Genomic DNA, 57,671 nt, shown 5'->3' on the forward strand with positions numbered 1-57,671 from the left:
GGCATCCCGTAAAAAATAAGTTCACTGAAGTTTAAAACTAAAGGACACTACGAGAAACCCACTCGTATCAAGCTTTCCCAAACAGGCAATGGTTTCGCTCATTGTTTAAGTTAAAAAACCAGCTTTTGGTGCAGACCGTAGAAACGCCTTTGAGAAATGATTCTCAAAGGCGTTTCTACGTTATTTCGTCTGTTTTTTGTTGGTGACACTGGAGGATGTGTGTTTCTCCAGTTTCAGTTGGCTAATTTTTTTAGTTTGTGACGTAGAACCAGCTTTTGATGATTTTTACTCGTGGTGCATAGGTGTAAGAAAGCGCATGTCTGGCAAATAGATGAATCAGATAGGTACTCTCGATACCCTTCTCGGTGTCCGTCCTTTGTCAGAAGAGTAAAGATCTTTTGCTAAATCGTAGATAAAGTCAACCTTCATCGATTGATTTAACTTACGAACAAGTTGGTCTTCTGGTACTAGCTTTTCAATCCAGACCAACTCCATTTGTATCCGCTTTTTTTCCAACTTTTTTGGTGTCCTTTTATAATATATATTCCTATTTTATGCTCCTGTGAAATAAATAGGATTTATGGAATGACAAAATAAGCATGATTTTCGGGGAATGTCATAAATTGTTCAACGAATCAAAATATTCTAAAAAATATTAATGTTTAAGAAGGAGTTTATTTGGGGTATATAGAATATATAGTTAGAAAAGGAGGAGTTCAAGATGAAATACAATATTCGTGGTGAAAACTTAGAAGTAACTCCAGCTCTTCGCGATTATGTGGAGAAAAAGGTAGGGAAGCTTGAACGTTATTTTGATACGACGCCTGTAGCTGATGTAAATGTGAGAATGCAAGTTCTCAATAATCAACATATGATCGAAATTACAATCCCTATGCCGCAGCTATTATTACGTGGAGAAGAGAAGCATACGGATATGTATGCAGCCATAGATATCGTTGTGGAGAAGCTTGAACGTCAAATCCGCAAGCATAAGACGAAAGTAAATCGTAAGTTTCGTCAAGAGGGTAGTTTGAAATACATGTTTAGAAATGATCTTGAGCCCATTGAAGGTAACGGCGAGGCTCTTGTTGATGATGACGAATTGGAAATCGTCCGTAAGAAACGTTTTAATTTGAAGCCGATGGATGCTGAGGAAGCGATTTTACAAATGGACATGCTAGGACATAATTTCTTTGTCTTCTCAGATGCTGTCAATGGCTCAACGAGCGTTGTATATAAACGTAAAGATGGGAAATATGGTTTAATTGAGCCAGAAGCGTAGAACACATAGATGATCAACCTCCACCGTTCATGGTGGAGGTTTTCTTGTAAAATCAGAACTTATAAATTCATGGAAGGAAGAGTGGGAGTAACCGAGAAGCTAGCGGGATAAGAAAAGCACGCTAACGCGGTTTTTCTTATTAAGTAGTGTGTGTTCGTACGAGTTAAGTCAATGTTTGATAAAGTCGTGATTCCATTAAAACGGTGTCGATTGGACAGGCATCGGCATCACGACCATATTGCCATGCCCACACATTCGCCGAACAGTTTGGACGATTAGGTTGAAAGCGCCTCGGTGCACCGCGCTTGCTTGTCGGCCCTGGCTCTGGTTCAGCGCTCCATATGACCGATTGCTCTAATACAAGTTCGCTTCTTTCCGTTGCTTGACAATAGGCTTCATTAAAAGGACCTTCATCAGGATCAGCATACATACCAGGACGATAAGGGCTCGTATAAAAGGCTTCCACCCAAGAGATAATCCAGTCAGCGTCAACTTGAAAGAAATTTTCAATGTTCGCAAAAATAAATGTGCCGTCTCCTATACCTAATTGTCTAGCTCGAAAAATCGCATTTCGTGCTGCGACGGAACCTGCTCGTGTCCCAATGGCTTCTGAGAATTTGTTATAGATCGGCATGATCTTCATTCCGTTATTTTGAATAAGACGGATTTCCTCCGATGTGAGGCCGTCACTAATATTTTCAATTGTGTGTAAATAGCGACCCCAAAAGTCAGGTTGACCAAATTGTGTACGGACACAATCTAATAGTTCATTTGTTACTGCACTAGCGGAATCCACTCCCCAATTTAACAGCATGTTATCGATTCCTCCTTTTTGTCTATATTTATGCAAGAGTGAGTCGATTTCATACCAATTCAAATATCAACATGGCATTATCTTGTAAGAGAAAACGTTTATTGATAAAATGGTGAATAAGTATAGCTTCAAGTTTACGTAGGAGTAAACTGAAAGAGAGAGGACGAATTCAATGCTAGGACTATTGAAGAAAGTAATTGGTGACCCAAGCCAGCGTCAGCTTAAAAAAAATGAAAAGTTGGTTGAGGAAATAGAAGCTCTCGCATCAGAAATGAAGTTGAAATCTGATCATGAACTCCAGCAAAAAACAGAAGACTTTAAAAGTCGTTATGAGCGTGGTGAAAGCTTAGATAGTATGTTAGTTGAGGCCTACGCGGTGATTCGAGAGGCTTCCACTCGAGTATTGAAAATGACCCCTTACCCTGTTCAGCTATTAGGGGCGATCGCCTTACACCAAGGAAATATAGCTGAAATGAAAACAGGGGAAGGGAAAACACTAGTTGGAACACTGCCAGTTTATTTAAATGCAATTACGGGAAAAGGTGTACACGTTGTAACAGTCAATGAATATTTAGCTCGTCGTGACTGTGAAATGATGGGTGAGTTGTTTCAATTTTTAGGGTTAACAGTCGGTCTAAATCAGTCGGGATTGTCTAAGGAAGAGAAGCATCAGGCATATGCTGCAGATGTTACATATAGTACGAACAATGAGCTTGGCTTTGACTACTTACGTGACAATATGGTGCTTTACAAGGAGCAAATGGTACAGCGCCCGCTTCATTTTGCGTTAGTAGATGAGGTTGATTCGATCTTAGTCGATGAAGCGCGAACGCCACTTATTATTTCGGGATCGGTTGAGCGTTCGACGCAACTGTATCAACAAGCGAATCAATTCATACGTGTCATGAAAAAGGAAGAGGATTTCACGTATGATGAAAAGACAAAAAATGTCCAGCTAACAGAAGAAGGAGTTAATAAAGCGGAGCGTGCATTCGGAATTGAAAATTTATTCGATCAAAAGCATGTGCAGCTGAATCATCACTTGAATCAATCGTTGAAGGCACATGTTGTCATGCTACGTGATACGGATTACGTTGTGGAAGAAGGCGAAGTCGTCATCGTTGACCAATTTACGGGTCGTCTTATGAAGGGACGTCGTTATAGTGATGGGCTACACCAAGCGATTGAGGCGAAGGAAGGCTTGCAAATTCAAAAGGAAAGTATGACATTAGCCTCCATTACATTCCAAAACTATTTCCGTCGCTATCAGAAGCTTGCTGGGATGACAGGTACAGCGAAAACAGAGGAAGAAGAGTTTCGCAACATTTATGGAATGGATGTTATGGCTATTCCGACGAATAGGCCAATTGCACGGGACGATCGAGCAGATTTGATTTATAAGACGATGGAAGCGAAATTTAAAGCAGTTGTGAAAGAAATTGAAGAGCTCCATAAAAAGGGACAACCTGTTCTCGTCGGTACGGTCAGTGTTGATACATCAGAGCTTGTTGCGACAATGCTGAAAAAGCGTAGAATCCCACATCATGTTTTGAACGCGAAAAACCATGAGCATGAAGCAGAAATTATTGAAAGTGCTGGTCAAAAAGGAGCTGTGACGATCGCAACAAATATGGCAGGGCGTGGTACGGACATTAAACTTGGCGAAGGTGTGAAAGAGCTAGGTGGCCTGCACGTATTAGGAACTGAGCGTCATGAAAGTAGACGAATTGATAATCAGCTCCGTGGGCGTTCTGGACGTCAAGGAGATCCAGGTTCAACTCAATTTTACTTATCGATGGAAGATGAATTAATGCGTCGATTCGGTTCAGATAACATGCGTTCCATGATGGAACGACTTGGCATGGAGGAGGATCAACCGATTGAGAGTAAGCTTGTTTCACGTGCGGTCGAGACAGCTCAGAAGCGTGTGGAAGGGAACAACTTTGATGCACGTAAGCAGATTTTACAATACGATGATGTTATGCGTGAACAGCGTGAAATTATTTATAAGCAACGTTTGGAAGTATTGGAGTCGGAGAACTTACGTAACATTGTTGAAAATATGATCAAATCCGTTATTGAACGTACGGTTGGACTTCATACACCAGAGACAGAAGTTCCAGAGGATTGGGATTTAACAGCGATTGTCAATTATATAAAAGGAAACTTGCTCGTTGAAGAGGATCTAAATGAAGCTGAACTAAAAGGAAAAGATCCGGAAGAAATGATTGAATTAATCATCGAAAAGGTAACGTCCGACTATAATAAAAAAGAAGAATCATTTACTCCTGAGCATATGCGGGAATTTGAAAAAGTCATTATGCTTAGAACGGTTGACCGCAAATGGATGAATCATATTGATCAGATGGATCAATTACGTCAAGGTATTCATTTACGTGCATATGGTCAAAATGATCCGTTACGTGAATATCGCTTTGAAGGATATGAAATGTTTGAGGCGATGATTGCATCGATTGAAGAAGAAGTATCCATGTATATTATGAAAGCTCAAGTACAGCAGAACCTTGAACGTCAGAAAGTGGCAGAAGGGAAGGCTGTGCAGCAAAGTGAGAAACAGGAGCCGAAGAAAAAAACGCCAATCCGAAAAGGAACAACAGTCGGACGTAATGACCCTTGTACGTGTGGTAGTGGGAAGAAGTATAAGCATTGTTGTGGTTCATAAGTAGCAACTGATGTTGAAGAGGAAACTTTAATAGCCACTTAATTATTATAGGAAGGGTAGTCCGGTCCTTCATGATGAGGTACTGGACTACAATTGCAGGTGAATGTGTAATGGATTTAGTTGAAGTGAAGCAGGAATTAACGGTAATTGCGAAACGTCTTACTGAGTTTAGGGGGTCTCTTTGACCTCGAACAGAAGCAAGAGCGAATCGCTGAATTAGAGGATAAGATGGCTGATCCGAGCTTTTGGGATGACCAGGATGCGGCTCAAGTTGTTATTACTGAGAGTAATGGCTTAAAAGAACAGGTAGATACCTTTTTAGAGCTTGAAGGGCAGTTTGAGGATTTAGAGGTTTCCTATGAGCTTGTCAAAGAAGAGGCTGATGCTGATTTGCAAAGTGAGCTGGAGCAAGGAGTTGTAGCTTTGCTGCAAGCAGTGAGTGACTTTGAATTACAGCTATTATTAAGTGAACCCTATGATAAGAACAATGCGATCTTAGAGCTTCATCCAGGGGCTGGTGGGACAGAGTCTCAAGACTGGGCATCAATGCTTTTGCGTATGTACACCCGCTGGGCAGAGAAGAAGGGCTTTAAAGTCGAAACGTTAGATTACTTACCTGGTGATGAGGCTGGAGTTAAAAGCGTTACTTTGTTAATTAAAGGTCACAATGCATATGGTTATTTAAAAGCTGAAAAAGGCGTCCATCGCCTCGTACGAATTTCTCCATTTGATTCTTCAGGTCGACGTCATACGTCATTTGCTTCATGTGAGATTATGCCAGAGCTAGATGACAATATTGATATTGATATATCACCGGAAGAGTTGAAAATTGACACGTACCGGGCAAGTGGTGCAGGTGGTCAGCATATTAATACAACGGATTCAGCTGTACGTATTACACATGTGCCGACAAATACTGTTGTGACATGTCAAAGCGAACGTTCACAAATTAAAAACCGTGAGCAAGCAATGAAAATGATGAAGGCGAAGCTTTATCAGTTGAAAATTGAAGAGCAGGAACGGGAATTGGCTGAAATTCGTGGAGAACAGAAGGAAATTGGTTGGGGGAGTCAAATTCGCTCTTATGTGTTCCACCCATATAGTATGGTCAAGGATCACCGCACAAATCATGAAATCGGCAATACTAATGGTGTGATGGACGGAGAGATTGATGGCTTTATTGATGCCTATCTTCGTTTATCATTAGGTCAAAAAACGACATAAATGACAGAAGTCGCGAAAACCCGATGCATTCGGGTTTTTTTCGTTTGATTACGGAGCATAACGTCTTTGCTTTCAAGGGTCAGATCTTCATTTCGTTAATACGATTTAATTAATAGAAAACGAAGCAGAAAAAGACTAGATAGCGGAAAGAAGATCCTGCTTGGAGAGAAGCTGTTCATTCATAAAACGGTGAACCTTGGTTTCCTTTAACGTGGCACCGTACTCGCGTTTACAAAGCAAGGGAGCGGTGCTATACTACGCTAGGATTTTATAGTAAGAAGGAGAGAGTCGAATGAAGAAGGGAAGAAGAAGAGGGCCTCGTAGTAGGTTTCAGCAAGGCTTAATTGATTATTCATATATTTTAATTGGAGCAGCAGTAGTGGCCATTGCGTTTAATCTATTTTTGCTGCCTAATCGGATTGCGTCTGGAGGCGTAAGTGGGTTAAGTACGATTTTTGCTTATGCATTTGGTTTTGAGCCAGCTTTTACACAATGGGCGTTTAATATTCCTTTATTCCTATTAGGGATTTTGTTATTAGGTGGACTGAAATATGGCATTAAAACGTTTGTTGGAACTGCATTCTTACCATTAGTCGTTTTCTTTACGAGAGATTGGTCGGTTGGACTTGAGGATGCTTTGCTCGGTGCTCTATTTGGCGGGATTGGCGTAGGTATTGGATTAGGCTTAGTCTTTCGCGCAAGCGCTAGTACGGGAGGAACCGATTTAGTTGCACAAATTATTCATAAGTTTTCAGGGCTGTCGTTAGGCGTAGCTGTGTTTTTTATGGATGGAATTGTCGTGCTAATGTCAGCAGTTGTGTTTGATATTGAATTAGCTCTATATGCCTTAATTAGCTTATACGTTACAGGGAAAACAATTGATGTTGTGCAAATGGGTGTTGGCTATGCAAAGGTTGCTTACATTATTTCCGATCAACATGAGTTAGTAAGACAAAGCATCTTGTCAGATGTTGATCGCGGTGTTACGAGGCTTAATGGGTACGGCGGATATACTGCACAAGAGCGAGACGTTCTCATGTGTGTTGTTCATCAAAACGAAGTGACGAAATTAAAAAATGTCGTGCAACAGGTTGACCCGAAAGCATTTGTGATCGTTTCAAATGCGACAGAAGTATTAGGTGAAGGATTTAAACAATAAGTAGGAATGCGTGCGATATGAAATTTGACAGAAAATTGAATGAATCTATTCGAAAGATCGTGAAATAAATGTGACGATTAATAAAAAAATAGAAAATTAGGCTATACTACAAAGTGAAGAAAGGAGTGATAACATGAAAAAAATTCTAATGATGATCGGCTTTGTTGCTGTAGCGGCTATGACAGCCTGTGGAGCTGGTGGTGATGATGCGCCTGTAGAAGATGACACTCCTGTGGATGAGGCACCTGCTGATGAGGAAGCGGCAACAGGGGATTTTGATGCAACAGCGGCAGAGGACATTTACAATCGAAGCTGTATCGGCTGCCATGGGCAAAACCTTCAAGGAGGAGGATCGGGACCTGGACTTATTGATTCTGGCCTTTCCGTTGAAGAAATTGTTCATGTTCTAGAGCATGGACAAAAGACAATGCCTCCACAAGATTTAGAGCCGGATGAAGCAGAAAATTTAGCCAAATGGATACTAGCACAATAAAAGATGAAGAAAAAATAAGTGTTTTTGATGCTTTTTGTCAAAAATGCTTATTTTTTTGTCGATAATATAAGTAGTGGCGATTAATAAAAGAATCCTATGACCATAATCATTGGACTATACATCGTATTTCGCCATTGTACATGTAAGTAACTTGAAAATATTAGAAAGAAATCAATCTGAAATGAAAATGTAATATAATTTTAGACACTATTTTGAACGATTGATGGTATAATAATTTCAGCATCCGACATAAAAAGTGTCGGTCTATAATCTTTCAACACCTTTTTAATTGATTGGATAGGTGTTTTTCTATCGGGTTTAGAAGAAATTAGATTTACTAAGGCAAACCAGACTAACAACATGAGCAAGCAATTGGAGATGCAAGGAAGTGATGAAATGATCAAAATGACAGACGTCTGGAAGTCTTATCCAAACAATGTTAGAGCTATTAATGGAATTAACTTACATATTAAAAAGGGTGAGTTTGTATATGTAGTTGGTCCAAGTGGCGCTGGGAAATCAACTTTTATTAAAATGGTGTACCGTGAAGAATCACCGTCTAAAGGAGATATTCTAATAGATGGTGTTAACATAACAAAGCTTAAACATAAGCACATACCATATATAAGACGTAAAATCGGTGTCGTCTTTCAAGATTTTAAACTTCTACCATCATTAACTGTGTATGAAAATGTTGCGTTTGCACTCGAAGTCATCGAAGAAAGTCCATCCGTTATTAAGAGGCGCGTCATGGATGTGCTTGATGTCGTTCTATTAAAAAATAAGGCTAGGTCTCTACCAAGCGAACTCTCTGGTGGGGAACAGCAACGCGTTGCGATTGCGAGAGCGATTGTCAACAATCCAGAAGTATTAATAGCGGACGAGCCTACTGGGAATTTAGACCCTGATACAGCGTGGGGAATTATGGACATCTTAGATGAGATTAATCACCGGGGGACAACGATTATTATGGCGACACACAACAAAGATATTGTCAATACAATTAAGAAGCGAGTGATCGCGATTGAAAGTGGACGAGTTGTTCGTGATGAAGTAAGGGGGAGCTACGGTTATGAAAGCTAGAACCGTCGGACGTCACTTACGAGAAGGCTCGAAAAACCTTATCCGTAATGGTTGGATGACGTTTGCATCTATTAGTGCCGTTGCGATTATGCTCTTTATTGTTGGTGTATTTCTGTTACTCATTATGAATGTGAGCAACATTGTTCAAGGTGTAGAAGATGATGTGGAAATTATGGTGTTTATTGATCTTACTGCATCTGAAGAGCAGCAGGACGAGCTATTATCTGAAATTGAAACAATAGAGAATGTAAATAGTATTACGTATGTGGATCGTGAAGAAGGCTTAGAGCAATTTATTACAAGCCTTGATGAATATGGTGAAATCTTTGAATCAATGCGTGGTGAAGAAAACCCACTGAATGATGTATTCGTCGTTCGGGCTGTTGACCCTCAATTGACGGAACAAGTAGCGAGTCAAATTGAAGATCTTAGGCATGTGGAGCAAGTTGATTTTGGTAGAGAGACAGTTGAACGCTTATTTGCGATCACAAACATGGTTCGCACAGTCGGATTAGTCCTCGTGCTTGGAATGATGTTCACAGCGATGTTTTTAATTGCAAACACGATTAAATTAACGATCGTTGCCCGTAAGCGAGAAATACAAATTATGAAACTAGTAGGAGCAACAAATGGTTTTATTCGTTGGCCGTTTTTCATTGAAGGTGTCCTGCTTGGTGGAATCGGAGCCATTATCCCAATTGCGATTATTGGTGTAGGTTACTACTATTTAACAGAGCTCTTTGATGGACAAGCTGACCTGTTATTTTCATTGTTACCGGTTTTTCCTATTACTTGGCAAATCGGATTGTTACTCCTATTAATAGGAGCGTTTATTGGAATTTGGGGAAGTATGGTGTCCGTACGAAAATTCTTAAAAGTATAACTAGGAGGAGCAATTGGATGAGGAGGAAATTATTATTTATTGCGTTAGCGATCTTGATCGCAGCAAGTTCGCTAAGCATTGATTTCATTTCGGAACAAGCCTTGGCAAATAGTGAATTACGTGAGCAAATTTCAGAAGTAGAAAAAGAACGTCAAGAGACGGCAGAGGAAGCTGAAAAAACAGAAGAAGAATTACAGCAGCTAGAAGAAGAAATGCAAGAGCTAAACAGCGAAATCGAGCGTATTGATCATGAAGCAGCTGAAACAAATCAACAAATTCGTGAAAAACGAGCGGAGATTGAGGATGTTCAAGAGGAAATCGAACGCCTGCAAGAAGAGATTGAAATTCTCGAAGAGCGTATTGCGGAAAGAGACGAATTGCTTCGTGACCGAGCTCGGACGATGTATCAATCAGGTGGATCAGTTAATTATTTGGATGTGGTACTAGGTTCACAATCGTTTAGTGATTTCTTAAGTCGAGTCAATGCATTATCAATGATTGCTCAACAAGATCGCAATATTTTAGATGCGCATATTGCTGATCATGAACAGCTTGAAGAAGCTAAAACGGAAGTAGAAGAACAATTAATGATTTTAGAATCTCATTTAGAAGAATTAGAGAATCTAATGGCTAGATTAGAAGAGCAACGTGAAGAAAAGGATCAAGTGATGACACAGCTCCAACAAAAAGAAGACGAGCTACATACGGATCTTGGTGAGCTGGAAAATGCCGAAGAGATTTTAAAGGCGCAAGAAGCAGCATTGAAGAAAGAGCTTGAGGCTTATGAGGAACGTAAGCGTCAAGAAGAGGAAGAGCGCAAACGTCAGGAAGAAGCAGAAGCAGCAGCGAGCTCGAATACATCATCATCACAGCCATCACGTTCAAATCAAACGCACGCAGCACCAGAAGTTACTGATTCAGGGTTTATGCGTCCAGCAACTGGTCGAATTACATCAAGCTATGGTTATCGTAGCTTCAATGGTGGTAGCTTCCACCACGGTATCGATATTGGGAAAAATGGACGCACAGGCGATGTGCCCATTGTAGCTGTTGCCGATGGAACGGTCGTTGATTCTTACTATTCAAATAGTTATGGGAATGTTATCTTAATTGCCCATGTTGTTAATGGTGACCTTGTGACAACGTTATACGCTCATCTGGAGAATCGTGAAGTATCAAAAGGGCAAAGTGTCAATAAGGGACAGCAATTAGGGCTAATGGGGAATACAGGCCATTCATTTGGTGCTCACTTACACTTTGAGGTACACGAAGGTGGATGGAATGGAGCGAAATCGAACTCTGTTGATCCAATGAGATATATTCCGAACTAAAGGTTACATGGAGGCCACTGGAAGGGTAAGCATACCCTTTTCAGTGGCTTTTGTTTAAAAGGCAAGAAATTTAATAACGTCCTTAGAAGTTTAGTCATGGAGGAAGTAGGTGGCGGATTCGCGGGAGGAATTGGCTTCGCTCGTTACACGTTTATATGAAAGAGCCCTACATTCATATAAACTCAAAACGTTGTAATGGTATCGCGTTTTTTCTTAAATGTATATAAGCTTGTTGGATGGCTTCTCTCCATATGAACCTGCTTCTCATTTGATATGTATCGAGAAACCTTGCTTCTTTTTGACTTTGTTTCTTTGTTTGTCTACAATTAAGTAGAGATCAAAAGACCGTATAACTTGTCTAGTAAGAGCATACGTTACAATAAGATGACGGGCAGTACACAATGGTACCTGTGTAGTGTCTTTTCCTTTCAAAAGTATGAAATTTACATAACGCGAAAAAGTTCGAATACTTATTGAGCATGTAAGAGTTTGGCAACAAGCCTATATAAGAAGGCCCCGTAACCTATTAAGGAGTTGGTCATAAATGAAAAAAGGACAAATCATCATGATTTTGGCAGTGATTGTAGGATTAGGCGCTTATGCCGTTTTCCTTCAACCAGATCCAACGTCCGTAAGTACACCTGATATAGAAGAGCAAGTTGAAGCCATTGCTTCTGGAGATGAAGAGTTCCTGGAAAAATTCGAGGCAGTTCGTCTCATTATTGAAGAACATTATGTTGAAGACGTTGATCATAATGAGTTGTTACAAGGGGCCATTGATGGGATGTTAGAAGCGCTAGGTGACCCATACTCGGTTTATATGGATCAAGAAGAAGCGAGTCAATTTACTGAATCGCTCGGCTCTCATTTTGAAGGTATTGGTGCAGAAGTGATGATGTCTGACGGGAAGGTAACGATTGTGACGCCTATGCGCGAATCTCCAGCAGAGCGTGCGGGCTTACTACCTAATGATCAAATTATTGAAATAGACGGAGAAGCGACAGAAGGGTTATCGTTACAAGAGGCAGTTATGCAAATCCGTGGTGAAAAAGGTACAACCGTTCATTTAACGATTGAACGTGAAACGGCTAGTGAACTCGTCACAATCCCAGTTGTTCGTGATGAAATCCCAATTGAAACCGTTCGTCATGAGCTAATTGAGCGAGATGGACAGGAGATTGGGCTAATAGAAATTATATCGTTCTCTATTGATACGGCAGAACGCTTTGAAGCTGCGTTAGAAGAATTAGAATCAAAAGGAATGGACGGTTTAATCATTGATGTGCGTGGTAATCCAGGAGGTTATTTAGACCAAGTTGAAGAAATAGGAAAGCTAATTATTCCCAATCAGCAGCCAATCGTTCAGACAGAAAGTCGATCAGGAGAAAAGATGCGTTTCTTGTCTCCATTAAATGATCCTAAACCATACCCGATCGTCGGTATAACGGATCGCGCATCCGCATCCGCATCCGAAATCTTATCTGCTGCGTTAATTGAAGCAGGTGAATATGATGTAATCGGGGAAACAACATTTGGGAAAGGCACGGTTCAAAATACGATTCCATTAGGTGATGGTAGTCAATTAAAGCTGTCCGTGTTTAAGTGGTTAACTTCAGCAGGTAATGATATTAATGGCGTAGGTGTAGAGCCGACCATTGAAGTGATGCAGCCGGATTACTTCTATACAGCTCCAGTTTCAGTGGATGTAGACCCTTATGAAGAGGACATGCTAAGTGAGCAAATTAGAAGTGCTCAAATTATGTTAAATGGTTTAGGATATGACCCTGGACGTGAGGATGGATATTTCAGTACGGAGACAACTGAAGCGGTTCGAGCCTTCCAAGAAGAAAATGACCTAGATGTGACAGGTGTCATAGATGAAGATACAGCATCGACGTTGCATGAACGCGTCGTTGAGGAAGTGCGTGAACGAGAAAATGACCGTCAACTCAATCAAGCGATTGAAGTTGTTATTGAGCAAATCAACGAATGAGCGTCTAATTGAAAGAGCTTGAAAAAAAGCACCCAAAAATAGGGGGATCGATCCGTTCGTTACGTGTCTTGTGGTCAGAAAGCCATTCACCACAAGAATTTTAAAACATGTAGCGACTACACTTAGTGCTTTGAGGTAAGTAGCCCTTTTTGATTGAAAGTAAAGTAATTGAAAAAGAAAAAGGAATATGACTCATCGTTGTCGAATGTAGGAGGTAGTGGATGGGGAGTGCCCTGTTTACTACCTCATTCTTCATTGATCAGGATGACGATTCAACGATTCTCATCCTGCGCTGATTGTGACACGTGGTCATGAAGCAAGCCTACTTTCATGATTGGCTAATAAAGCCTGTTCAAAAAGCACGAAAAAGGTCATTCAAGTAGGGAAGACCTTCTTTTTTGAACAACCTCTAATAAGACGCTTATAAGAAATTGAAGGAGCATGTGCAATGGTAGTAGACATCTTACAAGCAATTGGAATCTTCATAGCTTATTTTTTTGCAAATCCTTTATTATATATTGGGATTGGAATGACGTTATTTCTTTCTTATTTACGAATTAAATCGGAAAGAAAGTCGTTTCACACACGAGTGTACGGGAAGAGGGCCGATTTCCTTATTCCGTTTCTGCCTGCTTTCGTCATGGGTGTGTATGTTTCGATTGTAACGATTTTAATAGGGCTGACAGTATCAATTCAATGGCTCTTACTCGTGAGTGCGCTCTACTTAATCTTAGCTTTTTCGTTACGAACTCGTTTTGTTACGCCAACGTACGTGCTTGGCTTATTACTACTAATCTATGTTTTTACTCCTTTTTTCCAGGCCTTTGATTGGTTTCGTCCAATTGCTGATGCGATACAGTCGACTGATATAACGTCTGTCGCTATTTTGTTAGCAGTATCACTTATGGCAGAGGGGATTTTAATTCGGACGAATGGACTTACTCATACATCACCGCGTTTAGAAAAGAGTAAACGAGGAAAGTGGATTGGTTATCATGATGCTAATCGCTTATGGATCTTACCTGTCATCGCATTTGTACCAGAAGGGATGATCCCAACTCTTCCTTTTTGGCCAATTCTCTCAATAGGAGAGCTTTCGTTACAACCGATTGTTTTTCCATTGTTAATTGGTTTTCAGCTCCGAGTTCGAGGCTTTTACCCACCATCGGCGATTCGAAAATATGGTCAGCTGGTGTTGCTACTCGGGTTAGGGGCACTGGTCCTTTCAATAGGTACTTATTTCTTTTCATGGATTGCTCTCATTTTAGCGATTGGCTTGATCATTGCGCGTGAGGTTATTATCTTTTTATTTAAAAAGCGTGATGAGGACCAACCTCCTTACTTTTCTTCCAGGCCAACTGGATGTATCATCGTTGGGATTTTACCGGGAAGTCCAGCTGAAAAGATGAAGCTTCATGTTGGAGAAACGATTCGAAAGGTTAATGGAAAGCTTATCCATAATGAGCATGACTTTTATGAGCGTCTGCAAGTGAACAGTGCTTTTTGTAAGCTTGAAGTCGTTGATTTGAATGGAGAGATACGGTTTGCACAAACAGCTCTTTATGACGGGGAGCATCATCAAATAGGTGTATTATTTGTAAATCAAGATCACCAGTGGCAGGATTCAATATAAAATGAATATTTTTGACGACTGTCGTAATGGCAGTCGTTTTTATCATTGAATTGGAATTAATAAAATAGTAAGAAGAATAAAAATGGATTAGCAAGAGTAGTTGGTATCGATCGTTACACGCATTTATGAAAAAGCCTCACTATTAGAATATCTCAATCCCGTTGTAACGGCTCAGCACAACGGAATTAAGAAAAGACTGCTCTGTACGGTGTTCAAAAAGAGCTTGTTTTCTTTTTTTTGAACAGGCCATATTAGGACATCATCATTCCTCTAATAGGCTGTATACATGAGAGAAGAGCTAGTAAGATGCTCGACGTTCCGCTATTTGCGGAAAAACGCATGAAATGTCGTAGATAATGATGAAATAGAGGAAAGAGAGGAACGTAAAGGGAGGAAATATGGCAGTAAGGAGAAAATAAAGGAACGCGGAGAACGTTTATGTATAGAGTAAGTGTCAAACAAAACTCTCGATCCAACGATTTAACTGAAGGATTTTAATAGTAAGCTCATCTATCGTTACAGGACAAAGGTGATTTTTGAATAACCTCGAGGCAATGAGCGAAATGTTGTCTATTGAGGAAAGCTTGATACGTATTGTTCTTAAAGAATACTAAATGCTTCTTTTTGGAAAGATAAGATAAAGAAAGATACGCATTTTTTCTTATCCTGAAAGGAGCAATGTATGTGAAACGTTTCATATGTACAATGGTGATAGTTGTTTTCGTTTTTACGAGTTTAGGTGGAGAGGCTCATGCTTATTCACATGTTTCTTTTTTTGCTCATCGTGGGGCCTCTGAACATGCTCCGGAAAATACGATTGAAGCGTTCGAACAAGCGGTAGAAATGGGTGCGGATTACATTGAGTTAGACATACAATTGAGTCAGGATGGTCATCTTGTCGTCATTCATGATGACACAGTTGATCGAACGACAAATGCAAGTGGGGACGTGAGCCATTATACGTTAGCCCAATTAAAAAAGCTCGATGCCGGTTCATGGTTTGATGTGAGATATGCAGGAGCAGAAATTCCAACATTAGTGGATGTCTTTCAAGCTTTCGGTGACCATGTTCATTACTGTATAGAGATTAAAGCAAATCATCGTTCAGAGTATATGGTGACAAAACTGAATGAATTAATTGAATATTATCATTTAATGGATGTCGTGATCGTTCAATCGTTCGATGAGGAACTCCTCCATTTATTAAGAAAAAAGAACGTGACGTTTCCACTTATTCAAATTATCAGTCGTCCGAAAAGTGGCTATCGTGGTAAAAAGCAGCTTTCACATATTGAAAAGTATGCCGATGGGGTATGTCTGAACGCTCGTTATACCTCTCCATTTTTTGTGAAGCATGCTAGAACGAAAGGTTTGCTAGTCTACATGTACACCGTCAATAAACGAAAGGATATAAAAAAGTGGCTAAATCGTGGAGTGACGGGAATTATTACTGATGACTTAAGGTTGATGGAATATTTTAAATGATATCAAAATGTAGCAAGTTGATCTTTCTGTGGTTAAGGAATCCTTTTTCTAGAGATTTGTTTAAGAAAGCTCTATAATATAGGTGATAGATGTATTGCAGAGAAAAAGGGGTATAACAGTTGGATATATTGTTCATATTAGTTGTTCCGTTTTTGGTGATGGTTATTGTAACCCGTGTAACCTTTAGCCTAGTCGGAGCAACGATTGTAACACTCATGATTGCGTTTGTATTAGGCGTGCATGAGCAACCGTTTTGGGTAATAGGGATAGCGATCGGCTCATTTGTCGTCGGTTTGCTAGTAGCGAAGAAAGTATTGGAGCGTAAGCCAGGTATGTAAGGAGTATCCGTGTGAGGACAGGATGCTCTTTTTATCTTTTGTATGAGGAAAGAGATTTTCGTCTATGCCCACTTATTATATTTAGGGTATTCGGATTATCGGGTTGAAAATATCAAATTGTATCATGTTAGTTAATGACCATGAATCGGATAGTAGTGTGGAATATTTGAAAAATACATCTCCATATATAATCCGTGATATGGAATCAATATTTTAAAAGGTCTGAGGTTATAAAATTAAAGGAAGACTAATAAGAGAGTGTAGGTAAAAGAATGGAGAGAGGATCTGCTTCAGTTGATACACGTTCTACTTACCAAAAAGCTCAAGTCCTTGTAATAGATCAGCACGATGCTTGTAGATGCTAGGACAAAAGTGTTTTAATGAATAAGAATCAGAACAAATACGTGACGTTGTAAATAAAATCACCCTGAAGTATATGTATATTTCATTCAATAGGATTATGCGCAAATTTCATCCTCTACGTTCGTGCACGATTCTAATTCTTTACTAAGTACTTTCGCTATGTCTAAGTCTCAATTTATTTTTTGCATATCAGGAACATTTGTTCTATAATAGTGCTGTATGGTAACTTTTTGAAATATGCTATTTAAGATGGATGGAACGAGCTATAATGACGGCTACATAAAAGGTTCGGAAGGAGGAAGTTTGATGAATGGGTCATTTGAATTAGTGTCGCCTTACAAGCCTGAGGGGGACCAGCCCAAGGCGATTGAAAAGATTGTTGAAGGAATCCGACAGAATGCTAAGCATCAAACACTTTTAGGAGCGACGGGGACTGGGAAAACATTCACGATGTCGAATGTTATTCAAGCTATCAATAAACCAACGTTAATTATGGCTCATAATAAAACGTTGGCAGGTCAGCTATATAGTGAGTTTAAGGAATTTTTCCCGAATAATGCTGTTGAGTATTTTGTGAGTTATTATGATTATTATCAGCCAGAGGCTTATGTGCCTAGCTCAGATACGTTTATTGAAAAGGATTCGAGCATTAACGATGAAATTGATAAGCTGAGACACTCGGCGACAAGCGCTTTATTTGAACGAAACGATGTCATTATTATTGCGAGTGTGTCTTGTATATACGGTTTAGGTTCGCCTGAGGAATATCGTGACCTCGTAGTTTCACTTCGAATTGGGATGGAAATTGAAAGGAATGATTTACTCCGTCAACTCGTCGACATCCAATATGATCGGAATGATCTTAACTTTGTTCGCGGAACGTTTCGTGTTCGTGGTGATGTCGTTGAAATTTTCCCAGCATCTCGTGATGAACAGTGTATCCGTATTGAGTTTTTTGGTGATGAAATTGATCGGATTACCGAGGTAGATAGTTTAACCGGTGAAATAAAAGGGGAACGGAATCATGTTGCCATTTTCCCAGCATCTCACTTCGTTACACGTGAAGAAAAGATGAAAATAGCGATCGCAAATATTGAGAAAGAGCTGGAGGAGAGGCTTGCTGACCTGAGAGAAGAGGGCAAGCTACTAGAAGCGCAGCGGTTGGAGCAGCGTACTCGATATGATATTGAAATGATGAGTGAAATGGGGTTTTGCTCGGGGATTGAAAACTATTCTCGTCATTTAACATTACGTGAATCTGGAGCGACACCGTATACATTAATTGACTTCTTTCCTGAGGATTTCCTATTAATTATGGATGAGTCCCATGTTTCGCTTCCACAAGTGCGTGGTATGTACAATGGAGATAGAGCGCGTAAAGAGGTGCTTGTGAATCATGGTTTTCGACTTCCCTCAGCTCTTGATAACCGTCCATTACGGTTTGAAGAATTTGAAAAAAAGGTGAATCAAGCTGTGTATGTATCAGCAACACCAGGATCTTATGAGCTAGAGCATTCACCTGAAATGGTTGAGCAAATTATTCGCCCAACTGGTTTATTAGATCCAACGATTGATGTTCGTCCGATTGAAGGCCAAATTGATGATCTAATTGGTGAAATTCATGAGCGTGTCGAGAAAAATGAGCGCGTACTCGTGACGACGTTAACGAAGAAGATGTCGGAGGATTTAACTGATTATTTGAAAGAGATCGGTATTCGAGTGCGATACTTGCATTCTGAAATAAAGACGCTTGAGCGGATTGAGATTATTCGTCAGCTACGTATGGGGACGTTTGATGTATTGGTTGGAATCAATTTATTACGGGAAGGTCTCGATATTCCTGAAGTTTCATTAGTTGCGATTTTAGATGCGGATAAAGAAGGCTTCTTACGTTCTGATCGCTCGCTAATTCAGACGATTGGCCGTGCAGCGCGAAATTCAAATGGGCATGTCATTATGTACGCTGATAAAATCACAAAGTCGATGAAGATCGCCCTCGATGAGACAAAGCGCCGTCGTACTTTGCAGGAAGAACATAACGAGAGAAACGGTATTACGCCTAAAACAATTCAAAAGAAAATACCAGAAGTGATCCAAGCGACTCTTGTTGCAGAATCGACAGAAGATGGTTACAGTAGACCGAAAGCGAAGCTAAGTAAGAAAGAAAAGGATGCCATGCTTGAGCGGATGGAGCAAGAAATGAAGGATGCTGCACGTGAGTTGAATTTCGAGAGAGCGGCAGAGTTACGTGATCTTATTTTAGAATTAAAAGCAGAGGGGTGATGTGTGGTGGCTTTAGAAGAAATCGTTGTAAAGGGAGCACGATCACACAATTTAAAAAATATTGATGTAACCATTCCACGTGATAAGCTCGTTGTATTAACGGGCTTATCTGGATCTGGTAAATCATCATTAGCATTTGATACGATTTATGCTGAAGGTCAAAGACGGTATGTTGAATCATTATCCGCCTATGCACGTCAATTTCTAGGGCAAATGGATAAGCCAGATGTCGATGCAATTGAAGGGCTGTCTCCGGCGATTTCGATCGATCAGAAAACGACAAGCCGTAACCCACGTTCAACCGTCGGGACAGTAACGGAGATTTTTGATTATTTACGTCTTCTCTATGCTCGGATTGGAAAGCCTGTCTGTCCGAAGCATGGAATCGAAATAACATCACAAACGATTCAACAAATGGTCGACCGTTTGAAGGATTTCCCGGAGCGAACGAAAATGCAAATTCTCGCACCGATCGTCTCAGGACGTAAAGGAACGCATGCGAAAGCACTTGAAGATATTAAGAAGCAAGGCTACGTTCGGATGCGCATTAATGGAGAAATGTATGAAGTTGCAGATGAAGTGACACTAGAGAAAAATAAAAAGCATAACATCGAAGTTGTCATTGACCGTGTTGTCATGAAGGAAGGAATTGAAACCCGCCTCGCCGATTCACTAGAGACGGCACTTGCATTAGCAGATGGTCGAGTATTAGTCGATGTTATCGGTGACGAAGAGCTGTTATTTAGTCAGCACCATGCTTGTCCAGAGTGTGGCTTTTCGATACAAGAATTAGAGCCACGAATGTTCTCTTTTAACAGTCCATTTGGAGCGTGTCCGACGTGTGATGGTTTAGGGTTAAAGCTCGAAGTTGATGTTGATCTCGTTATCCCAGACCGTTCAAAGACAATACGTGAAGGTGCGATCATTGCTTGGGAGCCTACGAGCTCGCAATATTACCCAAAGTTGCTCGAAGCGGTTTGCTCTCATTATCAAATTGACATGGATACGGCTATTGATCAATTGCCTGCCAATTTGCTAGATAAAGTGTTGTTTGGTAGCGGGTCTGAGAGAATTTATTTCCGTTACGAAAATGAATTTGGTCAAGTACGTGAGAATGATATTTTATTTGAAGGTGTCATTCATAATATTAGTCGTCGTTATCATGAAACAAGCTCGGATTACATTCGGGAGCAAATGGAAGCATACATGACGCAGAAGAAATGTCCAACTTGTAAAGGGTATCGACTCAAAAAGGAAGCGCGCGCTGTCTTTATAGGTGGTTCTCATCTCGGACAAGTAGCTGCTTTATCGGTGAAGGATGCGTTGATTTTCTTTGAGAGCTTACAGTTAAGTGAAAAGGATTACGCGATTGCTCGACTTATTTTAAAGGAAATTAACGATCGTTTAGGCTTCCTTGTAAATGTAGGGCTTGATTATTTGTCATTAGATCGAGCTGCGGGAACACTATCAGGTGGTGAGGCCCAACGAATTCGTTTAGCTACGCAAATTGGCTCATCGTTAATGGGTGTTCTATATATATTAGATGAACCATCGATTGGCTTACATCAACGAGATAATGATCGTCTCATTCAAACACTTGAACATATGAGGAATTTAGGGAATACGTTAATCGTTGTCGAGCATGATGAAGATACGATGTTGGCAGCTGATTATATTATTGACATTGGACCTGGAGCTGGAATCCATGGTGGAGAAATAACGGCACAAGGAACACCGCAGGAAATTATGGTAAATGAACAATCTTTAACAGGTCAATATTTGGCTGGGAAAAGGTTTATTCCGGTTCCGCATGAGCGTAGACGAAGCGCGGGGCGCTCCTTCACTGTTAAAAAGGCGAGTGAAAACAATTTAAAAAATGTGACGGTTACTTTCCCTTTAGGTGTATTTACAGCGGTAACGGGGGTTTCGGGATCAGGAAAGAGTACCCTCATTAATGGAATTGTTCATAAGGCTTTGGCTCAAAAGCTCCATCGTGCAAAAGAGAAGCCTGGTGCTCACAAGGAAATCACGGGCCTGGACGAAATTGATAAAGTGATCGATATTGACCAATCGCCAATTGGCCGAACACCACGCTCGAATCCAGCAACATATACAGGAGTCTTTGATGATATTCGTGATGTTTTTGCGATGACGAATGAAGCGAAGGTGAGAGGGTATAAGAAGGGGCGCTTTAGCTTTAACGTAAAAGGTGGACGCTGTGAAGCATGTCGTGGTGACGGTATCATTAAAATTGAAATGCATTTCTTACCTGATGTATATGTGCCATGTGAGGTGTGTGAAGGAAAACGTTATAATCGTGAAACGTTAGAAATAACCTATAAAGGAAAGACGATTGCTGATGTGCTTAGTATGACGGTTGAAGAGAGCTTAATCTTCTTTGAAAATATTCCGAAAATCAACCGGAAGATTCAAACGTTGCTTGATGTCGGATTAGGTTATATAAAGCTCGGACAGGCAGCAACGACATTATCTGGTGGAGAAGCGCAGCGAGTGAAGCTTGCCTCCCAGCTTCATAAACGAGCAACAGGGAAAACGTTGTACATTTTAGATGAGCCGACAACCGGGTTACATGTTGATGATATTGACCGCTTATTAAATGTATTGCAAAGACTTGTTAATAACGGTGATTCCGTTATTGTCATTGAACATAATCTAGATGTCATTAAAACCGTTGATCATATTATTGATCTAGGCCCAGAAGGTGGCGATAAAGGAGGACAAATTGTTGCGGAAGGCACACCAGAGAAAGTAGCAGAAATAAAAGGCTCCTATACCGGACAATATTTGAAACCTATTCTTGAACGAGATCGTAGAAGAATGGAAGAGCGAGTGGTTGAAAGTGTGTGAGTAGATTTTAAGTAAGAATAACATTCGTGGAAGAAATCTAGGGTAAAATGTAAATAGACCCTAAGAAAAGCCGCAATCGCGGTTTTCTTAAAAAGTAAGAATGTATAAAATTCGAGGAAGAAAAGTGAGAAAAACCGAAGAAGCTAACGGGATCATTCAATGAAGGGCGTTGGCTTCGCACGTTACACGTTTTTCTGAAAGAACCCCACTTTCAAAAAAACGTAAAACCATTGTAACGGCTCAGCACCACGTAATTAAAGCCGCAATCGCGGTTTTCTTATCAAATTTCTTTTAGGAGGGACTAAGTAATGGAAGAGCGTAAGATGATATTGAAGATGATTGAGGATGGGAAGATTACTGCCGAAGAAGGAGTAAAGCTATTAGAAGCAATTGAAGACAAAGAGCCTATCGAGCCAAATCAGGAAGCTAAGTCTGAAGTGACTACTAAGGTGAACTGGGATGAAGGGGATTCCTACAGGGAGCGTGCCCGTCATTCTCGAACATCAACGACGAACTTATTTACTTCTTTCATTGATAGTGCCATTCAAAAAATTAAAGATGTCGATCTCGATTTTAATTTTGGCGCATCGTTTGATGTCGATCATATTTTCCAGCATCGCGAACATTCCCCGACCTCCATTGATGTCTCCTTAGAAAATGGTTCGATTACGTTTCAACCGTGGGATGAAAAGGACGTCCGAGTTGAATGTACAGCGAAGGTTTATCGGGCGAAGGATTTAGAAGAAGCACGTCGAATTTTCCTAGATGAATGCTCCTTTCGTATATCCGAACAACGTATGCTTTTTCATACGAAAACAAAATCAATAAAAGTGCAAACCGTTATCTATGTACCTCGAAGGGAATTTGAACATGTGAAGCTGTATACGTTTAATGGTCAAATTATTGGGGAAAGGATAGAAATCGATACGTTTGATATTAATGCGATGAACGGTTCATTGAAATTAACTGATGTACAGTCGAAAAAGCTAATTGCTGAGACAGTGAATGGCGCCATTGATTTGACACAATCAAAAGCAGAGCTCGTTGATGTGAAAACATTAAATGGTGCCATTACAATCGATGGTCAAGTACAAGATTTAGATGCTGAGTCTGTCAATGGGTCGATCACGTATCATGTTGGCCGACTAGATGAATCAGGATATGCCGATTTAAAAGCAGCAACAGGTAGTATACACTTAGTCGTTCCAAAGAGCTTACGAGTTGAAGGGAAATTAAAGACAAATGTCGGAGGGTTTTCAGTCGGAATGTATGATCATGAAAAGCTTGAAGAGAAGAAGGAGTTTGCCCAAAAGCAATTAACGTTTATCGGTAACCAGCAATCATCTCCGCGAGTGAAAGTGAATGCATTAACGAATACCGGCTCAATTGTCGTAAAAGATCAAGTAAACTGAGGTGGTTAACAATGAAACGATTATATCGCTCACAATATGATCGGAAGTTAGCAGGCATATGTGGTGGGCTTGCTGATTACTTTAAAATCGATGCAACGATTATTAGAATTGTCATGGTTATTTTGTTTTGTATTTCTATAGGATTCCCTATGTTAGTTGCTTATATTATCGGTGCCTTTATTATCCCAAATGAAGAGGATGTGTCTTAATATGTTACGTTGGCTCATTGGATTAGTATTAAATGCACTTGTCCTAATGGGCATTGCGTACTTATTTTCGGGCTTTGAGATAGCTGGCTTTGGAACAGCGATTTTAGCAAGCTTATTACTTTCGATTGTCAATATGATTGTCCGCCCAATTTTAGTTATATTCACATTTCCGATTACGATTTTAACATTAGGTCTCTTTTTATTTGTTATTAGCGCTGTAACCTTAATGTTAACAGCGTGGATGATGAGTGATGCCTTTGTCATTGATGGCTTTTTCACAGCGGTATTAGCTGCTATTTTAATTGCATTAGCGCAAACCTTTGTTATCAAACCGTTAAAGAAGAAATAATTGAATGAGAGCACCACTTTCTTTTTGTACGTGGGTACTGTAAAAGTACAAATTAACTTTTTCAGTGCTCATGTTTTTACAGGTGGTGCTTTTTGCTATCGCTCCTTTTACAAACTCATGGTCATAGCGATGTCCGGTTGAACATGCTAGAATGTGTATAAGCACATTTGTTGCATTTTGCTGACAGCTTGTTAGAACGAAAAGGGTGGGATAGATTATGGATAAGGTGACAGTCAAGGATATTGTAGAGAAATTTGATTTAGAAATTTTAGCCGGTGAAGAAGGAATTCACCGAAAGATTCCAATGAGTGATATTTCACGTCCTGGGATTGAGATTGCGGGATATTTTAATTTCTATCCTGTTAAACGGTTACAATTACTTGGACGAACAGAATTGACCTTTCTTGAACATATGGATCCAATTGTCAAAAAAGAAAGAATGGACAAGCTCTGTACATATGATACCCCTGGAATTATTATTACTCGTGGGATGGAGCCGCCACAAGAGTTAATTGAAGAAGCGGAAAAGGTCGGTCTTCCTTTGCTGAGATCATCTTTTTCAACAACAAGATTAAGTAGTAGCTTAACTACGTACCTTGAAAGTCAGATGGCACCAACAACAGCCATTCATGGTGTGTTAGTGGATATTTATGGTGTTGGCGTTTTAATTACAGGTAATAGTGGTGTTGGTAAAAGTGAAACAGCTCTTGACCTCGTACGACGTGGTCACCGTCTTGTAGCCGATGATTCTGTTGAGATTCGTCAAGATACAGAAGGAACGTTAATTGGTAGTTCTCCAGAGTTGATTCAGCATTTACTCGAAATTCGTGGATTAGGTATTATTAATGTGATGACGCTGTTTGGAGCAGGTGCGGTTCGTCCTTTTAAACGAATTGTCCTTTGTGTTAATTTGGAGCTTTGGGATCAGAAAAAGGCGTATGATCGATTAGGCTTGGAAGAAGAAAAAATGAAAATTATTGATACAGATATTACGAAATTAACGGTTCCTGTTAGACCTGGTCGTAACTTAGCGGTTATTATAGAAGTAGCTGCCATGAACTTTCGCTTAAAGCGATTGGGGTATGATGCGGCACAAGAATTTACAAAACGATTATCGAATGTTATTGAAGAAGGAGATCATGATGATTTCCATTAAGAGGAGTGAGTTGAGTGGAGGGGCAAATTGAACCACTAAATCCGGTGTTTTTAGAGCTTGGACCTTTTACGATTTATTGGTATGGAATTTTAATTGGATTTGGAGTCTTTCTAGGTTATTTCTTAGCATCTAGAGAAGCTGTGAAGAGAGGAATGCCTAAGGATACGATTGCTGATTTATTACTATATGGTATTCCGATTTCGATTCTTTCTGCAAGACTATATTATGTCGTATTTCGATGGGAGCATTTTGCCGATAACCCAATAGATGTCATTAAGATTTGGGAAGGTGGATTAGCGATTCATGGTGCTTTAATCGGTGCTGTGCTTACATGCTATGTGTTCACAAAAAAGAAAAATTTATCTTTTTGGCAGTTAGCTGACGTAGTTGCACCTAGTATCATTTTAGGTCAAGCCGTCGGACGGTGGGGGAATTTCATGAACCAAGAAGTTTATGGGGGACCTGTTACAAGAGAATTTCTTGAAGGACTGTTTTTACCTGAATTTATTATTAATCAAATGTACATAGGCGGCACCTATTATCATCCGACATTTTTATATGAATCGATTTGGAATTTGCTTGGGCTAGTCTTATTACTTTGGCTTCGTCGCTTTAGTGTGCGCCAAGGGGAAATATTCTTATCATATCTTATTTGGTATTCTGTAGGCCGTTTCTTTATTGAAGAAATCCGTCTAGATTTCTTACTTGTCGGTGGCTTGAAGACGGCACAGGTCGTTTCGGTGCTTCTTGTTATTGGGGCGGTTATCCTAATGATCTACCGTCGTAGACAACCAGATACACCTCGCTACCATGATCCGGCATTGCCAGAAGCTAAGAAGAAAAAGAGTACAAAGCAAAAGAGTGCTAAGAAAAAGAAAAAATAAGCTGTAGTGATTGAAAGGAAGCTTACGAATGCCAACAATTGATACGATACTTTTTGATTTAGATGGAACGTTAATTAATACGAATGATTTAATAATTGAGTCGTTCCTACACACACTTGACCATTTTCACCCAGGTGAGTATAACCGTGAAAAAGTGATTGAATTTATCGGGCCCCCACTAGTAGATAGCTTTCAATCTGTTGATCCAGGTCGAGTTGATGAGATGGTGACTCATTATCGAGAGTTTAACCATCGAATGCATGACGAGCTTGTGACAGAGTATGTTGGGGTGTATGAGACGATTGAAAGGCTACATAAGCAAGGCTATAAGCTAGCCATCGTCACAACAAAAATTCGCAAAACGGCATTGATGGGGTTACAGCTAATGAAGCTAGACCAATTCTTTGATGTTGTCATTGGTTTAGATGATGTCAAGCATGCAAAGCCACACCCTGAACCACTTGAAAAAGCGCTGGAGCAATTAGGCTCTAAGAAGAAATCATCGATGATGGTCGGTGATAGCCATTCTGATATTTTATCAGGAAAAAATTTAGGAATACCAACAGTTGCGGTTGCTTGGTCAATAAAAGGGATGGATAAGGTAAAGAGCTTTGGAGCTGATTATATCATTGATGAGATGGCCGAGCTGCTGCCAATCGTAGGAGCTGATCATAAGTGAGCCGAAGAACTGAACGCTACCCTGTCAAAACAGCTAATTCTCTTTGGCATGTGTATAAAACAGTTCCCTTTTTCAAAGTAGTAAAGAACTTCATTGTGATTCAGCTAGCTCGTTATACACCTATTCTAGGACTGAAAAATTGGATGTATCGCCGGTTATTACGAATGAAGGTTGGCGATGAAACAGCCGTTGCGTTAATGGTCATGATGGATGTCATGTTTCCAGAACGTATTCATATTGGAACCAATTCAATAATTGGCTACAATACAACTATTCTTGCACATGAATATTTAATTGAAGAATATCGCTTAGGAGATGTCATCATTGGTGATCGAGTGATGGTCGGTGCTAATACAACGGTCTTACCGGGTGTGACGATTGGTGATGGTGCAATCGTTTCAGCAGGAACGCTCGTTCATAAAGATGTACCCGCTCACACGTTTGTTGGAGGCAATCCTATGAGAGTGATAAGGGAATTGAACGAGTCTACTCATCAAAGTGAAAATACTTAATAAATGTTATTCGCTGGGGAAGTGTGAAAGCACTAACCTCAGCGTTTTTTTCGTTGTGACGGTTTTCATACTGAAGAGTGATGAGTATTATTTTTTTTAAAAGATACGAAAGTATAAAATGATTAGAAGTACTGTGGTGAACCAAGAAGACGGAAGCAGACTCAGTGACGTGCGTCGGCTTCGCTCGTTACAAGTTATTCTGAAAGAACCCCACTTCAGAATAACTTCAATCCATCGTAACGGCTCCGCACAACGCAATTAAGAAAAGACGCTATCGCGTTTTTCCTAAACTATTTCGTCTTTTGTTGTTGACGCTAATGGTAAGACGGTGTACACTACTAATATCTTTAACTTGTTAGCACATTAGCGAACTAAAGTATTTGGTGAATATAAAATGAATCTGCAAGGAGTGGCTAGAATCATGTCTAAGTTGTTTATGTTTGAAAAGCCAATAGGAATGCGAGATACACTACCGCACATGTATGTGACAAAGAAAAACGTACGTGAACAGCTCGAACACGAAATGGCGAGCTGGGGTTATCAAATGATTGAAACACCAACTTTAGAGTATTATGAGACGGTTGGTGCGGAGTCAGCCATTTTGGATCAGCAATTATTTAAATTACTTGACCAGCAAGGCCATACACTCGTTCTTCGTCCAGATATGACGGCTCCGATTGCCCGACTTGTTGCTTCGAGCTTGAAAGGTGAAGCATATCCACTTCGTTTAGCGTATGGATCAACGGTTTTTCGTGCACAGCAAAATGAAGGTGGGAAGCCAGCTGAATTTGATCAAGTGGGGATTGAATTGATTGGAGATGGAACGGTAAGTGCGGACGGTGAAGTGATATCACTTATGATCGCAGCTCTAAAACGTGCCGGCCTGTCTCACTTTAAAGTCGCATTAGGGCATGTAGGCTTCGTAAATGCGTTTTTATTAGAGATCGTTGGCAGTGAACAGCGTGCCGATTCATTACGTCGCTTCCTATATGAAAAAAATTATGTTGGTTACCGTGAACATGTGAAAAATCTACCACTTTCCTCCATTGACCAAGGGAGATTATTAGGTCTATTGAAGCTACGTGGAAATGAAGGAACATTAGATGAAGCGAGAAAGCTTGTTTCAAGTCAACAAGGATTAAAGGCGATTGAAGAGCTGTCTGAACTATTGGCTGTATTGGAGAGCTATGGTTACGCAGACTATGTGAAATTTGACTTTAATCTTGTGTTGCATATGAGCTATTATACAGGTGTTGTGTTTGAGGGCTATGGTGGAAACTTAGGAGTGCCATTAAGCAGTGGCGGTCGTTACGATGAATTGTTAGCCAAATTTGATCGCCCTGGTCAAGCAACAGGCTTTGGCGTACGTCTCGATTTGTTAATTGAAGCTTTAGGGGAAACGAAAGGAATAGAGCAAACGTGCATTTTATTTAGTAAAGAGCGTCGAAAAGAAGCGTTTGAGAATGCAGCGTCTTTAAGAGAAGCAGGCAAAGCCGTTGTTCTGCAAGATATTGCTGGTGTAGTAGATGTAGACGCGATGTCAGGACAATATGAAGAGGTGCTTTACTATATCGGTGCCAAGAAGGGAGAGGTGTAGGATGACCGACTGGTTAACAGTAGCAATGCCAAAGGGACGGATTTTTGAAGAAGCTGTAGAGCTATTACGGAGAGCAGGCTATCAGCTTCCATCTGAATTTGATGATTCACGTAAACTGATCATTGATGTTCCTGAGGAAAAGATGCGCTTCATATTAGCAAAGCCGATGGATGTACCGACCTATGTCGAGCATGGAGTAGCTGATATCGGAGTTGCAGGAAAGGATGTCATGATTGAGGAGGAGCGAGTTGTCTATGAAGTACTTGATTTGCAAATTAGCGCTTGCTATATGGCTGTGGCCGGACTTCCTGGTTATGAAAAATCTGATATTAATCCTAAGGTTGCCTCGAAATATCCAAATTTAGCGACGCAATACTTTAAAGAGCAGGGGGAGCAGGTCGAGATTATTAAACTAAATGGCTCGATTGAACTAGCTCCGCTCATCGGCTTAGCAGACCGGATTGTTGATATCGTTTCAACAGGACAAACGTTAAAGGAAAACGGATTAATTGAGCTTGAAACGATGGTTACGATTACGTCACGCTTAATTGTTAACCCTGTAAGTTACCGCATGAAGGATGAACGTATTGATCAAATGGTTGAGCGATTATCAAAGGTGATTGAGGAGGAACGTGCATGAAAATCATCCGAGTCGAAGGTGAAGTGAGCTTAAAGCGTGATATTGATACAGGAACAGCTCAGCAGCTTGAAGCAGTCGAACGCATTATTCATCAAGTGAAAGAAGAAGGAGATCAAGCATTGTTCACTCTAACTGAACAATTTGATCGTGCCGTATTGTCGAAGCTTCGTGTTGAACAAGAAGAAATGCTCACAGCACATGAGCAAATGGATGACGACGTACTGGGAGCACTTCGTGAAGCGATTATGAACGTGCGAGATTTTCACGAACGTCAAAAGCGCCAGTCTTGGATGACGACTAAGGAGGATGGGACGATTCTTGGTCAGAAAATCACGCCTCTCGATTCAGTCGGTGTCTATGTACCAGGTGGAAAAGCGGCTTATCCATCTTCGATTATGATGAACGTCGTACCAGCACAGGTCGCTGGTGTCAAACGCATCGTAATGGTTTCTCCCCCGCAAGCAGATGGGACATTACCAGCAAGTGTACTGGCAACTGCTTATGAGCTTGGTGTTGAGGAAATTTATAAGGTTGGGGGTGCACAAGCAATTGCTGCGCTAGCATTTGGAACCGAAACGATTCAACGAGTTGATAAAATAACCGGACCAGGAAACATTTACGTCGCCTTAGCGAAGCGTGCTGTGTTCGGTGAAGTCGATATTGACATGATCGCTGGTCCGAGTGAAATTGTTGTGTTAGCTGATGAACAAGCGAACCCGCGATATATTGCAGCAGATTTGCTTTCACAGGCTGAGCATGATGAGCGTGCCTCAGCGGTACTTGTGACCCCTTCGCAGTCGTTGGCAGAACAAGTTAGCAACGAAGTTATGAACCAGCTTGAAACATTACCGAAAAAGGAAATAGCAGAGAGTTCGATTCATGATTATGGTGCGATTTATGTAACGGCTAATTTAGACGAAGCGATTGAAGTAGTAAATGAATTAGCACCAGAGCATTTGGAATTGTTAACGAAGGAGCCGATGGCATTAGTAGGACGTATTCGCCATGCGGGGGCAATTTTTGTTGGTCCTTATAGCTCGGAGCCTGTTGGTGACTATTTTGCTGGACCGAACCACATCTTACCGACCAATGGTACAGCTCGTTTTTCAAGTCCTTTAAATGTCGATGACTTTACGAAGAAATCAAGTATTATTTCATATAGTCAACAAGCACTACAACAGAATGCTGGAACTATTTCTAAGCTAGCTCGTTTAGAAGGGTTAGAAGCTCATGCAAGAGCAATTGATATTCGTTTGGAGGGAAAGTAAGTGAGAGAAGCGACGATTGAACGTCATACAGGTGAAACACAAATTAAGCTTGCTTATACGATTGATGGAGAAGGAGTATCAAAGCAGGAATCCGGTGTACCGTTTTTAGATCATATGCTTGATTTATTCGCAAAGCACGGTCATTTCAATTTAGAAGTTGACGCAAACGGCGATACAGAGGTCGATGATCATCATACGACGGAGGATATCGGCATTTGCCTAGGCCTTGCGATTAAGGAGGCACTCGGCGATAAAAAAGGGATTCGTCGCTACGGAAATGCCTTCGTGCCGATGGATGAAACGTTAGCACAGGTTGTCGTTGATTTAAGCAATCGCCCTCACTTAGAATTTCGTGCTGAATTCCCGAGTCAAAAGGTTGGCTCGTTCGATACCGAGCTTGTCCATGAATTCATGTGGAAGCTTGCGCTTGAAGCACGAATGAATTTGCATATTATCGTTCACTACGGTCAAAATACACATCATATCATTGAAGCGGTTTTCAAGGCATTAGCTAGAGCACTTGATGAAGCGACGAGTATTGATGAACGAGTAAAAGGGGTTCCATCCACGAAAGGAATGTTGTAAATGATCGGTATTATTGATTATGGAATGGGGAACTTGCATAGTGTCAGCAAGGCGTTAGAACGACTTGATTTAGGCTATATCATGAGCGATAAAATCGATGATCTTCAAGGGGTAGATGGCTTACTACTTCCAGGAGTGGGAGCTTTTCCTGATGCGATGAAAACATTAAATCATATGGGAATGACAGGATTTATTCAGCAATGGGCAGAAGAGGGGAAGCCGTTGCTTGGCATTTGTCTTGGAATGCAGCTGTTATTTGATGAAAGTAGTGAGTATGGCCGAACAGAGGGCCTTCAATTACTCCCTGGTCGTGTCGAACGTTTTAATGGTGTCGATAAAAACGGTGAGACGTATAAAGTACCTCACATGGGCTGGAACCAACTTCATTTTCAACAGGTCGATCATCCTTTGTTAGAAGGCGTTGATGAGGGGCACGTTTATTTTGTTCATTCGTATGTTGTGAAGCATGACGAGGAGGATGTTCTCATTGCTTCTAGTGAATATGATGGCGTCGTTCCAGCTGTTGTTGGGAGAAAAAACGTGCTTGGCACTCAATTTCACCCTGAAAAAAGTAGTGATGTAGGGATGACGATTTTACGCAATTTCGGCAAGTTAGTGAAGCAAGGGGGAGAAGCGCGTGAGCACGTTTAATATTTATCCAGCGATTGATATGAGAGATGGCAAATGCGTTCGCTTAGTTCAAGGAGATTATGATCAGGAAACGATCTATGGTGATTCACCGTTCCATATGGCTGAACAGTTTGCCAATGATGGAGCTAGTTGGATTCATATGGTTGACCTTGATGGAGCAAAAGCAAAGAAACGAGTCAATCATGAGTATGTGATCAGAGTTGCGAAAGAGCTTAATGTAAAGGTACAAATTGGTGGAGGGATTCGCACAGCGGAGGATGTCGCTTTTTATTTAGATCAAGGTGTTGACCGGATTATTTTAGGAAGCGTTGCAGTAAACAACCCCAAATTTACGAAAGAAATGCTGCAACAGTATGGCGGTGAACGAATTGTTATTGGTCTTGACGCAAGAGATGGCTATGTCGCAACAGAAGGCTGGCTGGAAACATCATCTGTTAAGGCGGAAACACTCGCTCAAGAGCTCGCTCGTCATGGTGCGGAAGTGTTTATTTTTACTGATATTTCTCGTGATGGGATGCTATCAGGACCGAATACAGAAGCGATTACAGCGCTTGCTGAAGCAACGGGTAAAGAAGTGATTGCCTCAGGTGGCGTTAGCTCGCTTGCAGATTTGGGCGAACTGAGAGAACGTGCAGGTAAAGGTGTTGGTGGAGCGATTGTCGGTAAGGCTTTGTACACGAACCAATTTACGTTACAAGAAGCTTTAAAAGGAGGCAGCTAAATGCTTACAAAGCGTATTATCCCGTGCTTAGATGTCAAGGAAGGTCGGGTCGTGAAAGGGGTTCAGTTTGTTGATTTAAGAGATGCTGGTGATCCAGTGGAACTGGCTGCGTTTTATGATGAACAAGGGGCAGATGAACTCGTTTTTTTAGACATTTCAGCGTCTCATGAAGGCCGTGAAACGATGATTGAAGTCGTTGAGCAAGTGGCTGGGACATTGGCGATTCCATTTACAGTTGGTGGTGGCATTAATAAGCTTGAAGATATGAAGCGTGTTCTCCGTGCGGGTGCTGATAAGGTTTCGTTGAATACAGCAGCGGTCCTCCGTCCAGAACTTATTAAAGAAGGAGCTGATTTCTTCGGCTCACAATGTATCGTTGTGGCGATTGACGCGAAGTATGATGAAGAGCTAGGCTCATGGCGTATTTACACTCACGGCGGACGCAAGCCAACTGTATGGGAAGTAACGACGTGGGCAAAGGAAGCCGTACGATTAGGTGCTGGAGAGATTTTGCTAACGAGCATGGACCAAGACGGAGCGAAAACAGGCTTTGATTTAGCGTTAACGAAAAAGGTGAGTGAAGCTGTGTCTGTTCCGGTTATTGCTTCTGGTGGTGCAGGAGATCAGGAAGATTTTAAGGATGTATTTGAGGATGCAAAGGCAGATGCAGCACTAGCCGCTTCAATCTTTCACTACAAGGAAACGTCTGTAGCGGAAGTGAAAGGGTATTTAAGAAAAGAGGGTGTGACAGTTCGATGAGTATAGAAGCAATCCAATTTGATGAAAAAGGGCTCGTTCCAGCTATTGTGCAGGATGCGGCTAGTAAAGAAGTACTAACGCTTGCTTATATGAACGAAGAATCGTTGAAGAAGTCGATTGAAACGAAAGAAACGTGGTTCTATTCCCGTTCAAGACAGGAGCTATGGCACAAAGGAGCGACATCAGGAAATATACAAGCAATCGTTGATATGCGCTACGATTGTGATGCTGATGCGTTAGTTGTATTGGTCAATCCAGCAGGGCCAGCTTGTCATAAAGGAGTTTATACGTGTTTTGCCGACTCGTTATTAAAGGAAGAAGTGAAAGTGAACCCGTCCAGATATGCGATATTAGATGAGCTTGAACGAGTCATTGCTGAGCGTGAGGCTGAACGTCCTGAAGGTGCATATACGACTTATTTATTTGAAAAAGGCGTCGATAAGATTTTGAAAAAGGTCGGTGAGGAAGCCGGTGAGGTGATCATCGCTGCGAAAAACCGCGACCATGAAGAATTAAAATGGGAGGTTGCCGATTTATTCTATCACACACTCGTTTTATTACGAGAACAAAAGCTTCCGTTTGATGAAGTGCTACGAGTGTTAGAGGAACGGCATAAAAAGTAGGAAAAACAGCATTCTCGAAGGAGGATGCTGTTTTATTTAAATTTCAGTACCCTCTTTTATACCTTTTTCTGCACGCTTGATTCTTTCTAAGGGACTGTGCGAGTCGACAAAAATTGTGTATACTGAGGAGATAGAATAGGAAGTATGAAACAAGTGGAGGGAAAAGGCTGCATGAAAGTAACCGAACATGATCAAGGAAATCAAAATATTGTCCCTTTTTATCAAACAGGTGACTATTTCTTTCATCGTGGAGTCGAAGCGTTTAGAAAGAAGAATCACCAACGAGCGATTAAATTGTTGGAACGAGCGATTAAATTAACAGCACAAGAGCCTGTTTTTCATGTTCAGTTAGCTGCCATCCTTTCTGAAGTTGGAGATTATGAGCGTTCGAATGGTATTCTAAAGCGCGTATTAAAGGAACAAGACGGCAATGTGGCGGAATGTTACTTTTTTATGGCGAATAATTATGCTTATTTAGGCTTTTTTCATGAAGCTGAGCAAGCAACAAAGAACTATTTAGAGTTGAGTGAAGATCAACGTTTTGCTGAGGATGCGAGAAATTTGTTGGAGCTTCTTCGGTTCGAGGCTGAGGATACAGATTGGGAGGATGAGATGGTCGTTGAAGAAGAGTATGAGCTTCTCATGCAACATGATCAAGCTTTGCGACTTCTACGCTCTGGTCAATGGAATGAATCGATCCCTCTTTTAGAAGAGATTATTGATGAGCATCCAACCTATTGGGCAGCATATATTCAAGCTGCTGAAGCGTACTTTCGAATTGGTGATAAGCAATCGGCTTATGAGCTCTGCCAAGCTGTTTTAGATAAAGAACAAGGAAATGTGTTGGCACTATGTCAACTAGCCATGTTGTATTGGCAGGATGGACAGACTAAGAAGGCTGAGCCCTATATTCATGCTTTACGTCAGCTTTATCCTATCGACGTGGAACAGAAGATGAAGGTCGCAGAGGTGCTCTGTCAATGCGGAGACTACGAGCAAGCTTATCAACGATTAAAATCGATGAAAAAAGCGATACTAGAAACGAAGACGTCCGCATTGTGTTGTTTAGGGATTGCGGCTCATTTTTTATATGACCCTGATGCTATACGTTTCGTGCAACGAGCAGCAAAGCTCGGTGATGAGCAAGCGAAGAGAATTGTACGTGGAGAGTTAAACATAAGCGAGGCGCAAATATGGCAAGGGTCTTTTTGAATGGGCAAACGGAAACTCATTCCGTTAATGTGTGAAATGGGGCGTTTAAACGTACGAAGTGGAACGTCATTCCGCTAATAGACAGAAAGAAGAGCAAAGCGAAGCACGTATGATCAAATAGCGGAACGAGGATCCGGAAGGGCAATTAAAAAAGGCTGTATGAAGGAAATAGCGGAATGAGATTCAATCAAGGGTTCACGGGTGACCTCGGCTTCGCGCAAAGCTTTAAGAAAAGAGCTATCGCATTTTTCTTAAGCAATTAAATAGACAGAATCGGTCGTTTTGATTACGATAAAGATATAAATAAAGAGATCAAAGGAGTGTAGAAAACATGTCTGAAGAAAATGTGTATGATGTTGTCATTGCGGGTGCAGGACCTGCTGGAATGACAGCTGCTGTCTATACATCGCGTGCTAATTTATCAACGATTATGCTTGAGCGTGGAATGCCTGGTGGACAGATGGCAAATACGGAGGATGTCGAGAATTATCCAGGGTTTGATCATATTCTTGGACCAGATTTATCAACAAAGATGTTTGAGCATGCGAAGAAGTTCGGTGCTGAATATGGCTATGGTGACGTGAAGGAAATTATTGATGAAGGTGATTTTAAGCTCGTTAAGGCAGGCTCAAAAGAGTATAAGGCTCGTGCGGTAATCGTAGCAACGGGTGCTGAATACAAGAAGATGGGGATTCCAGGTGAGAAGGAATTTAGTGGACGTGGTGTTTCTTATTGTGCGGTTTGTGACGGTGCTTTTTTTAAAGAAAAAGAGCTTGTCGTTGTTGGTGGAGGAGATTCAGCGGTGGAAGAAGCAGTGTATTTAACGCGCTTTGCTTCAAAAGTAACGGTCATCCATCGTCGCGATGAATTACGAGCTCAGAAAATTTTACAGCAACGTGCTTTTGATCATGACAAGGTTGAATTTATTTGGAATCACGTTGTCAATGAAATTCATGGTGGTGATAGTGGCAAGGTCGATCGTATTTCAATAGAAGATGTGAATACAGGTGAACAACGTGAATTCAAAACAGACGGTGTCTTCATTTACATTGGAATGTTACCTCTCAATGACAGTGTGAAACAATTAGGCATTACGAATGAAGAGGGCTACGTTGAAACGAATGAGGAAATGGAAACAAAAGTTCCTGGTATCTTTGCGGCGGGTGATATACGTGAGAAATCCTTGCGTCAAATTGTGACCGCAACAGGGGATGGTAGTGTTGCTGCACAAAATGTTCAGCACTACATTGAAAGTTTGCAGGATAAAGCGAAGGTTTGACATCAATTCGCAATCAAACGTCACTCGTTCTTAATCGCTCTGTAACAGTCATGAAATATAAAAAGGGTACTATAGAGATAAGTAATTGACCCCCTTTTTTATATACTTTATCGCACGGACTACGGTTCGTGCCCTTTTTTTTATAAAAAGGTTGGAATATTGTGTAAAAACGGATTTCGTTGCGACAAAACTTTTAAAATTTGAAATAATAATAGGACATCTTATAGAGGTTGTTCTTGAATGACTTCGAAGCAATGAGTGTAGTAGCTACATCTCTTAAAGCCTTGTGGTGAGTGGTTTTTTCGCCACAAGGCGTAGCGAACGGAGCCATTGCCATGATTTTTTGGTGCTTTTTAAACAGACTCTAATAGGACATCTTACAGACTAAAGTCCTGACTTGGGAAAATAAAAAGTCGGACACAAGAGAGAACATTGACATTGCTCGTAACTTAATGTCTGTAAGAAAAAACATTATTAAATTCTTGGATCTTCGGTCTTTCTTAAACATGTTTTGACGACCTTTCTTGATTGTAGGAACGTTCACTTGAGGGTATAATATAATCATAGTGAGGTGGAAATGTTGCAGCGTGTTACGAATACAGTCTTACAATCAGATGGGAAAGTGTTACTTTTACAAAAGCCTAGTCGGCATTGGTGGGTTGCTCCTGGTGGGAAAATGGAACCAGGTGAGTCGATTATTGAATCTGCCAAACGAGAGTTTCGTGAAGAAACTGGCTTACATATAAAGGATCCTAACCTTCGAGCTGTGTTTACGATGGTCATGATGAAGGATCAGAAGGTTGTGAATGAGTGGATGATGTTCACCTTTCATGCAACTGATTATGAAGGACAGTTACTGAAAGAGTCACCAGAGGGGAAGCTTTCGTGGAAGCAAGAGCAAGAAGTGCAACAGCTGACGATGGCTGAAGGAGATTTGTATATGTTTGAGCATGTTTTACAACGTAAAGGGGTATTGTATGGTACCTTTTATTACACAGAAGAGTTTGAATTAATCTCGCAACGATTAACTCCGGATTTTACATAATGTGCTGAACGAAGATGGCACTGAAAAAGTTAGTTTGTCTTTTTTAGTAGTGTCAAAAGAGGGGGAGCTTGATGAACAGCAGCCGTGAAGAAATCGAAATCGTTATTATTACAGGTATGTCTGGGGCAGGGAAAACGGTCGCTGTCCAAAGCTTTGAGGACTTAGGTTATTTTTGTGTGGATAACTTGCCACCTGCCTTAATTCCGAAGTTTATTGAATTAATCGAAGGGTCAAATGGGAAGATGTCGAAGGTTGCGCTTGTGATGGATTTGCGTGGACGGAAGTTTTTTGATCATCTTTTTGATGCGATTGATGCGATTAGCTTAGCGCCACATTTACATTTTAAATTACAAATTTTGTTTTTGGATGCAAAGGATGCTAAGCTCGTTCAACGCTATAAGGAAACGAGACGTTCACATCCGTTAGCTCCTGATGGCCTACCGCTTGAAGGCATTAAGCTCGAACGTGAGATGCTAGAGGAAATGAAAGGAAGAGCACAACAAATTATTGATACGACTGATTTAAAGCCGATCCAATTACGTGAACGGATTACACAACAGTTTACGTTAAATGAGCGACACCCCTTTTCCATTAATATGATGTCATTTGGCTTTAAATATGGAATGCCGATTGATGCGGACCTCGTTTTTGATGTGCGTTTTCTCCCAAACCCCCACTATATTGACCACATGCGTCCAAAAACAGGATTAGAAGAAGAGGTCTCTTCCTATGTTTTAAAATGGACGGACACGCAGCAATTCATTGAGAAGCTAACCGATTTGTTGCAATTTATGCTACCTCAATATAAACGTGAAGGGAAGAGCCAGGTAGTCGTTGGCATCGGCTGTACAGGTGGAAAGCACCGTTCTGTTACCTTGGCAGAATATTTTGGGAAGGAATTTGCTGATGAGTACAAGGTTCACGTTCGACATCGTGATATCGATAAAGGGAAGGAAACGAAATAAGTGAAAAAAAGAGATCAGATTGTCGTTATTGGGGGAGGCACTGGGTTATCAGTATTATTAAGAGGTTTAAAAACATTTCCAATTGATATTTCAGCAATTGTGACTGTTGCCGATGATGGTGGTAGTTCAGGACGACTACGCAAAGAATTAGATATTCCACCACCAGGTGATGTGCGCAACGTATTAATCGCTCTTGCTGAAGTTGAGCCGTTAGTAGAAGAATTGTTTCAGCATCGTTTTGCAAATGGGAATGGCCTATCAGGGCACTCATTAGGAAATTTGTTATTGGCAGGGATGACGTCAGTTACTGGGGATTTTGCTCGCGGAATTTCAGAATTAAGCAAAGTATTAAATGTTCATGGCAATGTGTATCCGGCTGCCAATCGTAGTATCGTGTTGCATGCTGAAATGACAGATGGCACGATTGTGACTGGAGAATCACGAATCCCATTAGAGAAGAAACGAATTAAGCGAGTCTTTCTTACTCCTAGTAAGGTCGAACCGTTAGAGGAAAGTGTGCAAGCTATTTTACAAGCTGATGTGATTTTATTAGGTCCTGGTAGCCTCTATACAAGTGTGTTACCAAACTTGATCGTTCCTGGTATTCAGGAAGCGATTAAACGCTCACAAGCTAGGAAAGTCTATATATGTAATGTGATGACACAAAGTGGTGAGACTGATGGTTTTTCTGCTGCCGAACATGTTCAGGCGATTATTGATCATGGTGGTGTAGAGCTAGTTGATGAGATTCTCGTTAATGGTGCTCCGATTTCACCATCATTACAGGAACGCTATGCAAAAGAAGGAGCCGTACCTGTTGAAGTTGACCAACAACGACTAGAGAAGATGGGTATTCAAGTTATTCGTGATGAATTTGTCATCGAAGCAAATGGTGTTTTGCGTCATGATGCAGTTAAGGTATCAAAAGCGCTATTACGATCAATGTAAAGTCATTCAAGCTGAAGGGAGGGATGGCATTGTCCTTTGCAGCTACAACAAAGAAAGAATTAACACAATTAGAACAGGATGATTGTTGTGCGAAAGCTGAGCTCGCTGCACTTGTGCGTATGAATGGTACGTTATCCTTTAACCAAATGAAAATTAGTTTAGATGTGACGACGGAAAACGCAGCGATTGCAAGGAGGATGTACACGCTTATAAAGCGGGTTTTTCCTAACATGTTTGTTGAGTTGCTAGTGCGAAAGAAAATGCGCTTGAAGAAAAATAATGTCTACCTCGTAAGAATGAAGCATGGTGCTCAGCCATTATTAGAAGACTTAGGGATTTTGGCAGATGGCTTTCAATTTATTCGCACGATTTCCGAATCATTAACGGAAAAACCTTGCTGTAAACGAGCTTATTTACGTGGTGCATTTCTGGCAGGTGGTTCTATTAACCATCCTGAAACGTCTTCCTATCATTTGGAAATTTATTCAATGTATGAGGAGCACAACCATTCGTTATGCGATTTAATGAACGAATATGAATTAAATGCAAAAATGTTGGAACGTAAGAAGGGGTTCATTACGTATATAAAGGATAGTGAGAAAATTGCGGAGCTTTTAAATATCATCGGTGCTCATCAAGCATTGCTTTATTTTGAAGATGTACGCATTATGAAAGATATGCGAAACTCTGTCAATCGCTTAGTTAATTGCGAAACTGCTAACTTAAATAAGACGGTTGGTGCAGCCCTGCGACAAGTAGAAAACATTCGCTTTGTCGATCGTGAAATCGGTTTAGCTGAATTACCGCCTAAGCTTCGAGAGATTGCTGAGCTCAGAATTCGTCATCAAGATGTCACATTAAAAGAGCTCGGCGAAATGGTCGAAAGTGGTAAAGTAAGTAAGTCAGGGGTCAATCATCGATTAAGGAAAATTGATGAGATTGCTAATAAGCTACGTAATGGGGAAGCGTTTGATGTATCAACATAGAACGAAAATTAGGAGGGAGGATACGACATGGTTGAAAAAGATGTCATTGTGAAACGTAAAACAGGTTTACAAGCAAGACCAGCAGCACTATTCGTACAGGAGGCAAATCGTTTTTCATCGGAAGTGTTTATTTTAAATGGAACGAAGAAAATAAATGCGAAAAGCATTATGGGTCTAATGAGCTTAGCTATTAGCCACGGAACGGAATTGACGTTAAGTGTCGACGGTCAAGATGAAGAAGAAGCATTAGAAGCTTTAGTGAATTTTATTGAAACGGAATGAATGAAGGCGGCCTTTGGTCGTCTTTTTTACATATTTAGAATTTATAAGCGGAGCCCTCTCCGATAAATAGGTGCTGCATTGGTCGCGTACTGTACGCGGTTCCTCATTCCTCGATTTTTCCTCTATTTCAACATGTAGGCTTCATTTCTTGTGTTTTTGCTGCAATAGAGGGAGGGAGATTCCATTATGCTACGCTATTTTTTCCATTATGGGTAGGAGGATTCCCTGTGGCGTGCCCTCTTCCCACCCGTGCGATGATAGAACAGAGTACGACGACGAGGCAGGTGACCTCGTGCGACATGTAACCCTCGTACCTCTATTCACCCTGACTTTCCCTTTTTACAGTCGTTACGGTCTCCTCATGCCTCTATTTCGGATTTTACTCCTTTTTTTGACCTTGTTTAGCTCAAATAGCGGAAGGAGGAATCCTTTTTCTTCTCAGGAAGTGGAATTATCACAATTAACGGAAGGAGGATTCCCTTTGTTTTTGAGCGACTCATGTACCTTGACAGGATATGCGGATTCGAAGCGATTTATAATGGTCATATTCTTTAATCACAAAAAAACTGTCGACTGTCTCACATAAGCGAGACAGTCGACAGGTGTGGCTACTATAACGTGCTACTTTTTTAGTTAGCTGGAATGACGCTATCAATTAAGCCGTATTCCTTTGCTTTTTCTGCGATCATGAAGTTATCACGGTCTGTATCGCGCTCGATCACTTCCAATGGTTGACCAGTACGCTCAGCTAGAATTTTGTTTAAGCTTTCACGCATTTCAAGAATACGCTTAGCGTGGATTTGAATGTCAGATGCTTGACCTTGTGTTCCACCAAGCGGTTGATGAATCATCACTTCACTATTTGGAAGGGCGAAACGTTTGCCTTTCTCACCTGCTGCTAGTAAGAAAGCACCCATTGATGCTGCCATACCGATACAAATCGTTGAAACCTTTGGCTTGATGTATTGCATCGTATCGTAGATGGCCATACCAGCTGTAATCGATCCACCTGGACTGTTAATGTAAATCGAGATGTCCTTCTCTGGATCTTCTGCTTGTAAAAATAATAGCTGTGCGACAATAGAGTTGGCAACATTATCGTCAATCGCACTTCCTAACATAATAATACGGTCTTTTAATAATCGTGAGTAAATGTCATAAGCACGTTCGCCACGGTTTGTTTGTTCAATGACTGTAGGGATTAAATTCATTGTTCATTCCTCCTTGAGTTATACTTATTCTTTTCTTTAGAAGCAATTAATGAAATCGTTACTTCTTTCTTATGTACTTATCATACCTAAAAGGTCAAAGAAGGTCAAATGATATACCTCCATACTATACTATTCCCTATTTATATATTTAAACCCTGCTTTCATGATAACCGAATTTCGCTGAATGTAAACGAAAAAGCCTATCTGGATTTGTTGTTGTCTTTCTTCAATAAATATAATATACTACATTACAACAGTAATGCACTATATTAGTCATGAAGAGAGGTGGGTTGAGTGATCCTTGACCATGATAATGGTAAGCCGTTGTATATCCAAATAGCTGAATGGATTGAAACCGAAATTTTGAGACGGAATTTAACGACTCATGATAAAGTTTATTCACAGTATCAATTAGCTGATATGTTCACGATTAATCCGGCAACAGCCGCTAAAGGGTTAAATCGATTGGCTGATGATGAAATTTTGTATAAAAAGCGAGGACTCGGAATGTTTGTTTCAGAGAAAGCAGAGGAGATGATTCTAAGCCGAAGGAAAGCACTACGACTGCAGCAGTTAGTCGATGATTTAGTGATCGAAGCTAGACATGTTTATGTTGAATTGGACGAAATCATTGACATGATTAAAGTGGCGCACGAGAAGGAAATGGAGGGGAAATGATGAGTGTCATAACTTGTGAGAATGTGAGCCAAACGTTTCAGAAGACAGAAGCATTAAAAGGAATGACATTTACGATTCAACCCAATTCAATTACAGGGGTTATTGGACGAAATGGAGCAGGCAAAACGACATTGCTGAAGCTGCTTGCGGGCTTTACGAAGCCTAATGCCGGGGACATTAAGGTATTTTCTGAACGTCCATTTGATAGTCTAAAAGTTTCAGCGAACTCGATATTTGTTGATGATCAAATGAGCTTTCCATCATCGTTGAACTTACAAGAAATTTTACAATTCGCTGCGCATTTTTATCCGAATTGGGATCAGGAGCTGGCAGAGCGATTATTTGATTATTTTCAATTTCAGCCAAAGCAAAGCCACCAAAAGCTATCTAAAGGGAAGTGTAGTACGTTTAATGCGATTATTGGATTATGTGCACGCTGTCCATTAACAATCTTCGACGAGCCGACAACGGGGATGGATGCCGCAGTTAGGTCGGATTTCTATCGGGCATTGATGAAGGAATATTTGGCTTATCCACGTACGATTTTATTATCGAGTCATCATATTGAAGAAATCGAAGAATTGTTAGAGGATGTTCTACTCATTCACGAAGGAAAGAAGCTTATGCACATTCCTGTTCATACATTAACTGAAATGGCCGTTCAACTTTCTGGGTCAGAAGAAGTTGTGGAGGAATGGACGAAGAATAAAAAGATATATGATCGGAAAATCGTTGGGACAGACCGAGTCTATGTCGTTGTTGAAAATGATTTCACAGACGACGAAAGGAGACAATTGAAGCGAGATGGACTTGATGTGATGAACGTCTCAGCCAATGATATGTGTGTGTATGTGACAAAAACGACGGAAGGTGGGATTGATGATGTCTTTCGCGAGCGTTAAATTTTCAGATGTTGTTAAGAAGCAGTATGCCTTTAAGGTTCGTTCTTATATGGGATCAATTTTGACGCTAATCTTTCTGCAAATAATAGCCATTTTCCTAGCATCATCGACAGCTAATTATGGCTCACATGGATCGAATGGGATTACGATTACAGGGCATATGTATTCAAGTGATATGGTGTTAATCTTTACTTTTTTGTGGGCAGTTATTACAGCGATCCTCCTTACTACGAAGGCGTATCGTTATGACGATCATTCGTTCATTGCAACACGAAATAGTAGCAATCTCGCAAATGTCCTCTATCTTTTGTCAGCTAGCATATTTGCAGGGGTTACGGCGATGTTATCTAGCTTTCTTATTAAAACAATTGGTTATTTTGTACATGAAGTACACATTTATGAACGGGTTTCAATTAGTGTAATCGAATATATGACCGGGTTAAGCGCAAGTGTATTATATGTATGTCTATTTGCAATGGTCGGTTACGTTATTGGTTTGCTCGTGCAATGGAGGAGACTGTTCATCGTTGTCATTCCTGTTCTTTTCATTGGTTCGATGTTTAGTACGAATACGCATCATTCTAATCCAACTGCACTTGAAGTCATTACGAGCTTTATTTTTCAGGAGTCATCCTTTCTACTATTCTCAGTAAAGATCATCGTCATCTGCGTTGTGTTGTTCCTATCATCGATGGTGATCTCTAAACGATTGGAGGTTCGATTATAATGGTCATACTAAGCTTTCTACCATTGATCGTCATCCTTGTTTTGTTATTTGGGTTGGCGAAAGTTCCGAATTACGTTGGTGGGACTGTCATGAAGTGGATCATTGCCGTTTATGTGGTTATTGTATTAGGTTCAATCATGACGTATTCATTGATTCCTGCTTCAAATGCTGAGTCTCAGACATCTTGGGGTGACGATAATGATCCTGAGATGACGATCTTTGAAGCGATAGAAACGGATCGATTAGAAGAGTTTGAACCTTTTGTTCATCAACGGTGGAGTTTTCCGTACGATCGTCAAGATGAGGCATTTACTATTCGTTCATCTAGTCATGATTACGTGGAATATAACGTTTTCTTTATTGAAAAGGAAGAAGATGATGGAGTGATCGATGTTGCTTATTATGCGTCCGATTTTATGGTCAATGGACATCCTATAGAAGATGAACGGCTACACCCTTCTCTTGATTTAATCGGAGATGAATTACTTGTACGAAATCCGGACCCAGTCGAGATTACAATAGCTATGGAAGAGCCTGAGCTTGTCATTCGCCAATTTTCTAATGATCAAGGAGGTTTCTTCAGTGGGGGATTTGGAACCTATACTTATTATGAAAATACGCTTGTTGTGTACGTTCCAGTTGATACGGAGATAGAAGAAGGGATGAATGTTTATCCTATAGAAGATTGATAACTTGACTCATGTTCGTACAACAGTAAAATGATTGTAAATGAAAAAAATCGATCCTTATTCCGTTCGTAAGCTTCAGTAATACTGAATGCAAGAAAACATGCAGAAGTGGAATGAGGATTCGATTATGAAATTAATCAACTGACTTCAATGGGAAGTTAGACTAAAGGGGGTTATGTATAATGACAGAAATTGTTATCTATTCTAAACACCATTGTCCATTATGTGATAAAGCGATTGCTAAAATAAAGACGTTAAAGGAACAATATGAGCTATCAATTCGCGTTATTGATATTTATGAAGATGACGAGCTACTTGAGAAATACCAATTAATGATTCCGGTTGTTGAGATAGAAGGAGAAGAGATTGATTTCGGACAAATTTCAGAAAATAAACTATTAAAGCGGTTACAATCGAAAAATGGCGAAAATTAACTTGTGAAATACCGCTATCCTTGTTACTATAAATATGAGCCTGTGGTTCTCTTTTTTTATAGCGATCGGGACATGAAACGTCTATGCGGGACAAAATAAGTCCATTTATGAAAAGGAGCTTGACTCGTAATGAAGCGGATATTAGACATTCAACGGAAATTATTGCCCGATTTGCTTGATGTGATGATCAAGCGCTATAGAATTATTCGATACATAAAATTGATGCAGCCGATTGGGCGTAGAAGCCTGGCGCAAAACCTTCAGCTTTCTGAACGTGTCTTGCGTAAAGAGGTAACGTTTTTAAAGGATCAAGGACTTGTTCATTTTGCTTCAGCAGGGATGAGTATTACTCCAGATGGCGAACAGCTTTTCTTAACACTTGAAGAAGTGATGAAGGAATTGTTCGGTTTACGTGACCTTGAGAAGAGCTTGGAAAGACGCTTTGGCATTAAACGTGTCTTCGTCGTTGCAGGAAATAGTGATGAAGATGAATGGGTGAAAAAGGAGCTTGGACGTGCTTGTATTCAGCTATTGAAATCACGCTTAAAGCCTAACGATGTCGTTGCGGTGATGGGTGGTACAACGCTTGCTGCTGTTGCCGATATGATGATGCCTGAGGTGAATATGCGTAGTGTGACCTTTATTCCAGCGCGTGGTGGACTTGGTGAGCAAGTGGAGAATCAAGCGAATACGATTAGTGCAAAATTAGCTAGTCGTGCTGGGGCACAGTACAGGCTGTTACATGTTCCTGAGCAAATTAGCGAGGAAGCATATGCATCTCTTGTATTAGAACCTTCTTTACAGGATATCCTAAAGCTGATTAAATCAGCATCGACTGTTATCCACGGAATTGGAGATGCGAAAACGATGGCGCTCCGTCGTCAGTCTCAGCACTCCTTTGTTGACAAGCTCGTTGACGAGGATGCAGTTGGTGAGGCATTTGGTTTTTATTTTGATCGAATGGGTAAGCCGATTCATAAACAACGGACGATTGGCTTACAGCTAGATGATCTCGAAAATGATGATAAATATGTCATTTCCATCGCTGGTGGAGACTCAAAAGCACAAGCGATATCAGCCTTTATGAACTATCGCCCTAGTGACGTACTCATTACGGATGAAGCAGCGGCTGAATCATTATTAGCATTACCCCACGAATAAGTAGAAAAGGCGCTATGCGTTTTTCTTATAAATTAAGATTCATATTTAGGAGGAGATTGAACATGGCAACAAAAATTGGTATTAATGGTTTTGGACGTATCGGACGTAACGTTTTCCGTGCAGCTTTAAACAACTCTAACGTTGAGGTAGTTGCAATTAACGATTTAACAGATGCAAACATGCTTGCACATCTTTTAAAGTATGACACTGTACATGGCAAGCTAGACGCTGAAGTATCAGTAAATGGTGATGCATTAGTTGTTAACGGAAAAGAAATCAATATTTCTGCTGAGCGTGACCCAGCAAAGCTTGAGTGGGATAAGCGTGGAGTAGAGGTTGTTGTGGAATCAACTGGTTTCTTCACAAAACGTGCGGATGCTGCTAAGCACATTGAAGCTGGTGCTAAGAAGGTTATCATTTCTGCTCCTGCATCTGATGAAGATATTACAGTCGTAATGGGTGTTAACGAAGACAAATATGATGCTGCAAGCCATGACGTTATTTCTAACGCTTCTTGTACAACTAACTGTCTTGCGCCATTCGCGAAAGTTCTTAACGATACATTCGGTCTTAAGCGCGGTATGATGACAACTGTTCACTCATACACAAATGACCAACAAATTCTTGATTTACCACACAAAGATTACCGTCGTGCTCGTGCGGCTGCTGAGAACATCATCCCTACAACTACGGGTGCTGCGAAGGCTGTTGCTCTTGTTCTTCCTGAGCTTAAAGGTAAATTAAACGGTGGAGCAATGCGTGTACCAACTCCAAACGTTTCTCTTGTTGATTTAGTTGCAGAGCTTGACAAGGATGTCACTGTAGAAGATGTAAACGGTGCTTTCAAAGCAGCGGCTGAAGGTCCTTTAAAAGGAATCCTTAACTACAGCGAAGAGCCATTAGTATCTACTGATTACAATGGTAATGCACACTCTTCTTCAATTGATGCTCTTTCAACTATGGTTATGGAAGGGAACATGGTTAAAGTGATCTCTTGGTATGACAACGAGTCTGGTTATTCTAACCGAGTTGTGGACTTAGTTGAATACATTGCAAGCAAAGGACTATAATAGATAGCACAGTAGATAGAGGAGGTAGAAGGTTATTCTCCTCCTCTTTCCGCTGTCTTAAAGCGTATAAACAACTTGAAGGGGGTCTCCACTCTAATGAATAAAAAGTCTATACTTGATCTTGATCTAAAAGGAAAAAAAGTATTTTGTCGTGTTGACTTTAATGTACCAATGAAGGACGGCGAAGTAACGGATGAAACACGTATTCGTGCTGCTATTCCGACGATTCAACATCTTGTTGAGCAAGGTGCTCGTGTTATTTTAGCTTCACACTTAGGTCGTCCGAAAGGTGAAGTTGTCGAAGAGCTTCGGTTAACGCCTGTTGCGAAACGATTAAGTGAATTACTTGGTAAGGACGTAAAGAAGGTAGATGAAGCACACGGGCCTGTAGCAGAGGAAGCGGCGAATGAATTGGCTGACGGTGACGTGCTATTATTAGAGAATGTACGATTCTATGCTGGTGAAGAGAAGAATGACACTGAGCTAGCGAAAGCATTTGCAGCTTTAGCTGATGTGTATGTGAACGATGCATTTGGTACAGCTCACCGTGCTCACGCGTCAACAGAAGGTATAGCACATCATATACCATCTGCAGCTGGTTTGTTAATGCAAAAGGAATTAGAGGTTCTTGGAAAGGCTCTATCAAATCCAGAGCGTCCATTTACAGCGATTATCGGTGGTGCGAAAGTAAAGGATAAGATCGGTGTTATTGAGAACTTATTAGAAAAAGTCGATAACTTAATTATTGGTGGCGGACTTGCGTATACGTTTGTTAAGGCATTAGGTCATGAAATTGGACTTTCTTTGCTTGAAGAGGATAAAATTGAATTGGCAAAATCATTCATGGAAAAAGCAAAGAAAAATGGTGTGAATCTTTATTTGCCTGAGGATGTAACGGTTGCGGATGATTTCTCGAATGATGCGAACATTAAGACGGTTGCGATCGATTCGATTCCATCTGATTGGGAAGCACTAGACATTGGTCCAAATACACGTGCTACATATGAAAAAGTCATCAAAGATTCAAAGCTTGTTATTTGGAATGGACCGATGGGTGTATTCGAATTAGAAGCATTTTCTAAAGGAACGAAGACTGTTGGACAAGCGCTGGCAGACAGTGATGCGTATACAGTAATCGGCGGAGGAGATTCAGCAGCAGCTGTTGAAAAGTTCAACATGGCTGAGAAAATGAGTCATATTTCGACTGGTGGTGGTGCATCATTAGAGTTCATGGAAGGTAAAGAGCTTCCTGGAGTTGTCGCATTATCAGACAAATAATTTAAATCATTAAACGGGGTGAAAAAATGCGTAAGCCAATTATTGCAGGTAACTGGAAAATGAACAAAACGTTAGGTGAAGCAAAGCAATTTGTTCAAGAAGTAAAAAATAGTGTTCCAGCAAATAGTGAAGTGGATGCTGTTGTTTGTTCACCAGCGTTATTTTTAGAAAGTTTAGTAAATGATACAAAAGGTACAGACTTAAAAGTAGGTGCACAAAACGTTCACTTCGAGGAAAATGGTGCATTTACAGGTGAGGTTAGCCCAGTCGCTTTAGCGGATATCGGCGTCGACTATGTGATCATTGGTCATTCTGAACGCCGTGAAATGTTTGCTGAAACGGATGAAACGGTCAACAAAAAAGTACATGCCGCGTTCAAACATCACCTTGTTCCGATTATGTGTTGTGGGGAAACGGATGAAGAGCGTGAAGCGGGTAACACGAATGATGTTGTCAAAGTCCAAGTAGAAGCTGGTCTTGCTGGATTAACAGAGGAGCAAGTGAAACATACAGTAATCGCGTACGAGCCAATTTGGGCTATTGGAACAGGTAAGTCTTCGTCTGCCACAGATGCAAATGAAGTATGTTCTTATATTCGTAAAGTCGTTGCCGAGGCGTTCTCACCAGCTGCAGCAGAAGCGGTACGTATTCAATATGGTGGAAGCGTGAAGCCTGCTAACATTAAAGAGTACATGGCGCAATCTGATATCGATGGTGCCCTAGTTGGTGGTGCAAGCTTAGAGACAGCTTCATTCTTATCTCTATTGGAGGAAGGCAAATGAGCAAGAAACCGGTAGCTCTCATCATCCTTGATGGATTTGCGATGAGAGAGGAAGAAAAAGGGAACGCTGTCGTACAAGCGAATAAGCCTAATTTCGATCGCTATTGGAATCAATATCCGCACGCTACACTTGAAGCACAAGGGGAAGCGGTCGGTTTACCTGAAGGGCAAATGGGGAACTCCGAAGTGGGCCATTTAAATATTGGTGCTGGTCGAATCGTTTATCAAAGCTTAACGCGAGTGAATTTATCGATTCGTGAAGGTGACTTCTTTGAAAATGAAACATTTCTTGATGCGATGAACCATGTGAAGAAAAAGAACAGTGCTTTACATGTATATGGATTGCTGTCAGATGGTGGAATTCATAGTCATATTAATCATCTATTTGCCTTACTTGAGCTTGCAAAACGAGAACAAGTGGAGAAGGTCTATGTACATGGCTTTTTAGATGGTCGTGATGTCGGCCAAACATCAGCTGAAATCTATGTTCGTAACTTGCAGGAAAAGTTACAAGAGCTTGGATTAGGTCAGATCGCTTCTCTTCACGGACGCTACTATGCGATGGATCGTGATAAGCGTTGGGATCGAGTGGAGAAATCATACCGTGCAATGGTGTATGGAGAAGGCCCAACGTATACAGATCCTGTACAAGTGATTGAAGATAATTATAAAAATGACATCTTTGATGAATTTGTCATTCCTTCTGTGATAACAGAGGAAGATGGTACTCCAATTGGAACGATTCAAGATGATGATGCGGTTATCTTCTTTAACTTCCGTCCTGATCGTGCGATTCAAATGTCTCAAGTCTTTACGAATGAGGACTTCCGTGGCTTTGATCGTGGTGATCAGCATCCAACGAATCTTCATTACGTTTGCTTAACTCATTTTAGTGAAACGGTTGATGGGTATGTGGCATTTAAGCCATCGAACCTCGATAACACACTAGGTGAAGTGTTGGCACAACAGCAGTACAAACAGCTTCGTATTGCTGAAACGGAAAAGTATCCTCATGTGACCTTCTTTTTCAGTGGCGGTCGTGAAGAGCCATTTCCGAATGAAGAGCGGATCTTAATTGATTCACCTAAGGTTGCAACCTATGATTTGCAGCCTGAAATGAGCGCATATGAGGTAACGGATGCATTAGTGAAGGAAATTGAAGCTGATAAGCATGATGCAATTATTTTAAACTTTGCTAATCCGGATATGGTTGGACATTCTGGTATGCTTAAGCCTACAATTAAGGCGGTAGAGACTGTTGATGAATGTCTTGGTCGTGTCGTTGATGCGATCTTGGCAAAGGGTGGTGCTGCTGTCATAACAGCTGATCATGGTAATGCTGATGAAGTTGTGACGTTAGACGGCAACGCGATGACGGCACATACGACGAATCGTGTTCCTGTTATTGTGACAGATGAAGGACTTTCGTTACGTGAAGACGGCATTCTTGCAGATTTAGCGCCAACCGTTTTAAGTATTTTAGGTGGAAGTCAGCCGAAAGAAATGACAGGAAAGACATTAATTAAATAAGCGACTTCAGTCGTTTATGATAACTAATAAGGAGTGAATGATAATGACAATGATTACAGATGTTTATGCTCGCGAAGTATTAGATTCTCGTGGTAACCCGACAGTAGAAGTAGAAGTATATCTTGAGTCTGGCGCTATGGGACGTGCACTTGTTCCAAGTGGTGCATCAACTGGTGAATACGAAGCGGTTGAATTACGTGACGGCGGCGATCGTTACATGGGTAAAGGTGTATTAAAGGCGGTTGAGAATGTTAATGAAATCATTGCGCCAGAATTAATCGGAATCGACGCACTTGACCAAGTCGGCATCGATCAATTGATGATTGAGCTTGACGGAACGGATAACAAAGGAAAATTAGGCGCTAATGCGATTCTAGGTGTATCAATGGCTGTTGCACATGCAGCTGCAGATGCTCTAGGTATTCCTTTATACGTCTACCTTGGTGGATTTAACGCAAAGCAGCTTCCGGTACCAATGATGAACATCATCAATGGTGGTGAGCATGCTGACAATAACGTTGACATTCAAGAATTCATGGTTATGCCAGTAGGTGCTGAAAACTTCCAAGAAGCTCTTCGCATGGGTGCAGAAATTTTCCATAACCTTAAAGCGGTTCTTAAGAGCAAAGGCTACAACACAGCTGTAGGTGATGAAGGTGGATTCGCACCTAACCTATCATCTAATGAAGAAGCTCTTTCAACAATTATCGAAGCCATCGAAAAAGCAGGCTTCAAGCCAGGTGAAGAAGTGAAGCTGGCTATGGATGTTGCTGCTTCTGAAATCTACAACAAAGAGGACGGTAAATACCATTTAGCTGGAGAAGGTAAGAGCTTGACAGCTGAAGAAATGGTGAACTTCTATGAGGAGCTTGTATCGAAATACCCAATTATCTCAATTGAAGATGGTCTTGACGAAAACGATTGGGATGGCTTCAAGCTTCTAACAGATCGCCTTGGTGACAAAGTGCAGCTTGTCGGCGATGATTTATTCGTTACGAACACGAAGAAGCTTTCTGAAGGTATTGAAAAAGGAATTGGAAACTCTATCCTAATCAAAGTAAACCAAATTGGTACGTTAACAGAAACGTTTGAAGCCATTGAAATGGCGAAGCGTGCTGGTTATACAGCAGTCATCTCTCACCGTTCTGGTGAAACAGAAGATGCAACGATTGCGGATATCGCTGTTGCGACAAACGCTGGTCAAATTAAGACGGGTGCTCCTTCACGTACAGACCGTGTAGCGAAGTACAACCAGCTACTTCGCATCGAAGACGAGCTAGCTAGCGTGGCAACATACGGTGGACTATCTTCATTCTACAATTTAAATGATAAGTAATTTTTAATGAAAAGCCTTAAGAAGGGAGTATGTGCCCTTTTTAAGGCTTTTTTCTTTTGGCGAGCGGTCTCATAGTTCGAAAAGGAATGGGGTGTAGGTTGGAAAGAGAATCGAGAGAAAAGCTGCGCCAGTGAGGGTGAGAGGCGCAAGGTTTAGGAGAGAATCGAGAGGAAAGATGGGCCAGCAAGGGTGATAGGTGTATGTTCGGAGGAGGATCAAGAGGAAATATGCGTCATAAAAAGTATAGATGCATGTTTGACTTGAATGCACATTTAAATCTGCATCCAAGAAAAAAAGCCATTAATTTGAATATCAGTATTTCACTAATATGGGGTTAGTGTAAATACACGGATCTCATTATTACAGGTCTAAAGGGCTTATCTTTTTTATACATATAATTAATGAGTCGGATGACAGAAGGGACTGACAAAGGTGCGCTTTGTTTTTGATCAAGATCAATTAAAAGAATATGATCCAATTCCACCAGGAATTCAATTGTACTCTGTGCGAAAGGAATTTAGAGAACATCCTTTGCAAACGTTACAAGCATTATCGGCCATGGGATATGAGACAGTAGAGTTTGCTGGTTATGGTGATGTGTCTGCATCTGTTATGAAACAATATTTGCGAGATGCCTCTTTACAAGCTCCAGCTTCTCATGTTCAATTTGAGCATCTAGTAGAAGATTTACAAGCTGAAATTGAATATGCGAAGGTCGTTGGTACCACATACATTGTTATCCCTTTCGTTGAGCCTGACATTTTTAAAGAGGAAGCTGCTTTTCAACAACTTATTTATTCTATAAAAAAAATAGCTAAAATCGTTAAAGAAGAAGGTCTCCAACTTGTTTATCACAATCACCAAGAAGAATTTGAACCTTTGCCATCAGGAGAATTAGTCATTGATCGACTATTACGAGAAGTAGATAGTGATTTGGTATTAGAGATAGACCTTTACTGGACATTTAAAGCCGGTTTTGAACCGTTAGAAATGTTAGAGAAATATAAGGGGCGAACACCACTTGTTCATATAAAAGAAGCGGGACCTACATGTGAAACAATCGAATTAGATCGGGGGATTATCGATTATCGCCTAACTTTAAAACAGCTTGAACGATTCGGAGTACGTTATTATTTTGTCGAACAGGAGCATTTTGAACGTCCACCATTAGAAAGTGCGCAAATCAATAGCGAATTTGTTCAGAAATGGAAAGGAAGGAGTCGATAAAAGATGGATCAACGCTTTTTTTCTCAGGAGGAATATACGCACCAAGAGTTCCAACCGGATCAGATTCCGATTTGCCCACCAGACCGACCAGAGAAACCATTAGATACGTGGGTTCCACTAACGCCTATTGAAGAAATGGCTAAACAAGAATATGATGTGATAATTGTAGGAACAGGTGCAGGGGCCAGTGCGCTTATATGGAAGCTGGCGCAAGAGGAAGGGATAGAAGAGAAAAAGATTGGAATGATTGATGCGGGTGGATTGTATATTCCAACTCATGTTAATAATATTCCAACTTTAGAGGGACGGCGCGATGCGTATCGATTTAACGATAACATTAGCCGACCGATCGGGGAACCGGATTTACCAGCCTCTAAACAATTGATTGGATTTGGGGGAAAAGCGATCATATGGGGGGGAGTCGCGGTTCGGTTTCAGCCGTATGAATTTACCTTTTGGCCGATTTCGTATGATGATATTGAACCGTATTATGAATTAGCCGAACAAATCCTCTATGTCCAGGAGCCGTCGACAACGGTGGAAACGAATCTTTTTTTACAGCAATTGTGGCGAGATAATTACCCCGCTTTTATTATGCCGTTTGCCGCACGATTAGAGTGGCAGGAAGGTCGAGCGCTTCCTGATGTGTTTTCAAGCTCGCTCACTTTAATTGGAGCAGCATTAGGTAAAAGGGACATCGATATTGCTATTCATGCACCTGTGCAAAAAGTGTTGATGAATGGAGACCAAGTTCAAGGTGTTGAAGCCATCGATCGTGACGAGCGTGTTCATCAAATTAAAGCAAAAAAAGTCGTTTTAGCTGCCAATGCATTTCAAACTCCACGTATTTTGTTGCAATCATCATTTGATCATTTACCTGTCGGGCGCTATTTAATCAAACATACTTTCTTCAAAATGAGAGCATTCACATCTGAAAAAGTGGGAGACTTTTTTTCAGAAATTACACCTTGCTACGTCAGACAGCGTCCGGATGCTCCATATTTCGTACAAATATTTCCAGAAGCTGATCGACAGTTAGGCTTTTACGGTTTTGTTAAAGTACTTTCACGTTATCGAAATCGTGTGACATTAGATAATAACAAGCTGTTGACCTTTTATCAAAGTAGTGAATTAGACAGGCAATTGCTACATCAAGCACTAATTGATACGGAGCGAATGATTCAGTCAATTGGAGCTGAAATAGGTACGGAGAAGGAGGGGGATGAACCGCTTTGTTTAACAATTCCAGGAAGTGATTATCACGAATCAGGGACATGTCGGATGGGAATGAGCCCGAGTGATTCAGTTGTTGATTCCACTTGCGCTGTTCATGGTGTAAAGGGGCTATGGATAGCTGATAACAGTATTTTACCGACTCTCGGATCAAACCCTACGTTAACGACGATGTCTTTAAGCTTACGAACGGGAGATACAATCATTAGGGAATTAGTAGATGAATGATTTGGACGATGAAAAACAATAGTATTTGTTGCATGAATATAACAAAATTGCTCATCCTAACTATAAACTTTCGTAAAACGAGGAGTAATTGGTATGAGCCCACGTCGAAATGGATGGCGTATTAAGCAGAGGTCTGGTGTTAGCAAGAAAGAGCAGCTTATTGATGATTCCATTAAGCAAATGAAAAGAATAGACAGTCAGCTTAAAGATAGTAGATCAAAGATGGGCGATATTTTTAAAGACTCAGACGATATTAGTTTTCACGATTATCAGTTTGGGCATCATCTGTCTATTCAATCATTCATTATGCATTGTCAATCACTCGTTCAAAAAGAAAAAGTGAACTTCGTGAAGTCGTTATTACAGGATGTTGTAAAGCATGAAGTAGGTCCAGCTAATGAAATTACGTTAGATCGTCTTAAGCATTTTGTTATAAACCATGGCGTAACAAATGAAACCCCTGTTCTAATTAATGATTATGAAGAAGCGACTACAAAAGTATTGGCGGGCTATTTTGTCCTATTTATTGATGGTTGGGATCAAGCATTAGCGTTTGAGGCGATTTCAATTGAAGGTCGAGCTGTTGACGAGCCCTCGACAGAATCAGTCATCATAGGTCCTCATGAGGGGACGGTAGAAGATTTAAAAAAGAATATCGGTTTAATTCGTTCGAGGATGCAGTCGAAGCATTTGAAGCTTAAATCGATGCATGTTGGGAAAGTGTCTCGTACGGAAATTGCGTATATGTATTTAGAAGGTGCTGTTGACGCTGAAGTTTTATCTGAATTTGAAAGGCGTATGGAAAAGGTGAAGGAATTAGAAATATTAGAAACGACATTTATAGAAGAACTAATTGAAGATTCAACTCTTTCTCCTTTTCCACAATATCGATATACAGAGCGCCCGGATACGGCTAATGCTGCCTTACTTGATGGAAAAATTATTGTGCTTGTTCATGGAACGGGCTCTATCCTAATCTGCCCTGCACTCTATTTAGAGTTATTTCAGTCTGTCGAGGATTATTACCAACGTTCGATCATTTCAACTACAATTCGGTTAATGCGCTTTATTGCCGTTATTATCGCGCTAACATTACCGAGTGTTTACATTGCGTTATCTACGTTTCATCCAGAGATGATCCCAACGATCTTACTATTGGCAATTATTAATACGAGAGAGGGGATTCCGTTCCCTGCTTTAATTGAAGCATTGATTATGGTTTTCTTTTTTGAGCTGATGCGTGAGGCTGGAATTCGTATGCCTAAGCCTGTTGGACAAGCCGTTAGTATCGTAGGTGCACTCATTATTGGTGAAGCGGCCATTCAAGCAGGAATTGCTTCACCTATCATGGTCGTTGTTGTGGCGTTAACAGGAATATCATCCTTTGCAGTACCACAATATAACTTAGGTATTAGTTACAGAATCTTACAGTTCCCTTTAATGTTTTTAGCTGCGACGTTAGGTGGGTTTGGTATCATGGTTGGCCTATTGCTCATCCTTCTTCATTTAAGCTCGTTAAGATCATTAGGTATCCCTTATTTAGCCCCGTTTGCACCATTAAGACCAAATAAGCTAAGAGATGCCTTCATTCGAGTGTCAATTGGAAAATTACTACGTTCTCCTCGTAACCATAAAGAGCATCAATTTCCACAAGCATCGAATGAGAAATGAGGGTGAAAATATTGAAGCGTATATTCTTATTGATGATCGCTCTTCTATTTCTTGCTGGCTGTTGGGATCAACGTGAATTAATGGAGAGAGGATTTATTTTAGGAGCGGCGATTGATGAAGATCAAGAAAAGGTTGAACTAACGGTTCAGTTTTACCGACCTGTTATGATTGGTTCCTCTGAAGGCGGAGGTGGTGGTGGTAGAGAACCAATTGTAACGACAATTGAAAGTGAGTCGGTATCTGAAGCTGCTAGAAATTTAGTGAACTATTTTGGGAGAAAAGCGAATTGGAGTCATATGCAGGTAATTGTTGTTGGGGAAGAGACTGTCCGACACCGCCACTTTAATGACATCCTAGCCTTTTTTTATCGGGAGCAAGAGCCGCGTGCAACGACTAATTTAATGATCGGAAAAGGTAAAGGAAGTGACTATTTAGCGACCGAACCGATGTTTGAATATGCATCAAGTCGTCAGTTTCGTGAGCTTCAAAGGATTTCTCATGATGAGGCGGGAAATACATTGGATACGACACTACATGAGCTTAGTCTGCAGCTTCAAAGTGAGCTAGGAGTGGCGATTGTCCCACTAGTTGAGAAGAAGATTGAAAAAGAAATTACAACATCTCCTCTTACAGGAGTTGCGATTATTAAAGATGGAGTTATGGTTGGAGATTTAGATGGTACAGAAACCCAGCATGTTCTAATAATTCGACAACAATATAATCGGGGAATTTGGAAAATACCTTGTGAAGAAGATCCGAGTGTGTCGAAATCGGATAATATGGAAATAATTGTAAGGGAATCTCGAGTTTCTCCAGATTTAGTAGGTGAACAGATAAT

Annotated in this window: 53 protein-coding genes and 1 pseudogene (1 of these 54 running past the window's edge); 51 read left to right on the plus strand and 3 right to left on the minus strand. The window is 40.8% G+C overall.

The features are described 5' to 3' along the window. Positions 1 to 336 precede the first annotated feature (336 nt). The gene (locus ACERJO_RS17685; RefSeq protein WP_373648397.1) at positions 337 to 516 is read right to left on the minus strand and encodes a hypothetical protein; all 180 of its coding nucleotides are present in this window, start codon (positions 514 to 516) and stop codon (positions 337 to 339) included. Positions 517 to 721: 205 nt separating this feature from the next. On the opposite strand from ACERJO_RS17685, the gene hpf reads away from it, so the two are divergent. Beyond that, positions 722 to 1,282 (plus strand): ribosome hibernation-promoting factor, HPF/YfiA family, encoded by a 561-nt coding sequence (hpf, locus tag ACERJO_RS17690; RefSeq protein ID WP_247106548.1) that lies wholly within the window; start codon positions 722 to 724, stop codon positions 1,280 to 1,282. A 163-nt stretch (positions 1,283 to 1,445) separates the two neighbouring features. Here hpf and ACERJO_RS17695 read toward each other — a convergent pair whose 3' ends face one another. Further along, on the minus strand, positions 1,446 to 2,096 hold the full coding sequence (locus ACERJO_RS17695) for a glycoside hydrolase domain-containing protein (protein ID WP_373648357.1): 651 nt from the start codon (positions 2,094 to 2,096) through the stop codon (positions 1,446 to 1,448). 172 nt (positions 2,097 to 2,268) lie between these two features. Between ACERJO_RS17695 and secA the strand changes: the two genes are divergently transcribed. The 35 genes and pseudogenes from secA (at position 2,269) to ACERJO_RS17870 (ending at position 40,677) form a co-directional block, all read left to right on the plus strand. After that, entirely contained in the window at positions 2,269 to 4,779 is a 2,511-nt protein-coding gene (gene secA / locus ACERJO_RS17700; protein ID WP_373648358.1) for a preprotein translocase subunit SecA, read from the plus strand. Between the two features lie 110 nt (positions 4,780 to 4,889). Next, positions 4,890 to 6,003, plus strand: a protein-coding gene (gene prfB / locus ACERJO_RS17705; protein ID WP_247106654.1) for a peptide chain release factor 2 whose coding sequence is annotated in 2 segments (ribosomal slippage) — positions 4,890 to 4,961 and positions 4,963 to 6,003 — 1,113 coding nt in all. Because the reading frame shifts where the segments join, the coding sequence is not laid out codon by codon here. Positions 6,004 to 6,295: 292 nt separating this feature from the next. Further along, positions 6,296 to 7,162: a YitT family protein gene (locus tag ACERJO_RS17710; protein WP_247106554.1), complete on the plus strand. Its 867-nt coding sequence runs from the start codon at positions 6,296 to 6,298 to the stop codon at positions 7,160 to 7,162. Between the two features lie 133 nt (positions 7,163 to 7,295). After that, positions 7,296 to 7,655 (plus strand): c-type cytochrome, encoded by a 360-nt coding sequence (locus ACERJO_RS17715; RefSeq protein WP_247106556.1) that lies wholly within the window; start codon positions 7,296 to 7,298, stop codon positions 7,653 to 7,655. Between the two features lie 396 nt (positions 7,656 to 8,051). Continuing rightward, on the plus strand, positions 8,052 to 8,738 hold the full coding sequence (gene ftsE / locus ACERJO_RS17720; RefSeq protein WP_247106655.1) for a cell division ATP-binding protein FtsE: 687 nt from the start codon (positions 8,052 to 8,054) through the stop codon (positions 8,736 to 8,738). Further along, the gene (gene ftsX, locus ACERJO_RS17725; RefSeq protein WP_247106558.1) at positions 8,728 to 9,621 is read left to right on the plus strand and encodes a permease-like cell division protein FtsX; all 894 of its coding nucleotides are present in this window, start codon (positions 8,728 to 8,730) and stop codon (positions 9,619 to 9,621) included. Before ftsE ends, ftsX begins: the two co-directional genes overlap by 11 nt. Before the next feature lie 17 nt (positions 9,622 to 9,638). Further along, complete coding sequence (locus tag ACERJO_RS17730) at positions 9,639 to 10,952, plus strand: murein hydrolase activator EnvC family protein (protein ID WP_373648360.1); 1,314 nt, start codon at positions 9,639 to 9,641, stop codon at positions 10,950 to 10,952. 544 nt (positions 10,953 to 11,496) lie between these two features. Then, the gene (locus ACERJO_RS17735; RefSeq protein ID WP_373648361.1) at positions 11,497 to 12,945 is read left to right on the plus strand and encodes a S41 family peptidase; all 1,449 of its coding nucleotides are present in this window, start codon (positions 11,497 to 11,499) and stop codon (positions 12,943 to 12,945) included. A 448-nt stretch (positions 12,946 to 13,393) separates the two neighbouring features. Next, positions 13,394 to 14,578: a PDZ domain-containing protein gene (locus ACERJO_RS17740; protein ID WP_373648362.1), complete on the plus strand. Its 1,185-nt coding sequence runs from the start codon at positions 13,394 to 13,396 to the stop codon at positions 14,576 to 14,578. A gap of 684 nt (positions 14,579 to 15,262) precedes the next feature. Then, on the plus strand, positions 15,263 to 16,063 hold the full coding sequence (locus ACERJO_RS17745; protein ID WP_373648364.1) for a glycerophosphodiester phosphodiesterase: 801 nt from the start codon (positions 15,263 to 15,265) through the stop codon (positions 16,061 to 16,063). A 119-nt stretch (positions 16,064 to 16,182) separates the two neighbouring features. Further along, on the plus strand, positions 16,183 to 16,401 hold the full coding sequence (locus ACERJO_RS17750; protein ID WP_373648365.1) for a DUF2198 family protein: 219 nt from the start codon (positions 16,183 to 16,185) through the stop codon (positions 16,399 to 16,401). A 669-nt stretch (positions 16,402 to 17,070) separates the two neighbouring features. Continuing rightward, positions 17,071 to 19,047 (plus strand): excinuclease ABC subunit UvrB, encoded by a 1,977-nt coding sequence (gene uvrB / locus ACERJO_RS17755; protein WP_247106567.1) that lies wholly within the window; start codon positions 17,071 to 17,073, stop codon positions 19,045 to 19,047. A gap of 6 nt (positions 19,048 to 19,053) precedes the next feature. Then, positions 19,054 to 21,915, plus strand: a complete 2,862-nt coding sequence (gene uvrA / locus ACERJO_RS17760; protein WP_373648367.1) for an excinuclease ABC subunit UvrA — start codon at positions 19,054 to 19,056, stop codon at positions 21,913 to 21,915. A gap of 308 nt (positions 21,916 to 22,223) precedes the next feature. Then, positions 22,224 to 23,327: a DUF4097 family beta strand repeat-containing protein gene (locus ACERJO_RS17765; RefSeq protein ID WP_247106570.1), complete on the plus strand. Its 1,104-nt coding sequence runs from the start codon at positions 22,224 to 22,226 to the stop codon at positions 23,325 to 23,327. Between the two features lie 11 nt (positions 23,328 to 23,338). Then, a complete protein-coding gene (locus ACERJO_RS17770; protein WP_247106572.1) occupies positions 23,339 to 23,536 on the plus strand; it encodes a PspC domain-containing protein in 198 nt (65 codons plus the stop codon). A 1-nt stretch (position 23,537) separates the two neighbouring features. Further along, positions 23,538 to 23,885: a phage holin family protein gene (locus tag ACERJO_RS17775; RefSeq protein WP_373648369.1), complete on the plus strand. Its 348-nt coding sequence runs from the start codon at positions 23,538 to 23,540 to the stop codon at positions 23,883 to 23,885. Positions 23,886 to 24,102: 217 nt separating this feature from the next. Next, positions 24,103 to 25,041 carry an HPr(Ser) kinase/phosphatase gene (hprK, locus tag ACERJO_RS17780; protein WP_247106575.1) on the plus strand — a complete coding sequence of 313 codons (939 nt, stop codon included), beginning with the start codon at positions 24,103 to 24,105 and terminating at the stop codon, positions 25,039 to 25,041. A 14-nt stretch (positions 25,042 to 25,055) separates the two neighbouring features. Continuing rightward, on the plus strand, positions 25,056 to 25,925 hold the full coding sequence (gene lgt, locus ACERJO_RS17785) for a prolipoprotein diacylglyceryl transferase (RefSeq protein WP_247106577.1): 870 nt from the start codon (positions 25,056 to 25,058) through the stop codon (positions 25,923 to 25,925). A gap of 28 nt (positions 25,926 to 25,953) precedes the next feature. After that, positions 25,954 to 26,604 carry a pyrophosphatase PpaX gene (gene ppaX, locus ACERJO_RS17790; protein ID WP_373648371.1) on the plus strand — a complete coding sequence of 217 codons (651 nt, stop codon included), beginning with the start codon at positions 25,954 to 25,956 and terminating at the stop codon, positions 26,602 to 26,604. Next, a complete protein-coding gene (locus tag ACERJO_RS17795) occupies positions 26,601 to 27,116 on the plus strand; it encodes an acyltransferase (protein WP_373648372.1) in 516 nt (171 codons plus the stop codon). Before ppaX ends, ACERJO_RS17795 begins: the two co-directional genes overlap by 4 nt. Positions 27,117 to 27,537: 421 nt before the next feature. Continuing rightward, on the plus strand, positions 27,538 to 28,713 hold the full coding sequence (locus ACERJO_RS17800) for an ATP phosphoribosyltransferase regulatory subunit (protein ID WP_373648373.1): 1,176 nt from the start codon (positions 27,538 to 27,540) through the stop codon (positions 28,711 to 28,713). A 1-nt stretch (position 28,714) separates the two neighbouring features. Next, entirely contained in the window at positions 28,715 to 29,353 is a 639-nt protein-coding gene (gene hisG, locus ACERJO_RS17805) for an ATP phosphoribosyltransferase (protein WP_247106585.1), read from the plus strand. After that, positions 29,350 to 30,621 (plus strand): histidinol dehydrogenase, encoded by a 1,272-nt coding sequence (gene hisD / locus ACERJO_RS17810; RefSeq protein WP_373648374.1) that lies wholly within the window; start codon positions 29,350 to 29,352, stop codon positions 30,619 to 30,621. The genes hisG and hisD overlap by 4 nt, the downstream gene beginning before the upstream one ends. Further along, positions 30,622 to 31,206 carry an imidazoleglycerol-phosphate dehydratase HisB gene (hisB, locus tag ACERJO_RS17815; RefSeq protein ID WP_373648376.1) on the plus strand — a complete coding sequence of 195 codons (585 nt, stop codon included), beginning with the start codon at positions 30,622 to 30,624 and terminating at the stop codon, positions 31,204 to 31,206. Continuing rightward, complete coding sequence (gene hisH / locus ACERJO_RS17820; protein WP_247106591.1) at positions 31,207 to 31,857, plus strand: imidazole glycerol phosphate synthase subunit HisH; 651 nt, start codon at positions 31,207 to 31,209, stop codon at positions 31,855 to 31,857. Further along, positions 31,844 to 32,578: a 1-(5-phosphoribosyl)-5-[(5-phosphoribosylamino)methylideneamino]imidazole-4-carboxamide isomerase gene (gene hisA / locus ACERJO_RS17825; protein ID WP_373648378.1), complete on the plus strand. Its 735-nt coding sequence runs from the start codon at positions 31,844 to 31,846 to the stop codon at positions 32,576 to 32,578. The genes hisH and hisA overlap by 14 nt, the downstream gene beginning before the upstream one ends. Next, positions 32,579 to 33,337 (plus strand): imidazole glycerol phosphate synthase subunit HisF, encoded by a 759-nt coding sequence (gene hisF, locus ACERJO_RS17830; RefSeq protein ID WP_373648380.1) that lies wholly within the window; start codon positions 32,579 to 32,581, stop codon positions 33,335 to 33,337. Then, positions 33,334 to 33,960: a bifunctional phosphoribosyl-AMP cyclohydrolase/phosphoribosyl-ATP diphosphatase HisIE gene (hisIE, locus tag ACERJO_RS17835; RefSeq protein WP_247106596.1), complete on the plus strand. Its 627-nt coding sequence runs from the start codon at positions 33,334 to 33,336 to the stop codon at positions 33,958 to 33,960. The genes hisF and hisIE overlap by 4 nt, the downstream gene beginning before the upstream one ends. Before the next feature lie 144 nt (positions 33,961 to 34,104). Beyond that, positions 34,105 to 35,172, plus strand: coding sequence for a tetratricopeptide repeat protein (locus ACERJO_RS17840; protein ID WP_373648382.1), 1,068 nt, complete (start codon positions 34,105 to 34,107; stop codon positions 35,170 to 35,172). Between the two features lie 328 nt (positions 35,173 to 35,500). Then, positions 35,501 to 36,451, plus strand: a pseudogene (trxB, locus tag ACERJO_RS17845) (thioredoxin-disulfide reductase); the annotation flags it as partial. A 577-nt stretch (positions 36,452 to 37,028) separates the two neighbouring features. Beyond that, positions 37,029 to 37,496, plus strand: a complete 468-nt coding sequence (locus tag ACERJO_RS17850) for an NUDIX hydrolase (RefSeq protein ID WP_306421213.1) — start codon at positions 37,029 to 37,031, stop codon at positions 37,494 to 37,496. Between the two features lie 71 nt (positions 37,497 to 37,567). Continuing rightward, positions 37,568 to 38,461: an RNase adapter RapZ gene (gene rapZ / locus ACERJO_RS17855; RefSeq protein WP_247106607.1), complete on the plus strand. Its 894-nt coding sequence runs from the start codon at positions 37,568 to 37,570 to the stop codon at positions 38,459 to 38,461. Further along, positions 38,462 to 39,409 carry a gluconeogenesis factor YvcK family protein gene (locus ACERJO_RS17860; protein WP_247106609.1) on the plus strand — a complete coding sequence of 316 codons (948 nt, stop codon included), beginning with the start codon at positions 38,462 to 38,464 and terminating at the stop codon, positions 39,407 to 39,409. It abuts the gene before it with no gap. A 29-nt stretch (positions 39,410 to 39,438) separates the two neighbouring features. Then, entirely contained in the window at positions 39,439 to 40,395 is a 957-nt protein-coding gene (gene whiA / locus ACERJO_RS17865; protein WP_247106656.1) for a DNA-binding protein WhiA, read from the plus strand. A gap of 27 nt (positions 40,396 to 40,422) precedes the next feature. Further along, positions 40,423 to 40,677: an HPr family phosphocarrier protein gene (locus tag ACERJO_RS17870; protein WP_247106610.1), complete on the plus strand. Its 255-nt coding sequence runs from the start codon at positions 40,423 to 40,425 to the stop codon at positions 40,675 to 40,677. A 629-nt stretch (positions 40,678 to 41,306) separates the two neighbouring features. Here ACERJO_RS17870 and clpP read toward each other — a convergent pair. After that, entirely contained in the window at positions 41,307 to 41,888 is a 582-nt protein-coding gene (gene clpP / locus ACERJO_RS17875) for an ATP-dependent Clp endopeptidase proteolytic subunit ClpP (protein WP_035345505.1), read from the minus strand. Positions 41,889 to 42,182: 294 nt separating this feature from the next. On the opposite strand from clpP, the gene ACERJO_RS17880 reads away from it, so the two are divergent. The 15 genes from ACERJO_RS17880 to ACERJO_RS17950 all read left to right on the plus strand — a co-directional run. Further along, positions 42,183 to 42,566, plus strand: a complete 384-nt coding sequence (locus ACERJO_RS17880) for a GntR family transcriptional regulator (RefSeq protein WP_373648383.1) — start codon at positions 42,183 to 42,185, stop codon at positions 42,564 to 42,566. After that, on the plus strand, positions 42,566 to 43,468 hold the full coding sequence (locus ACERJO_RS17885; RefSeq protein WP_373648385.1) for an ATP-binding cassette domain-containing protein: 903 nt from the start codon (positions 42,566 to 42,568) through the stop codon (positions 43,466 to 43,468). The genes ACERJO_RS17880 and ACERJO_RS17885 overlap by 1 nt, the downstream gene beginning before the upstream one ends. Continuing rightward, on the plus strand, positions 43,449 to 44,195 hold the full coding sequence (locus ACERJO_RS17890; protein WP_373648386.1) for a hypothetical protein: 747 nt from the start codon (positions 43,449 to 43,451) through the stop codon (positions 44,193 to 44,195). Before ACERJO_RS17885 ends, ACERJO_RS17890 begins: the two co-directional genes overlap by 20 nt. Further along, positions 44,195 to 44,884, plus strand: coding sequence for a hypothetical protein (locus ACERJO_RS17895; RefSeq protein ID WP_247106614.1), 690 nt, complete (start codon positions 44,195 to 44,197; stop codon positions 44,882 to 44,884). Before ACERJO_RS17890 ends, ACERJO_RS17895 begins: the two co-directional genes overlap by 1 nt. Positions 44,885 to 45,066: 182 nt before the next feature. Beyond that, on the plus strand, positions 45,067 to 45,318 hold the full coding sequence (locus ACERJO_RS17900) for a glutaredoxin family protein (protein ID WP_247106615.1): 252 nt from the start codon (positions 45,067 to 45,069) through the stop codon (positions 45,316 to 45,318). A gap of 129 nt (positions 45,319 to 45,447) precedes the next feature. Beyond that, positions 45,448 to 46,479 (plus strand): sugar-binding transcriptional regulator, encoded by a 1,032-nt coding sequence (locus ACERJO_RS17905; protein ID WP_247106616.1) that lies wholly within the window; start codon positions 45,448 to 45,450, stop codon positions 46,477 to 46,479. 62 nt (positions 46,480 to 46,541) lie between these two features. Further along, complete coding sequence (gene gap, locus ACERJO_RS17910; RefSeq protein ID WP_035345521.1) at positions 46,542 to 47,549, plus strand: type I glyceraldehyde-3-phosphate dehydrogenase; 1,008 nt, start codon at positions 46,542 to 46,544, stop codon at positions 47,547 to 47,549. 96 nt (positions 47,550 to 47,645) lie between these two features. Further along, positions 47,646 to 48,827: a phosphoglycerate kinase gene (locus ACERJO_RS17915; protein WP_247106617.1), complete on the plus strand. Its 1,182-nt coding sequence runs from the start codon at positions 47,646 to 47,648 to the stop codon at positions 48,825 to 48,827. Between the two features lie 26 nt (positions 48,828 to 48,853). Next, complete coding sequence (gene tpiA, locus ACERJO_RS17920; RefSeq protein WP_373648387.1) at positions 48,854 to 49,609, plus strand: triose-phosphate isomerase; 756 nt, start codon at positions 48,854 to 48,856, stop codon at positions 49,607 to 49,609. Beyond that, entirely contained in the window at positions 49,606 to 51,138 is a 1,533-nt protein-coding gene (gene gpmI, locus ACERJO_RS17925; RefSeq protein ID WP_373648389.1) for a 2,3-bisphosphoglycerate-independent phosphoglycerate mutase, read from the plus strand. The genes tpiA and gpmI overlap by 4 nt, the downstream gene beginning before the upstream one ends. 43 nt (positions 51,139 to 51,181) lie before the next feature. After that, positions 51,182 to 52,474, plus strand: coding sequence for a phosphopyruvate hydratase (gene eno, locus ACERJO_RS17930; RefSeq protein WP_373648390.1), 1,293 nt, complete (start codon positions 51,182 to 51,184; stop codon positions 52,472 to 52,474). Positions 52,475 to 52,906: 432 nt separating this feature from the next. Next, on the plus strand, positions 52,907 to 53,701 hold the full coding sequence (locus tag ACERJO_RS17935) for a sugar phosphate isomerase/epimerase family protein (RefSeq protein WP_247106621.1): 795 nt from the start codon (positions 52,907 to 52,909) through the stop codon (positions 53,699 to 53,701). A gap of 3 nt (positions 53,702 to 53,704) precedes the next feature. After that, positions 53,705 to 55,162: a GMC oxidoreductase gene (locus ACERJO_RS17940; RefSeq protein ID WP_373648391.1), complete on the plus strand. Its 1,458-nt coding sequence runs from the start codon at positions 53,705 to 53,707 to the stop codon at positions 55,160 to 55,162. Positions 55,163 to 55,255: 93 nt separating this feature from the next. After that, entirely contained in the window at positions 55,256 to 56,833 is a 1,578-nt protein-coding gene (locus ACERJO_RS17945; RefSeq protein WP_373648392.1) for a spore germination protein, read from the plus strand. Positions 56,834 to 56,844: 11 nt separating this feature from the next. Continuing rightward, positions 56,845 to 57,671: the 5' portion of a Ger(x)C family spore germination protein gene (locus ACERJO_RS17950; protein WP_373648393.1), read on the plus strand. It continues 331 nt past the right edge of the window; 827 of the gene's 1,158 nt are visible here — the first part of the coding sequence; the start codon lies at positions 56,845 to 56,847; its stop codon lies beyond the right edge, outside the window.

It is taken from the genome of Halalkalibacter sp. AB-rgal2 (assembly GCF_041821005.1).
Classification (GTDB): domain Bacteria; phylum Bacillota; class Bacilli; order Bacillales; family Bacillaceae_D; genus Halalkalibacter.

What these genes read in the sequence shown, in the direction of transcription:
- hpf (WP_247106548.1), top strand. Translation starts at nt 722, where the DNA reads ATGAAATACAATATTCGTGGTGAAAACTTAGAAGTAACTCCAGCTCTT.
- ACERJO_RS17695 (WP_373648357.1), bottom strand. Translation starts at nt 2,096, where the DNA reads ATGCTGTTAAATTGGGGAGTGGATTCCGCTAGTGCAGTAACAAATGAA.
- secA (WP_373648358.1), top strand. Translation starts at nt 2,269, where the DNA reads ATGCTAGGACTATTGAAGAAAGTAATTGGTGACCCAAGCCAGCGTCAG.
- ACERJO_RS17710 (WP_247106554.1), top strand. Translation starts at nt 6,296, where the DNA reads ATGAAGAAGGGAAGAAGAAGAGGGCCTCGTAGTAGGTTTCAGCAAGGC.
- ACERJO_RS17715 (WP_247106556.1), top strand. Translation starts at nt 7,296, where the DNA reads ATGAAAAAAATTCTAATGATGATCGGCTTTGTTGCTGTAGCGGCTATG.
- ftsE (WP_247106655.1), top strand. Translation starts at nt 8,052, where the DNA reads ATGATCAAAATGACAGACGTCTGGAAGTCTTATCCAAACAATGTTAGA.
- ftsX (WP_247106558.1), top strand. Translation starts at nt 8,728, where the DNA reads ATGAAAGCTAGAACCGTCGGACGTCACTTACGAGAAGGCTCGAAAAAC.
- ACERJO_RS17730 (WP_373648360.1), top strand. Translation starts at nt 9,639, where the DNA reads ATGAGGAGGAAATTATTATTTATTGCGTTAGCGATCTTGATCGCAGCA.
- ACERJO_RS17735 (WP_373648361.1), top strand. Translation starts at nt 11,497, where the DNA reads ATGAAAAAAGGACAAATCATCATGATTTTGGCAGTGATTGTAGGATTA.
- ACERJO_RS17740 (WP_373648362.1), top strand. Translation starts at nt 13,394, where the DNA reads ATGGTAGTAGACATCTTACAAGCAATTGGAATCTTCATAGCTTATTTT.
- uvrB (WP_247106567.1), top strand. Translation starts at nt 17,071, where the DNA reads ATGAATGGGTCATTTGAATTAGTGTCGCCTTACAAGCCTGAGGGGGAC.
- ACERJO_RS17765 (WP_247106570.1), top strand. Translation starts at nt 22,224, where the DNA reads ATGGAAGAGCGTAAGATGATATTGAAGATGATTGAGGATGGGAAGATT.
- ACERJO_RS17770 (WP_247106572.1), top strand. Translation starts at nt 23,339, where the DNA reads ATGAAACGATTATATCGCTCACAATATGATCGGAAGTTAGCAGGCATA.
- ACERJO_RS17775 (WP_373648369.1), top strand. Translation starts at nt 23,538, where the DNA reads ATGTTACGTTGGCTCATTGGATTAGTATTAAATGCACTTGTCCTAATG.
- hprK (WP_247106575.1), top strand. Translation starts at nt 24,103, where the DNA reads ATGGATAAGGTGACAGTCAAGGATATTGTAGAGAAATTTGATTTAGAA.
- ppaX (WP_373648371.1), top strand. Translation starts at nt 25,954, where the DNA reads ATGCCAACAATTGATACGATACTTTTTGATTTAGATGGAACGTTAATT.
- ACERJO_RS17800 (WP_373648373.1), top strand. Translation starts at nt 27,538, where the DNA reads ATGTCTAAGTTGTTTATGTTTGAAAAGCCAATAGGAATGCGAGATACA.
- hisG (WP_247106585.1), top strand. Translation starts at nt 28,715, where the DNA reads ATGACCGACTGGTTAACAGTAGCAATGCCAAAGGGACGGATTTTTGAA.
- hisD (WP_373648374.1), top strand. Translation starts at nt 29,350, where the DNA reads ATGAAAATCATCCGAGTCGAAGGTGAAGTGAGCTTAAAGCGTGATATT.
- hisH (WP_247106591.1), top strand. Translation starts at nt 31,207, where the DNA reads ATGATCGGTATTATTGATTATGGAATGGGGAACTTGCATAGTGTCAGC.
- hisF (WP_373648380.1), top strand. Translation starts at nt 32,579, where the DNA reads ATGCTTACAAAGCGTATTATCCCGTGCTTAGATGTCAAGGAAGGTCGG.
- hisIE (WP_247106596.1), top strand. Translation starts at nt 33,334, where the DNA reads ATGAGTATAGAAGCAATCCAATTTGATGAAAAAGGGCTCGTTCCAGCT.
- ACERJO_RS17840 (WP_373648382.1), top strand. Translation starts at nt 34,105, where the DNA reads ATGAAACAAGTGGAGGGAAAAGGCTGCATGAAAGTAACCGAACATGAT.
- ACERJO_RS17850 (WP_306421213.1), top strand. Translation starts at nt 37,029, where the DNA reads ATGTTGCAGCGTGTTACGAATACAGTCTTACAATCAGATGGGAAAGTG.
- rapZ (WP_247106607.1), top strand. Translation starts at nt 37,568, where the DNA reads ATGAACAGCAGCCGTGAAGAAATCGAAATCGTTATTATTACAGGTATG.
- ACERJO_RS17870 (WP_247106610.1), top strand. Translation starts at nt 40,423, where the DNA reads ATGGTTGAAAAAGATGTCATTGTGAAACGTAAAACAGGTTTACAAGCA.
- clpP (WP_035345505.1), bottom strand. Translation starts at nt 41,888, where the DNA reads ATGAATTTAATCCCTACAGTCATTGAACAAACAAACCGTGGCGAACGT.
- ACERJO_RS17885 (WP_373648385.1), top strand. Translation starts at nt 42,566, where the DNA reads ATGAGTGTCATAACTTGTGAGAATGTGAGCCAAACGTTTCAGAAGACA.
- ACERJO_RS17890 (WP_373648386.1), top strand. Translation starts at nt 43,449, where the DNA reads ATGTCTTTCGCGAGCGTTAAATTTTCAGATGTTGTTAAGAAGCAGTAT.
- ACERJO_RS17895 (WP_247106614.1), top strand. Translation starts at nt 44,195, where the DNA reads ATGGTCATACTAAGCTTTCTACCATTGATCGTCATCCTTGTTTTGTTA.
- ACERJO_RS17900 (WP_247106615.1), top strand. Translation starts at nt 45,067, where the DNA reads ATGACAGAAATTGTTATCTATTCTAAACACCATTGTCCATTATGTGAT.
- ACERJO_RS17905 (WP_247106616.1), top strand. Translation starts at nt 45,448, where the DNA reads ATGAAGCGGATATTAGACATTCAACGGAAATTATTGCCCGATTTGCTT.
- gap (WP_035345521.1), top strand. Translation starts at nt 46,542, where the DNA reads ATGGCAACAAAAATTGGTATTAATGGTTTTGGACGTATCGGACGTAAC.
- ACERJO_RS17915 (WP_247106617.1), top strand. Translation starts at nt 47,646, where the DNA reads ATGAATAAAAAGTCTATACTTGATCTTGATCTAAAAGGAAAAAAAGTA.
- tpiA (WP_373648387.1), top strand. Translation starts at nt 48,854, where the DNA reads ATGCGTAAGCCAATTATTGCAGGTAACTGGAAAATGAACAAAACGTTA.
- gpmI (WP_373648389.1), top strand. Translation starts at nt 49,606, where the DNA reads ATGAGCAAGAAACCGGTAGCTCTCATCATCCTTGATGGATTTGCGATG.
- eno (WP_373648390.1), top strand. Translation starts at nt 51,182, where the DNA reads ATGACAATGATTACAGATGTTTATGCTCGCGAAGTATTAGATTCTCGT.
- ACERJO_RS17940 (WP_373648391.1), top strand. Translation starts at nt 53,705, where the DNA reads ATGGATCAACGCTTTTTTTCTCAGGAGGAATATACGCACCAAGAGTTC.
- ACERJO_RS17945 (WP_373648392.1), top strand. Translation starts at nt 55,256, where the DNA reads ATGAGCCCACGTCGAAATGGATGGCGTATTAAGCAGAGGTCTGGTGTT.